General features: G+C 45.0%; 58 protein-coding genes, 3 pseudogenes and 2 riboswitches (2 of these 63 cut by a window edge). Of the genes and pseudogenes, 13 read left to right on the top strand and 48 right to left on the bottom strand.

Annotation, left to right across the window (positions count from 1 at the left end):
• The 11 genes from rsbW to acpS all read right to left on the bottom strand — a co-directional run.
• Positions 1 to 222 carry the 5' portion of an anti-sigma B factor RsbW gene (gene rsbW, locus NST56_RS02690; protein WP_010333119.1) on the bottom strand. Its footprint begins 261 nt before the window's first position, so only the first 222 of its 483 coding nucleotides appear in the window; it begins with the start codon at positions 220 to 222; its stop codon lies off the left edge, out of view.
• On the bottom strand, positions 219 to 548 hold the full coding sequence (gene rsbV, locus NST56_RS02685; protein ID WP_010333118.1) for an anti-sigma factor antagonist RsbV: 330 nt from the start codon (positions 546 to 548) through the stop codon (positions 219 to 221). Before rsbV ends, rsbW begins: the two co-directional genes overlap by 4 nt.
• Before the next feature lie 61 nt (positions 549 to 609).
• Positions 610 to 1,617: a phosphoserine phosphatase RsbU gene (gene rsbU, locus NST56_RS02680; RefSeq protein WP_010333117.1), complete on the bottom strand. Its 1,008-nt coding sequence runs from the start codon at positions 1,615 to 1,617 to the stop codon at positions 610 to 612.
• Between the two features lie 11 nt (positions 1,618 to 1,628).
• Positions 1,629 to 2,030, bottom strand: a complete 402-nt coding sequence (gene rsbT / locus NST56_RS02675) for a serine/threonine-protein kinase RsbT (RefSeq protein WP_010333116.1) — start codon at positions 2,028 to 2,030, stop codon at positions 1,629 to 1,631.
• 3 nt (positions 2,031 to 2,033) lie between these two features.
• The gene (rsbS, locus tag NST56_RS02670) at positions 2,034 to 2,399 is read right to left on the bottom strand and encodes an RsbT antagonist protein RsbS (protein WP_010333115.1); all 366 of its coding nucleotides are present in this window, start codon (positions 2,397 to 2,399) and stop codon (positions 2,034 to 2,036) included.
• Positions 2,400 to 2,403: 4 nt separating this feature from the next.
• Entirely contained in the window at positions 2,404 to 3,228 is an 825-nt protein-coding gene (gene rsbRA / locus NST56_RS02665) for an RsbT co-antagonist protein RsbRA (protein ID WP_081720860.1), read from the bottom strand.
• A 116-nt stretch (positions 3,229 to 3,344) separates the two neighbouring features.
• Positions 3,345 to 3,695, bottom strand: coding sequence for a type II toxin-antitoxin system endoribonuclease NdoA (gene ndoA, locus NST56_RS02660; RefSeq protein WP_003156187.1), 351 nt, complete (start codon positions 3,693 to 3,695; stop codon positions 3,345 to 3,347).
• A 4-nt stretch (positions 3,696 to 3,699) separates the two neighbouring features.
• Positions 3,700 to 3,981, bottom strand: a complete 282-nt coding sequence (gene endB, locus NST56_RS02655) for a type II toxin-antitoxin system antitoxin EndoAI (protein WP_003225183.1) — start codon at positions 3,979 to 3,981, stop codon at positions 3,700 to 3,702.
• A gap of 117 nt (positions 3,982 to 4,098) precedes the next feature.
• Positions 4,099 to 5,268, bottom strand: a complete 1,170-nt coding sequence (alr, locus tag NST56_RS02650; protein WP_168746988.1) for an alanine racemase — start codon at positions 5,266 to 5,268, stop codon at positions 4,099 to 4,101.
• 116 nt (positions 5,269 to 5,384) lie between these two features.
• The gene (locus NST56_RS02645; protein WP_081720864.1) at positions 5,385 to 6,401 is read right to left on the bottom strand and encodes an outer membrane lipoprotein carrier protein LolA; all 1,017 of its coding nucleotides are present in this window, start codon (positions 6,399 to 6,401) and stop codon (positions 5,385 to 5,387) included.
• 165 nt (positions 6,402 to 6,566) lie between these two features.
• A complete protein-coding gene (gene acpS / locus NST56_RS02640) occupies positions 6,567 to 6,932 on the bottom strand; it encodes a holo-ACP synthase (protein WP_339179763.1) in 366 nt (121 codons plus the stop codon).
• A gap of 94 nt (positions 6,933 to 7,026) precedes the next feature.
• Here acpS and NST56_RS02635 point away from each other — a divergent pair, with 94 nt between their 5' ends.
• Entirely contained in the window at positions 7,027 to 7,626 is a 600-nt protein-coding gene (locus NST56_RS02635) for a rhomboid family intramembrane serine protease (protein WP_339179761.1), read from the top strand.
• On the opposite strand, the gene NST56_RS02630 is transcribed toward NST56_RS02635, so the two are convergent.
• The 5 genes from NST56_RS02630 to NST56_RS02610 form a co-directional block, all read right to left on the bottom strand.
• The gene (locus tag NST56_RS02630) at positions 7,623 to 9,104 is read right to left on the bottom strand and encodes a PH domain-containing protein (RefSeq protein ID WP_339179758.1); all 1,482 of its coding nucleotides are present in this window, start codon (positions 9,102 to 9,104) and stop codon (positions 7,623 to 7,625) included. The two genes, NST56_RS02635 and NST56_RS02630, sit on opposite strands and share 4 nt — an antisense overlap.
• Entirely contained in the window at positions 9,094 to 9,573 is a 480-nt protein-coding gene (locus tag NST56_RS02625) for a PH domain-containing protein (protein ID WP_010333108.1), read from the bottom strand. The genes NST56_RS02630 and NST56_RS02625 overlap by 11 nt, the downstream gene beginning before the upstream one ends.
• A 181-nt stretch (positions 9,574 to 9,754) precedes the next feature.
• The gene (gene cshA, locus NST56_RS02620; RefSeq protein ID WP_168746984.1) at positions 9,755 to 11,239 is read right to left on the bottom strand and encodes an ATP-dependent RNA helicase CshA; all 1,485 of its coding nucleotides are present in this window, start codon (positions 11,237 to 11,239) and stop codon (positions 9,755 to 9,757) included.
• A gap of 422 nt (positions 11,240 to 11,661) precedes the next feature.
• Positions 11,662 to 13,035, bottom strand: coding sequence for a UDP-N-acetylmuramoyl-tripeptide--D-alanyl-D-alanine ligase (murF, locus tag NST56_RS02615; RefSeq protein WP_339179754.1), 1,374 nt, complete (start codon positions 13,033 to 13,035; stop codon positions 11,662 to 11,664).
• 74 nt (positions 13,036 to 13,109) lie between these two features.
• Positions 13,110 to 14,195, bottom strand: a complete 1,086-nt coding sequence (locus NST56_RS02610; RefSeq protein WP_168746982.1) for a D-alanine--D-alanine ligase — start codon at positions 14,193 to 14,195, stop codon at positions 13,110 to 13,112.
• Between the two features lie 153 nt (positions 14,196 to 14,348).
• On the opposite strand from NST56_RS02610, the gene NST56_RS02605 reads away from it, so the two are divergent.
• Complete coding sequence (locus NST56_RS02605) at positions 14,349 to 14,669, top strand: thioredoxin family protein (protein ID WP_010333104.1); 321 nt, start codon at positions 14,349 to 14,351, stop codon at positions 14,667 to 14,669.
• A 14-nt stretch (positions 14,670 to 14,683) separates the two neighbouring features.
• On the opposite strand, the gene NST56_RS02600 is transcribed toward NST56_RS02605, so the two are convergent.
• Positions 14,684 to 15,556: a cation diffusion facilitator family transporter gene (locus NST56_RS02600; RefSeq protein WP_286059017.1), complete on the bottom strand. Its 873-nt coding sequence runs from the start codon at positions 15,554 to 15,556 to the stop codon at positions 14,684 to 14,686.
• 249 nt (positions 15,557 to 15,805) lie between these two features.
• On the opposite strand from NST56_RS02600, the pseudogene NST56_RS02595 reads away from it, so the two are divergent.
• Both NST56_RS02595 and fbpB read left to right on the top strand, forming a co-directional pair.
• Positions 15,806 to 15,971: pseudogene (locus tag NST56_RS02595) on the top strand (Fur-regulated basic protein FbpA).
• A complete protein-coding gene (fbpB, locus tag NST56_RS02590) occupies positions 15,958 to 16,104 on the top strand; it encodes a Fur-regulated basic protein FbpB (protein WP_010333101.1) in 147 nt (48 codons plus the stop codon). Before NST56_RS02595 ends, fbpB begins: the two are co-directional and overlap by 14 nt.
• Positions 16,105 to 16,133: 29 nt before the next feature.
• On the opposite strand, the gene NST56_RS02585 is transcribed toward fbpB, so the two are convergent.
• The 9 genes from NST56_RS02585 to dctS form a co-directional block, all read right to left on the bottom strand.
• Positions 16,134 to 17,276, bottom strand: a complete 1,143-nt coding sequence (locus NST56_RS02585) for an acyl-CoA dehydrogenase family protein (RefSeq protein WP_339179748.1) — start codon at positions 17,274 to 17,276, stop codon at positions 16,134 to 16,136.
• Between the two features lie 128 nt (positions 17,277 to 17,404).
• Positions 17,405 to 17,740, bottom strand: a complete 336-nt coding sequence (locus NST56_RS02580) for a hypothetical protein (RefSeq protein ID WP_003225151.1) — start codon at positions 17,738 to 17,740, stop codon at positions 17,405 to 17,407.
• Positions 17,741 to 17,835: 95 nt separating this feature from the next.
• A complete protein-coding gene (locus NST56_RS02575; protein ID WP_339179745.1) occupies positions 17,836 to 18,603 on the bottom strand; it encodes an ABC transporter permease in 768 nt (255 codons plus the stop codon).
• Entirely contained in the window at positions 18,596 to 19,522 is a 927-nt protein-coding gene (locus tag NST56_RS02570; RefSeq protein WP_339179742.1) for an ABC transporter ATP-binding protein, read from the bottom strand. The genes NST56_RS02575 and NST56_RS02570 overlap by 8 nt, the downstream gene beginning before the upstream one ends.
• A gap of 90 nt (positions 19,523 to 19,612) precedes the next feature.
• Entirely contained in the window at positions 19,613 to 20,851 is a 1,239-nt protein-coding gene (locus NST56_RS02565) for a dicarboxylate/amino acid:cation symporter (RefSeq protein ID WP_010333096.1), read from the bottom strand.
• A gap of 71 nt (positions 20,852 to 20,922) precedes the next feature.
• Positions 20,923 to 21,054, bottom strand: a riboswitch (cyclic di-AMP (ydaO/yuaA leader).
• A gap of 48 nt (positions 21,055 to 21,102) precedes the next feature.
• Positions 21,103 to 22,155 carry an AI-2E family transporter gene (locus tag NST56_RS02560; RefSeq protein ID WP_010333095.1) on the bottom strand — a complete coding sequence of 351 codons (1,053 nt, stop codon included), beginning with the start codon at positions 22,153 to 22,155 and terminating at the stop codon, positions 21,103 to 21,105.
• A gap of 148 nt (positions 22,156 to 22,303) precedes the next feature.
• Complete coding sequence (dctP, locus tag NST56_RS02555) at positions 22,304 to 23,569, bottom strand: C4-dicarboxylate transporter DctP (RefSeq protein WP_229149983.1); 1,266 nt, start codon at positions 23,567 to 23,569, stop codon at positions 22,304 to 22,306.
• A 119-nt stretch (positions 23,570 to 23,688) separates the two neighbouring features.
• The gene (locus tag NST56_RS02550) at positions 23,689 to 24,369 is read right to left on the bottom strand and encodes a response regulator (RefSeq protein WP_326330844.1); all 681 of its coding nucleotides are present in this window, start codon (positions 24,367 to 24,369) and stop codon (positions 23,689 to 23,691) included.
• The gene (dctS, locus tag NST56_RS02545; protein ID WP_339179733.1) at positions 24,359 to 25,966 is read right to left on the bottom strand and encodes a two-component system sensor histidine kinase DctS; all 1,608 of its coding nucleotides are present in this window, start codon (positions 25,964 to 25,966) and stop codon (positions 24,359 to 24,361) included. Before dctS ends, NST56_RS02550 begins: the two co-directional genes overlap by 11 nt.
• Before the next feature lie 70 nt (positions 25,967 to 26,036).
• On the opposite strand from dctS, the gene dctB reads away from it, so the two are divergent.
• Both dctB and NST56_RS02535 read left to right on the top strand, forming a co-directional pair.
• Entirely contained in the window at positions 26,037 to 27,089 is a 1,053-nt protein-coding gene (dctB, locus tag NST56_RS02540; RefSeq protein ID WP_010333091.1) for a C4-dicarboxylate TRAP transporter substrate-binding protein DctB, read from the top strand.
• 83 nt (positions 27,090 to 27,172) lie between these two features.
• Positions 27,173 to 27,994, top strand: coding sequence for a manganese catalase family protein (locus NST56_RS02535; RefSeq protein WP_010333090.1), 822 nt, complete (start codon positions 27,173 to 27,175; stop codon positions 27,992 to 27,994).
• A 41-nt stretch (positions 27,995 to 28,035) separates the two neighbouring features.
• On the opposite strand, the gene NST56_RS02530 is transcribed toward NST56_RS02535, so the two are convergent.
• From NST56_RS02530 to NST56_RS02510, 5 genes and pseudogenes are all read right to left on the bottom strand, one after another.
• Entirely contained in the window at positions 28,036 to 28,422 is a 387-nt protein-coding gene (locus NST56_RS02530; RefSeq protein WP_168746972.1) for a VOC family protein, read from the bottom strand.
• A 138-nt stretch (positions 28,423 to 28,560) separates the two neighbouring features.
• Positions 28,561 to 28,916: pseudogene (locus NST56_RS02525) on the bottom strand (YdbC family protein).
• Positions 28,910 to 29,250, bottom strand: a pseudogene (locus NST56_RS02520) (cupin domain-containing protein). Before NST56_RS02520 ends, NST56_RS02525 begins: the two co-directional pseudogenes overlap by 7 nt.
• Positions 29,251 to 29,389: 139 nt before the next feature.
• Positions 29,390 to 29,761, bottom strand: coding sequence for a glucose starvation-inducible protein GsiB (gsiB, locus tag NST56_RS02515; protein WP_010333086.1), 372 nt, complete (start codon positions 29,759 to 29,761; stop codon positions 29,390 to 29,392).
• A 129-nt stretch (positions 29,762 to 29,890) separates the two neighbouring features.
• On the bottom strand, positions 29,891 to 30,709 hold the full coding sequence (locus NST56_RS02510; RefSeq protein WP_010333085.1) for an EcsC family protein: 819 nt from the start codon (positions 30,707 to 30,709) through the stop codon (positions 29,891 to 29,893).
• 117 nt (positions 30,710 to 30,826) lie between these two features.
• Between NST56_RS02510 and NST56_RS02505 the strand changes: the two genes are divergently transcribed.
• The 4 genes from NST56_RS02505 to NST56_RS02490 all read left to right on the top strand — a co-directional run bounded on the left by NST56_RS02505 (position 30,827) and on the right by NST56_RS02490 (position 33,501).
• Positions 30,827 to 31,279 (top strand): DUF2188 domain-containing protein, encoded by a 453-nt coding sequence (locus NST56_RS02505; protein WP_339179726.1) that lies wholly within the window; start codon positions 30,827 to 30,829, stop codon positions 31,277 to 31,279.
• Between the two features lie 77 nt (positions 31,280 to 31,356).
• Positions 31,357 to 31,614, top strand: coding sequence for a GlsB/YeaQ/YmgE family stress response membrane protein (locus tag NST56_RS02500; protein WP_010333083.1), 258 nt, complete (start codon positions 31,357 to 31,359; stop codon positions 31,612 to 31,614).
• Positions 31,615 to 31,846: 232 nt separating this feature from the next.
• Entirely contained in the window at positions 31,847 to 33,124 is a 1,278-nt protein-coding gene (locus NST56_RS02495) for an Nramp family divalent metal transporter (protein ID WP_168746967.1), read from the top strand.
• A gap of 107 nt (positions 33,125 to 33,231) precedes the next feature.
• Positions 33,232 to 33,501, top strand: a complete 270-nt coding sequence (locus NST56_RS02490; RefSeq protein ID WP_010333081.1) for a hypothetical protein — start codon at positions 33,232 to 33,234, stop codon at positions 33,499 to 33,501.
• Between the two features lie 208 nt (positions 33,502 to 33,709).
• Here NST56_RS02490 and NST56_RS02485 read toward each other — a convergent pair whose 3' ends face one another.
• From NST56_RS02485 to lrpC, 10 genes are all read right to left on the bottom strand, one after another.
• The gene (locus NST56_RS02485) at positions 33,710 to 35,434 is read right to left on the bottom strand and encodes a pyruvate oxidase (RefSeq protein ID WP_010333080.1); all 1,725 of its coding nucleotides are present in this window, start codon (positions 35,432 to 35,434) and stop codon (positions 33,710 to 33,712) included.
• 62 nt (positions 35,435 to 35,496) lie between these two features.
• Positions 35,497 to 35,955: an NUDIX hydrolase gene (locus NST56_RS02480; RefSeq protein ID WP_339179722.1), complete on the bottom strand. Its 459-nt coding sequence runs from the start codon at positions 35,953 to 35,955 to the stop codon at positions 35,497 to 35,499.
• Positions 35,956 to 36,004: 49 nt separating this feature from the next.
• The gene (gene kimA / locus NST56_RS02475; RefSeq protein ID WP_339179720.1) at positions 36,005 to 37,828 is read right to left on the bottom strand and encodes a potassium transporter KimA; all 1,824 of its coding nucleotides are present in this window, start codon (positions 37,826 to 37,828) and stop codon (positions 36,005 to 36,007) included.
• 189 nt (positions 37,829 to 38,017) lie between these two features.
• A riboswitch (cyclic di-AMP (ydaO/yuaA leader) is annotated at positions 38,018 to 38,162 on the bottom strand.
• 135 nt (positions 38,163 to 38,297) lie between these two features.
• Positions 38,298 to 40,409 (bottom strand): cellulose biosynthesis cyclic di-GMP-binding regulatory protein BcsB, encoded by a 2,112-nt coding sequence (locus NST56_RS02470; RefSeq protein WP_268504089.1) that lies wholly within the window; start codon positions 40,407 to 40,409, stop codon positions 38,298 to 38,300.
• Between the two features lie 5 nt (positions 40,410 to 40,414).
• Positions 40,415 to 41,677, bottom strand: a complete 1,263-nt coding sequence (locus NST56_RS02465) for a glycosyltransferase family 2 protein (RefSeq protein ID WP_010333076.1) — start codon at positions 41,675 to 41,677, stop codon at positions 40,415 to 40,417.
• Positions 41,670 to 43,400, bottom strand: a complete 1,731-nt coding sequence (locus tag NST56_RS02460; RefSeq protein ID WP_339179715.1) for a DUF2334 domain-containing protein — start codon at positions 43,398 to 43,400, stop codon at positions 41,670 to 41,672. The genes NST56_RS02465 and NST56_RS02460 overlap by 8 nt, the downstream gene beginning before the upstream one ends.
• Positions 43,390 to 44,241 carry a diguanylate cyclase gene (locus NST56_RS02455; protein WP_326332671.1) on the bottom strand — a complete coding sequence of 284 codons (852 nt, stop codon included), beginning with the start codon at positions 44,239 to 44,241 and terminating at the stop codon, positions 43,390 to 43,392. The genes NST56_RS02460 and NST56_RS02455 overlap by 11 nt, the downstream gene beginning before the upstream one ends.
• Positions 44,222 to 45,316, bottom strand: coding sequence for a lipoprotein YdaJ (locus NST56_RS02450; RefSeq protein WP_339179711.1), 1,095 nt, complete (start codon positions 45,314 to 45,316; stop codon positions 44,222 to 44,224). Before NST56_RS02450 ends, NST56_RS02455 begins: the two co-directional genes overlap by 20 nt.
• Positions 45,317 to 45,514: 198 nt before the next feature.
• Positions 45,515 to 47,698, bottom strand: a complete 2,184-nt coding sequence (locus NST56_RS02445) for a DNA topoisomerase III (RefSeq protein ID WP_339179709.1) — start codon at positions 47,696 to 47,698, stop codon at positions 45,515 to 45,517.
• Positions 47,699 to 47,762: 64 nt separating this feature from the next.
• Entirely contained in the window at positions 47,763 to 48,197 is a 435-nt protein-coding gene (gene lrpC / locus NST56_RS02440; RefSeq protein WP_044161797.1) for a transcriptional regulator LrpC, read from the bottom strand.
• Positions 48,198 to 48,382: 185 nt separating this feature from the next.
• Between lrpC and NST56_RS02435 the strand changes: the two genes are divergently transcribed.
• Entirely contained in the window at positions 48,383 to 48,673 is a 291-nt protein-coding gene (locus NST56_RS02435; protein WP_010333070.1) for a DUF3817 domain-containing protein, read from the top strand.
• A 126-nt stretch (positions 48,674 to 48,799) separates the two neighbouring features.
• On the top strand, positions 48,800 to 49,237 hold the full coding sequence (locus NST56_RS02430) for a carboxymuconolactone decarboxylase family protein (RefSeq protein WP_229149956.1): 438 nt from the start codon (positions 48,800 to 48,802) through the stop codon (positions 49,235 to 49,237).
• A 38-nt stretch (positions 49,238 to 49,275) separates the two neighbouring features.
• On the opposite strand, the gene amj is transcribed toward NST56_RS02430, so the two are convergent.
• The 5 genes from amj to NST56_RS02405 form a co-directional block, all read right to left on the bottom strand.
• Positions 49,276 to 50,085: a lipid II flippase Amj gene (gene amj, locus NST56_RS02425; RefSeq protein ID WP_010333068.1), complete on the bottom strand. Its 810-nt coding sequence runs from the start codon at positions 50,083 to 50,085 to the stop codon at positions 49,276 to 49,278.
• Positions 50,086 to 50,593: 508 nt separating this feature from the next.
• Positions 50,594 to 51,016, bottom strand: a complete 423-nt coding sequence (locus NST56_RS02420; protein ID WP_010333067.1) for a pyridoxamine 5'-phosphate oxidase family protein — start codon at positions 51,014 to 51,016, stop codon at positions 50,594 to 50,596.
• Positions 51,017 to 51,093: 77 nt separating this feature from the next.
• Positions 51,094 to 51,645 carry a GNAT family protein gene (locus NST56_RS02415; RefSeq protein ID WP_168746958.1) on the bottom strand — a complete coding sequence of 184 codons (552 nt, stop codon included), beginning with the start codon at positions 51,643 to 51,645 and terminating at the stop codon, positions 51,094 to 51,096.
• Positions 51,646 to 51,735: 90 nt separating this feature from the next.
• Positions 51,736 to 52,239: a D-lyxose ketol-isomerase gene (gene lyxE / locus NST56_RS02410; RefSeq protein ID WP_010333065.1), complete on the bottom strand. Its 504-nt coding sequence runs from the start codon at positions 52,237 to 52,239 to the stop codon at positions 51,736 to 51,738.
• A 14-nt stretch (positions 52,240 to 52,253) separates the two neighbouring features.
• Positions 52,254 to 53,114 (bottom strand): SDR family oxidoreductase, encoded by an 861-nt coding sequence (locus NST56_RS02405; RefSeq protein WP_168746957.1) that lies wholly within the window; start codon positions 53,112 to 53,114, stop codon positions 52,254 to 52,256.
• Positions 53,115 to 53,265: 151 nt separating this feature from the next.
• Here NST56_RS02405 and NST56_RS02400 point away from each other — a divergent pair, with 151 nt between their 5' ends.
• On the top strand, positions 53,266 to 53,862 hold the full coding sequence (locus NST56_RS02400) for a class I SAM-dependent methyltransferase (protein ID WP_286059035.1): 597 nt from the start codon (positions 53,266 to 53,268) through the stop codon (positions 53,860 to 53,862).
• Between the two features lie 17 nt (positions 53,863 to 53,879).
• Here NST56_RS02400 and NST56_RS02395 read toward each other — a convergent pair whose 3' ends face one another.
• Both NST56_RS02395 and NST56_RS02390 read right to left on the bottom strand, forming a co-directional pair.
• Positions 53,880 to 55,391 (bottom strand): class I adenylate-forming enzyme family protein, encoded by a 1,512-nt coding sequence (locus NST56_RS02395; RefSeq protein WP_268471671.1) that lies wholly within the window; start codon positions 55,389 to 55,391, stop codon positions 53,880 to 53,882.
• Between the two features lie 210 nt (positions 55,392 to 55,601).
• Positions 55,602 to 57,671 carry the 3' portion of a transcription antiterminator gene (locus NST56_RS02390; protein ID WP_339179699.1) on the bottom strand. 15 nt of this gene lie beyond the right edge of the window, so the window shows 2,070 of its 2,085 coding nt (coding positions 16–2,085); its start codon lies beyond the right edge, outside the window — the gene reads right to left on this strand; it ends in the stop codon at positions 55,602 to 55,604.

The following is a 57,671-nucleotide window of genomic DNA, read 5'->3' as shown; positions in this document are numbered from 1 at the left end:
GAACACGCCGAATCGTATTGACACTTCCCCGTTTTTGTCTTCTTTATAAGCGTGCTGAACCGCATTTGTACAAGCTTCGCTCACTGCGATTTTCAGATCTTCAATTTCATCGTACGTATAGCCCATTCTGCTTGCAACGCCAGACAGAGTCAGCCGTATAATCCCTACGTATTCAGGCTGGGCCGGCACTTTCATTTCGATGTAATCAGCTTTGTTATTCATTGCACTCCACCTTCTGACTTTGCTGAAATATCAATGATGTCCTTAAGACCAGTAATTTCGAACAGACGGATCAGCCGGTCAGACAGATTTTCAAGCTTAAGGGAACCGCCTTGTTTTTTCACTGTTTTAAAAACGCCTACGAAGACGCCAAGTCCGGTACTGTCCATGTAGCTGACATTCTTCAGACAAATCCTTAAGTCTGCGCCTTCTTCCGCCAGAGGAACGAGCTTTTCTCTGAGAACCGGCGCTGAATACACATCAATTTCTCCAGCAATGTTTACTTGTATATCATCGACATTCTGTTTCACATCAATATTTATATTCATTCGTTTCACCTCAAATTATCCTTTAAATAACTAGTAGTTATATACCCACGGCCGGCGAACGCTAAACCTTTCTTCTTAAAACAATTAACGTAAAATCATCATGAAGCTGAAAATCCTGCAATTTGAGGAGGCTGTCATAAATGTTTTTCACCATTTCCTGGGCATCGCAACACATATGTTCCTCAATGAGCTTCTGTATATCGTGACGCTCCAAGAAACCGTTTTCCGTCCTGCATTCTGTAACACCGTCAGAAAATAAAACAATCATATCTCCCTTTTCAAGTTGCTTGTCAAATTGCCTGTAGTCATAATCTTGCGAAATTCCGAGGACCAGCCCTTTAGCATCTAAATCATAAAATGTATTATCTTTTTGAGAATAGTAAAATCCTGGTTCATGTCCCGCTGAAGCGTATGTAAATCGATGATTGTCCGTATTGTAATTGGCATAAAACATCGTAATAAACATACTGGCATCAACGTTTTGTTCAACAACGCGATTCAAGTTTTTCAGCACCTGTGATGGGTGAATGCCTGTTTCCGGCAAAGAATCCATTGCGTATTTAATCATAGACATACATAAAGCTGCCGGAATCCCTTTACCGATGACGTCAGCAATGGCAATATTAATGGACTCTTTGTCTTTAACAAAATGATAATAATCACCGCTCATCTGTTTGGCGGGCACACTGATCGCGCCAATGTCCAGCGCTTCTTCCTCCGGAATTTTTGTTCCTAGAAGCGTCTGCTGTACATTAGCTGCAATTTCAATTTCTGATTTGATTTCCTGCTGTATCCCCCTAAGGGTTTGATGCTCCTGATAAGCCATTCCATATCCAATCATGACTTCAATTAAAAAATCCAGCGAATGAAAAACATCTTCCGGGAGACTTGGATACAGCTCCTTCAGCACTTTTCGGTGAATGCTGATGATTTCTTCCGGAGGAATTTGATGCTCGATTGTTTTTCGGCTGAATTTTTGGGCCTGATATAAAGATGTTTCCGTTAATTCGGCTATATATCGATTAAGCAGCTGATGATACCGCTGCTCAATAACCTCCCTAAAATCCACTTTCTTACCTCCTACCGAAGCCATTTAATGGCTTGTATCTCTGTACCTTCCCCCGTTACGGAATTTAAACTGAATTCATCCATCAGCCTTTTCACACCGGGAAGTCCCGCTCCGAGTCCGCCTGACGTAGAAAACCCGTCTTCCATGACTTTACGGATATCCGGAATCCCCGGCCCTTTGTCTTCCGCTATAATTTTCAGGCCCTTTTTTCCTCTATCCGTGACCTGTTCAATCCCAATCTGGCCCTTGCCGGCATATAAATAAATGTTTCTGGCTAATTCTGATATAGCCGTTGTGATCCTTGCCTGGTCTACCGTGCCGAAACCCAGCTCTTTTGCAACGTTTCGTCCCAGTTGTCTGGCGGCCACAATATCCCATTCTGTCATGATTTTTACACAGGATTGGTCGTTCATTCGCTATTCCCCCAATTCCCGCTTCAATGTCTCAAGCCCCTGCTCTAAGTCGAGCGCAGTTTCGATTTCCTCAAGTGCAATTCCAAGTTCAATCAGCGTAACTGCAACGGCAGGCTGAATGCCGGTTAAGACAACTTTTGCCCCCATTAACTTAGACATTGTAATGACGTCGCCCAGCACTTTAGCGATAAATGAATCTATTATATCTACAGATGTCAGGTCAATCACGACTCCGTTAGCACCTGTTTCATATATTTTATTTAATAAGTCTTCTTGAAAGGTTAATGCGGTTTGATCATCTAGTTCCCATTGAATAGATACTAATAAGCAATTATACAGTTTCAAGATCGGGATTTTCGGATGTCTCACAATGTTATTCCCCCAATGAAACGATTTTTCGATCCGTCATTTCCAATGCTGTTTGAATTCCTTTTTGCAGGGTATTCTTAGTTATAACTTGAGATAAATCAATGCCCAGGTTGACGATTGTCTGAGCAATTTCCGGCCGGATTCCGGCGAGCAGGCATTTCGCTCCGACAAGCCTTACAGCCTCAGACGCCTGAATAATATGGTGGGCAACCATCGTGTCAACGACAGGAACACCTGTAATGTCTATCAACACGACTTGTGACCGGTGTTTAACAACGCCGTTAAGAAGGTTTTCCATAATTCTTTTTGCGCGTTCGGTATCAATTGTTCCGACCAGCGGCATTACGGTGATATTTTCAAACACTGGGATGAGCGGCGCAGATAGCTCCTGCAGCGCAATTTTTTGCAGAGATACTGTTTTTTCCCATGAAATTGAGTATTGGTTAAAAATCTCAGTATTAATCGGGCTGAAAAAGCGGTCGATCTGCCAGATTAATTCCGTACTCTCTTGATCTGGCAATCTCTTATCGTTCATCTTCGTGTAGAGGCGTTTCCAGAATTCAGCTAGCACCGTAGCCAGAAACTTTAAAGAGAGTCCGATTTGAACAGCTCTTAACGCCAGTTCGCTGATTTGGCTTTCAGCAGCACTGTCATCCTTAACAGATGAGAGCAGGATGTCGATATATTCTTTAGATATATTTTCATACACTTGGTGAGTCAGCTGATAGGATTCTTGCTCGCTTAATTCTTTTAGTGTGTCAGTCCACAGTTGGAGCAGTTCATTTTGATTCTCGGCAATGAACTGGTATACAGTCTGGTTCGACATCAAATTCGCTTACCTCCCGATAAAAAACAACATATTTTTTTCGTTATTCCACTATTATATCGTTAATTTTTTTTGAAAACAAAAAAAGTTGCTCTATTTGAGCAACTAGGCAAATATTACTAAAAATCAATGAGTGCCAAACTGATCTGTAAGGCTTCATCAACCTTATCCATCATTTCATCATCCAGATGAGTAATCTTATCCGTTAACCTTTGCTTGTCAATCGTCCGAATTTGCTCCAGCAAAATAACGGAATCTCTTTCAAAACCGTAGCGTTTTGCATCAATTTCGACGTGGGTTGGTAATTTCGCTTTCTGTATTTGGGCTGTTATGGCTGCAACAATAGCAGTTGGGCTGAAGCGATTTCCGATGTCATTTTGGATCACTAAAACCGGGCGCACCCCGCCTTGCTCTGAGCCAACAACAGGAGATAAATCAGCAAAATAAACATCGCCGCGTTTCACAATCAAATGATTATCCTCCGCTGACTAAGCGCTCAACTGTCGTTTCAGCCTCGCACTCCGCAAAGTGAGCCTCGGAAGAAATATTCAGGTTGATCTTCGCCATTTCCATATAGCCGCGTCTCATCAAATCACGGTTGTGACGAGTTGTTCGTTCGCTGACATAGGCTCTCACTGCTTGTGATATCAGTTCGTTTCTGCTTCGTTTCTCCCGCATCGCTACACCATCCAATTCAGCTACTAGGTTTTCGGGCAAGCTGATTTTCATTTCGGTTCTTGCGCTGGATTCAGACAAAAAACATACACCTCCACCAAACTTACGGATACGACTCTTTTATCCATCCAGTGATAATGATACCATTATTCACTCATCAAGCAAAGCTGTTTTAAAAATTCTCTATTGTGATATGAGCTATTTGCTTGCATTCCCCTGCAATAAAGGATTTCTCACTTCCATTATACTCCCATTTTCCAAAAACATACGGGGGACGCGCGAACTTATTGTACAAGCCACCTCGTAGTTAATGGTTTCGAGCCTGCCTGCGATCTCATCCATGGAAATATATTCATCCCCCTGGCGGCCGATTAATGTGACTTTTGTGCCAGGCGGATATTCATGATCCAGCTCCACCATAAATTGGTCCATGCAGATTCGGCCGGCGATTTTCAGCCGTTTTCCTTTCACGAGTATCTCTGTTCCCTTTAATTTGCGGAGCCAGCCGTCCGCATAGCCAACGGGCACCGTTCCGATCCACGTGTCTTTTTCCGCTGTGTATTCCGCCCCGTAGCTGACACTTTCCCCTTTGTGTACTTTTTTGACATGCGACAGGGTCGAATGCAGGGTGAATGCGGGTCGCAGTTTAAACGGGATTTCATCGGTAATTTCCGCTGACGGACGAAGGCCGTACATGCCGATGCCAAATCTGACCGCGTTAAAAAAGCCTTTTTTCAGACGCAGTCCGGCGGCGCTGTTGGCGCAGTGAACCATCAGTTTCTTTAAAGGCAGAGGAGCAATCAATTCTTTAAAGCGTTCAAACTGCATCAAAAAGTAGCCTCTTTGTTTTTCATCAGCAGTCGCAAAATGAGTGAAGACCCCTTTGCATTTCAAGCCCGGATTTCGCTCCAGGATTGTCATCACGTGATGAATCTCTTCTTCTGTTTTCACGCCGAGCCTGTTCATTCCCGTATCGACTTTCAGATGAAAATGAAGAGAAGCTTTCTTGAGGTGGCGAGCAGCTTCTTGAAGCCATTCAACAGAATACCCCGTTAAAGTCACGTCGTATTCCGCTGCGATTTTCACATACTCTGGAGGAACCGCACCGAGCACCAATATCGGCGCTGTCAGGCCCCGCTGGCGAAGAGAAATCGCTTCATCCAAGATCGCCACGGCTAAGCATGAAGCACCTGCCTCAAGAGCAGCCTTCGCTACTTCTGCATCCCCATGTCCATAGGCATTTGCTTTCACAACCGCCATCAGGTGGACCTGTTCACCAATGTGTTTTTTCATATTACTGACATTTTCTTTAATCGCGGACAGATCAATTTCCGCCCACGTGTCTCTGTAAAAAGGTTTTGTGCTCATTTATGACACTTCCTAGCGTTTATTCAATATCATTTACATATCATACTAAAATTATAGGGCAAAGTGAAATTCTGCCTGACGAAAAAAAGGCCAAATTGTATTCGGCCTTTAGGAGATTATTTGGATGATTGTCCCTGCATGCTTTTGGCGACTGTCACCATCTCCTCTTGTGACAGATCTTTAGATGACAGAAGATAATCTACGCCTTCGTAAGTCCATGTTAGCGAGGCATCTGATAAGGCGCCGATTGTGTAGCCAAGATTAACCGGTTCCGCGTTCAGCGTAACTGAGGAGGAAGCTTTCGCAACCTGGGCTTTTTCCTGAATCAAGGTAAACGATTTTTCTCCGCCGTAAGTCATGATGACGCGCTTGCCATCTTCCGTTGAAATATCTTTTTCTTCAAGCAGTTTTACGCCTAGCGGCAGTTCGAGCGGCGTTTTAACGGCAAAAGAGTCGGAAGGTTTCGCGCTAGTGGCAACATCCATTTGAGAAAGGGTCATATTTTTCTTTTCGTCAAAGGACTCTTTATCAAATTGCTTATTGAATTGGAAGCTGCTGAACTCTACTTTCACCATCACTTTTCGGTCGGTATCCATGACTTTGACAGATAACGGGCTCATGTCCTTCTTGTTAAATGTGATTTCTTGTGTCGGAAGCATTTTGTTATGCTGATAGTTCGTTTTTGTTTCAAATACGTATTTTGATTCTTTTGAAGTGAAGACTGCATCCGAATCGTTTTGAATATCCTTCACTAGCGATTCAAACAAATAGACTTGGCTGCTGTTGTTTGGCCAGTCGCTTTGAAATCTGAAGCTCTTATTTAAAGACGGTGTGAGAACAAATACTCCGTTTTCGTTTCGTAAAATGACTTGGTTTTGGTCCTTTTTCGGATTTTCCAGATAGACCCGATACAGAGACGGTTTTTTGTGCCAGATTTCCACATTGTATACTTGCGGGTCACTCCCTGTCTCAATGGTCATTTTTGCTTTTGCTTTGTACGAGGTATATTCTTTCGCCTTCTCGTCCAGCCCGGTAACGACATCTTCCTGTGATTTTTGTCCGCAGGCAGAAAGAATAAGGACAGCCAGCAGTCCCGTTAAAAGCAAAACAAAGCTTTTTCTCACCTTTTTCAACCCCTTTTTCTCAATTGATGTAAAAGGAAGAAATCGCTTGTTTGACTTTAACGGTACGCTCGGTAAACGTTTAAACAGAACAGAGGCGTACCATAAAAGCCTCAAACAACTCGTCTCCCTTAATGCATTATCAAATATATGAGAGGGGTGTCCCTAATATGCAGACTAGCTTGACAACCTTTCAATGACAACCTGTGCAGCCGCATATTCCTTCGTATGAGTGATCGATACATGAACGGTGGCTTGGCTCAGCTTTGCGCAAACAATAAAAGGTTTGCCATTCGAATCTTTTGTGATTTCAATGTCATGAAAGCTTAGGTTCTTGCCTATTCCTGTGCCGTATGCTTTCGAAAAAGCTTCTTTTGCCGCAAATCTTCCTGCAAGAAATTCAATTTTTCTTTTCTCAGAAAGCTCCTGATACTGAGCAAACTCGCCGCCTGTTAAAATGCGCTCGGCAAATCGTTTCTGGCGATCAGCCATTGAAGCGATCCGCTTAAGTTCAATGATGTCCAATCCTATACCGTAAATCATATTTTACAACCTCCTTTGCCCTCGTACTATTTGAATGGTTTGTCTCATAAACGTGTTACTATAGAAATACCAAATTGAAGAAATGGGGCTCGGCATGTTTATACGGACTGAAAACTTTCAAACCTTTGTCAGGCTTTATCCCATTGTCACCTTTATATTGGCTGTTCAAGCCGTTCTCTGGCTGTTCTTTTCACTTCCTGTTCCTTCAGTCGCGTTGTGGAGAGACGCTCTCACAGGCTATAACCTTGGCGTCGCTAACGGAGAATGGTGGCGGCTGGTCACGCCGATTTTCCTTCACGCAGGGTTTACCCATCTGCTGTTTAATTCAATGTCCATCTTTTTATTTGCACCGGCTCTGGAACGAATGCTTGGAAAAGCGCGTTTCCTTCTTGTGTATGCAGGCTCCGGAATGATCGGAAACATCGGCACGTATTTTACAGAACCGCTGGATTATCTGCATGTCGGGGCTTCTGGCGCGATTTTCGGGCTGTTCGGCGTTTATCTGTTTATGGTTCTTTTTCGTAAAGAGCTGATCGGACAGGACAATTCCAAAATGATTCTCACATTGCTTGCCTTTGCCGTTCTCATGTCGTTTATCAACTCCAATATTAACATGATGGCCCACCTGTTTGGACTTTGCGGCGGGTTTCTCCTGTCTTTTTTATGTGTACAAAAAAAAGAGCGGCGGTATTAACCGTCCGCTTTTTCATATGAGTACCAATTTAAAATGAAATCTGCATCCTCTTCTCCCACATCTCTCACCGTTAATTCTTCCATATGGCTCGACGATTTTACCGAGGTGGAAAGGGTATACAGCTTCCCCTTCTTTTGAAAATAAGATTGGCTCGCCTTGCATACCTGCATTCGCTTTCTCAACACAATTGCAGTCGTTCTGCCGATAAACCTCGATGTCAGCTGGAGACGGTCTCCGCTGATTACCCAGGCCGCATCCTTATAGGCAAGATACCCGAAAAACAACTCAATCGGCAGCAGAACAATCGAGAAATAGCCCCATGGCTGGAAGAAAATACAGAGTGGAATGATTAAAAAAATGGAGAAAATGGTTGAGCGGAATAAGTACCGCTTCAATGCGCGCCGCGGCAGATGGCGGCGATTTTCTTCCAGCGTGTATTCCGGCGTAAAAGTACGCAGCATGCCGGGAAGCTTTTTTTTGTGAATCATCGGAAACAGAATGGTCGAAGCGCCCTCTGCTTTTTCCGAGTCTCCTCCGCCGCCCGCGCTGACGATTGACACCGTCGCAAAACCGAAAAGCTGGCGGATGATGTTTTCTTTTATTTTGATGGCTTGTATTTTGCGAAGCGGTATGGTGACTTGGTGTTTTTCAATAATACCCCTTGAGATCACCAATTCCTGCTCTTTTTTAATGATTTGAAAGTTAGCATATTTGAACATCATGCCGGCTATGCTGAGAATCCAGGTGATAAATAAACCGATAAAGATAAGCACGGCGTATATGCCTATGTTGGCGTGCTGCAGAAAGGAGAATTTCCCGAAGAGCCAATCCATCGGCAGCACCTCGTCCAGCTGAGAAATAAGCGCAAATACAGCAGAGATAATTACGCCGATCCCTCCAGATGTTGAAGCGGCCATGAGTAATTCTTTTGCATTCATGCTGTAGCTCACCTGCGGCTCCGCATCCGGGACCGCCTCTTTAGCTTCTGACAGGCCTTCCTCAGTATCGATTGAATGTCTTTCTGCTTTTTTCTTAAATACGGCTTCTTTAATTCTTTCAGCTTCTTCAACTGAAATAGCCGATAATACCGCTTCCGCCTCTTTGCCGCCTCCAGCCGTTTCAATTTGCAGTTTGACAAGCTTGAAAATTTGCTGGACCACTCCCGCACTCGTATTCATTGTCTGAATCCGGTCAATCGATATGTACCTCTTTTTCGTTACAAACAAGCCTTCTTCGATTCTAAATTCATCATCGTCGATTCGATAGGAAAACTTTCTCCATTTGATAATGCTTGCTGCCACCAGCCAGATGAACAAAACGCCGAGCGCGATGGCTCCGTAAAAACGGACAGTGTGATTAGAGTTGACGATATACACAAAAAAGAATGGCAGAATGATATTTTTTATCGTTTGAATAATGGTATGGGATAAATTCAAAATGACTGCCGCCGGGTGAAGGCGCTTCGGTTCAGACATCATCGTCAGTCACCCTTGCCAGGCGCGAAATGGAGTCTCTCAGCTGATCCGCTTCCTTCATTTCTAAAGCAGGAATCGAATGCACAGTTGCAGCCGTAAAAATCTTCACTGTTGCCAGATTGTATTTTCTTAATAACGGCCCTTGTGAGGTGTCTACGTGCTGGACCCTGACCATCGGTACAATCACGCGTGTCACAACAAAGATACCCGATTGAATGTCTATTTCATTTTCATGAACCTCGTAACGCCACACTTTGTGCCGGACCTTTGGAATCAGATAAACCGTCACGACCGAACCCAGCAGCCAAACTGCGCCGAGCACGCCGCTGATCCAGTACGGCCAATGAAAAAAATAACTTAACACTGCAACTGCTATGACAATAAGCAAGCAGACAGCGGATATCATTATCTCCTGAAGTCGCCAAACCTTTAATCCGTCTGGACTGATTTGGTTTTTTGGCTGCTCTCTCAAAATACCTACCTCCCGTTTTTATCATCGTTACTTATACGCACTTATGCAGAAAAAGTTTCATCTTTAAGCATACATAGAATAAACGGTTCCGTCAGCTGAAAGTTTGCTTAATGGTCATGCATTTGAACATAAAAAAAGCCCAAAACAACTCATGTTTTAGGCTCTTATATTCTTTACAGAATTAGTATGATTTTTTCTGGCGTCTGTCACCTGAAGAACGGCGATCGCTTGAACGCTTTTTATCATAGGAAGAACGGTTGTTGCTTTTCCCTTTACCGCCACGGTAGCCGCCGCCTTGTCCGTCTCTGCGTTTAGAAGTGCGTTGGTTTTTGTAGCGTTTGCCGATCATCGGCGCTTCGTCTGTTAAGCGAACAGGCGTGCTATCCGGCTCTTTTGTAGCCATTTTGATAGCTGCTGCAACCACTGTCACTGCATCATGATCTTCAAGCAGCTCAGCTGCCGCTGTCATGTAGAAGTTCAAGTTGTTTTCGCTGATTGTCGTACGAAGACGATCAACTGTAACCTGCTGCTGGCCTTCTAACGCTTCATCTAGTGTCGGCTCTTTCATGCGGTCCATTTTGCGTTTCGTTGTTTGTTCAATTGCGCGAAGCATGCTTATCTCACGCGGTGTGATAAACGTCATCGCCATACCTGTTTTTCCTGCGCGGCCTGTTCTTCCGATACGGTGAACATAGCTTTCAGGATCTTGAGGCACGTCGAAGTTGTACACGTGTGTAACACCTGAGATATCGAGTCCGCGAGCTGCAACATCAGTTGCAACAAGTACTTCGATTGCACCTTCTTTAAATTTGCGAAGGGCAACCATACGTTTCGCCTGCGTTAAATCACCGTGAATTCCTTCAGCTGCATATCCGCGAAGGTTCAGGGCTTCTGCCAGTTCATCAACACGGCGTTTGGTACGTCCGAATACAATCGCAAGCTCAGGAGACTGAATGTCAAGAAGACGAGTCAGTGTGTCGAACTTTTTACGTTCCTGCACTTCCAAATAGAACTGCTGAATGTTAGAAACAGTCATTTCTTTTGCTTTTACTTTTACGTGTTCAGGCTCAGTCATGAAACGCTCTGCAATGCGTTTGATCGGCGCTGGCATCGTAGCTGAGAACAGAAGCGTCTGATGCTCGCTCGGCACATTTGAGAGAATAGATTCAATGTCGTCGATGAACCCCATATTCAGCATTTCATCCGCTTCATCCATTACAACTGTATTTACATTGTTTAAACGAATCGTGCGGCGGTTAATGTGGTCAAGAAGACGTCCCGGTGTTCCGACAATGACATGCGGATTTTTCTTTAACGCCCGGATTTGTCGTCCAATATCCTGCCCACCGTAAATAGGAAGAACTTTCGCACGTTTATCTTGTCCGATTTTATATAATTCTTCAGATACTTGAATGGCTAGTTCACGGGTTGGTGCGATTACGATTGCTTGAATATTAGGAGACTCGGGGTTAATTTTCTCAACAAGGGGTATACCAAACGCAGCTGTTTTACCTGTACCTGTTTGCGCTTGTCCAATGACATCTTTATTTGAAAGTCCGAGCGGAATCGTTTGTGCCTGAATCGGCGTTGCTTCTTCAAATCCCATACGGTTAATTGCCTTCATGAGATCAGAACTTAATTGAAAATCTTGAAACGTTATAGTCAAATTATTCAAACTCCTTCTAATTGCTGTTTCAGTAATGTCGTGATTTACCACTTAAAAACTGCCCTCCATGGAAAAAGGACAGGATCCTTACGTATACAAAGCCCGAATTACTTTAAGTTTTATCTTACCATTACACTACTTGTTTTTCAATAACGCGGTAAGCAGATCAGCATTTTGAATGCGCTCGCTGACCTGCTAACCAAATATGCCGGACATGCCCAATCCCGCTCCTTGTGTCCGCGGAAAACCTAAGGTCAGCGGATGGCGGTCCGTACACATATTTTCGTATCGCGAAATAAACCTGTCATTATTGTACCATAGCCTGAGCCAGTCATACATAAATTATTTCGGGCCGGCATACATTAGTGTCTGCACATCATTTTTATTTTATGATTGCAATCTGCTTTTTTCCGCAGGATTTTTTAAGAAAACGGGCTCTCCATTAAATCTTTAACGATTTCTTCAAGCTTCATACCTCTTGACGCTTTGAATAAAATCAAATCTCCCTTTGCCGCTTTATTCTTCAGGGCCTGAGTAAGCTCTTTTTTCTCGCTGAAGTGGCTGACGCGCTCTTTATCAAAATGTTCCATCGCACCTTCCGCGATAAATGCCCCAAGTTTGCCATACGTAAAGACGTGGTCAATTTTGTCCGGGCTGATCACAGCGCCGCATTCTTTATGGAACGTTTCTTCAAGATCGCCGAGTTCAAGCATGTCTCCGAGCACGACCATTTTCTTCCCGTATCCTTCAAGGCTTTCTGTCAATTGGATCGCAGCCTTCATCGACGTCGGGCTCGCGTTATAAGCGTCATTAATAATAGAAATGCCGCTGTCTGTTTTCATCAATTCAAGTCTCATGCCGGTAACCTTCAGGCTGCTTAATCCTTTTGCCGCATCCTCAGGCGTGATGCCGAAATAAACCCCTGCGGCGATTGCCGCCATGGCGTTCATTACATTATGCTTGCCTAGTATAGGGATAAAAAACGTTTTTTCTATGCCTTTGATCGTAAAATGGGTCCCCGCTTCACTCTGGCTGACATCCTGCAGCTGATAATCGTTTTGCACTCCAGTACCATATGTTTTCGTTTGGCAGCTGTAAGCCTTTTGCAAAAGCGGTTCGTCTCCGATATAAATCAGCACACCGTCTTCTTTCAGGCCGTTGATAATTTCCAGTTTCGCTTCCGCGATGCCTTCTCTTGAACCAAGATCCTGCATGTGGGATTCGCCGATATTTGTTATCACTGCCGCATCCGGATTTGCCAAGCGCGTCAGAAGGTCAATTTCTCCTTTTGCGCTCATTCCCATTTCCAATACGGCAATTTCTGTATCTTCAGGCATCGCTAACACTGTAAGCGGCAGCCCGATATGATTGTTGAAATTTCCTCCTGTTTTATGGACGCGGTACCGCGTTTGCAGGACAGCGTGAATCATGTCTTTGGTCGTCGTTTTGCCGTTGCTTCCTGTTACTCCGATGACACGTGTGCCGAGCTCCTGTAAATAGGCTTTTGCAAGCTGCTGGAGCGCTGACAAAGTATCTTCCACTAAAATCACGGCTTGATTCTCGGGCGGATTGGGTTCAGAGCGGTTCCACAGAACGGCAGACACACCAGCTTCAAAAGCTTGCGGCACAAAAGTGTGGCCGTTAAAATGTTCCCCTTTCAGCGGGATGAAAAGCTGATTGCTTTCCAGCTTTCTTGTATCTGTAGCTACTCCATGAATGACTGTATTTTCATATTGCGGGTTTGTTAGTGTGCCTTTGACCATTTCGGCAATTTGCTTTACGGTTCGCTTAATCAAGTAAGGTCACTCTCTTTCTTTTGGTGGTATACGGGAAAAGACACTGCCCTTTTACCGGCAGTGTCAGTTTCCATTTAGAATGTATGTTTAATCAATTGTTTTTCAGCGTGGCGTTCTTTAGCCAGCTCTACAAGCTGTTCAATGAGGTCAGCGTATTCCACTCCGGCTTCTTTCCAGAGAAGCGGGAACATGCTGAACGGTGTAAAACCAGGCATCGTGTTTACTTCATTGATCAGCACTTCGCCGTCAGCTGTCAGGAAAAAGTCCGCTCTGACAAGTCCTGAGCCGTCAATTGATTTAAACGCTCTGATGGCCATCTCACTGATTTTCGCGTATTCCTCATCTGTTACAGACGCAGGAATAATCAGATCGGTGTCTCCATCCTCGTATTTCGCTTTGTAATCGTAGAAATCTGTCTTAGGTGCGATTTCTCCTACTGCAGAGCATTTAGGATCATCATTTCCGAGAACGCCGATTTCAATTTCGCGGCCGTTGATGCCTTCTTCTACCACGACTTTCCGATCATATTGGAACGCAAGCTCAAATGCTTTTTGCAGTTCTTCACGATTGCGGCATTTGCTGATCCCGACGCTTGATCCAAGGTTGGCCGGCTTCACGAAGCAAGGGTAGCCCAATTCTTGTTCTACCTGCTCGCAGCTTTCTTCTGGAGAACGAGTCCAGTCTTTTTTAAGGAAGGCTGTGTATTTCGCCTGTGCAAGGCCGGCTTGCGCAAACAAATGCTTCATGACTACTTTATCCATACCAGCTGAGGAAGCGAGCACGCCGTTGCCGACATAAGGAATATTTAAAAGTTCAAGCATTCCCTGAATCGTTCCGTCCTCTCCGTTCGGGCCATGCAGGAGCGGGAATACGACATCAATTGCTTCATTTTGCTGTGATACTTCCTGCGGAAACATCTCCTGGTTGAGAGCAGATGGAGAAAAAGCGGTTCCGCCCTGCTCAAGCTGAAGCATTTTTACGTTGGAAACAGGCTCTGTTAAACGTGCGCCTCTTATCCATTCGCCTTTTTCAGTTATATAAATTGGATGTATATCAAACTTCTCAGTATTTAGCGCTTTTGTTACAGCCAGAGCTGTCTGAAGCGAAACATTATGTTCGGCTGACTTACCGCCGTACACTAATCCTAGACTTGTTTTCAATGGATACTCCCCCCACTACAATTCATCTTTACTATCTTATCACTTTCACAAGAAAATGATCTAATTATTTTTGGGCATGTTGAAGCTGAATGCATTTGTATGTAATTCCTTTTTATTTTATATTAAAATGGCATTGAAAAGGAGATGTGACATATGAAAAAAATCACAACAAAAGAACAATTTAATGAACTGATTCAATCTGATAAAGAAATAATTGTAAAGTTTTATGCTGATTGGTGCCCTGACTGCACACGCATGAATATGTTCATCGGCGATATTTTGGAAACGTATAATCAAAACGATTGGTACGAGCTGAATAAGGACGAGCTTCCTGAACTGGCTGAAACATATCAGGTGATGGGTATTCCAAGCCTGCTCATTTTCAAAAATGGAGAGAAAACAGGCCATCTTCACAGCGCCAATGCCAAAACGCCTGAAGAAGTGACTGAATTTCTATCAGAACATATAAGCTAATTCGATAAGCAGCCCTATTTTGTGTCGTCGGGCTCTACGTGAACATGAACATGAGTGACATCGTGTTCATGTTTTATTTTGTTTTCCACCTCATCTGCGACCCCGTGGCCTTCCTCTACTGTCAGCTTCGGATCAACTGTAATGACCATCTCTATATGTACTGTGCTGCCCAAGTATCGCGCTTTCACATCCTTAAGACGATGCACATTTTCTATCCGGCCGACAGTCTGTTTATAAGGTTCAAGGTCCTTCAAGTGAAACCCGTCCGTTAATGAATGCGAAGCGTCTTTGAAGATATCCCAGGCTGTCTTACAAATGATGATTCCGATCACAAAAGCCGTAACCGGGTCTATCCAAGCCAGCTGCAGCTGGGAAGAAAAAACACCGATAAATGCTCCGGCACTGACAAATGCGTCTGACCTGCTGTCCTTCGCCGCCGCCATAAGTGCAGAGCTTTTAATGGATGCTGCGAGCCTTTTGTTATATAAATAGATGCCGTACATAAACACCGCACTGCCTAAAGCTGTCCACGCCGCGATAAGGCTTGGCGTTTCTGAGGTGCCGCCCGCAATCGCTTTTCCTCCGCCGATTAACACTTCAATCCCGACAACCATCATAATAAAAGACGCAATAAGGGACGAAATTGTTTCAGCCCGATAATGGCCATATGGATGGTCGCTGTCAGCCGGCCTTTGGGAAATTCGCAGTCCGATCAGCACCGCTATTGACGCCACAATATCTGTCCCATTGTTTAATCCGTCTGCTCTCAGTGCTTCAGAATGATACAATATTCCGATTGTCAGCTTAACAGCAGCAAGAATGATATATGCCAAAATATTGAGGAGTGCTCCTTTTTCTCCCTTTTTAAGATTATCTGTCCTCCCCATTGAATACCAGCCTCCATTCTATTACATAGTATGGTTAAAAACATGAAAAATAGCAGCATCGGTTCTTAACGGGAAGGGAAATTTCGACAGCAAATTATTGCCCGGGAAACTTTTTGTCGATATGTTGAAGGTTTGCTTACTTACGAAAGAATAGGACTGTTTTCACCTTTACAGGCTGTGGTGGACATTGTATACTGGTGTTAATTGATAATGATTATCAATATCGATTGATTGGAGGTTGGTGACACAATGACACCTCAGTCTGCAGAAATCAGAAAAAAACATCTCATTCATCTGTTAATACAGAATGGTATATACAAAAAGTCAACGCGACATTTATATGAATTGTCGCTGATGGAGCTGGAAAGGGAATATCAAACATTGTCAGGAGGCGCCAGGGCATGCCAAAGCGTAAAATAAAAACCTACCAACAGCTGATCCAGGAAAACAAAGAGGCGATCATGGGCAATCCAAAGCTGATGAACGTCATTTACGACAGAATTGACCGCAAGCATCAGAAGAATCTCCAGGAACAAAACAATACATAAAAAAAGAGCCCGCAAAGGCTCTTTTTTATTTAATGAAAGGCTTCTGCGGCCAGCTTTTGAATAACCGCGTCGTCCATCGGCGGGTTATGGAGACCTGCGCGCACATCCCGGTAATAGCGCTGAAGCGGGTTGGTGCGTTCAAGGCTTTTGGCCCCGACAATTCTCATCGCTTTGTCTACAACAGAAAGCGCGGCGTTTGTAACGATATGTTTTGCCGCACCGAGCTCATTCTTCAAGTAAGGGCGGCGCTCCGGATCGTCATACAATTCAGCCGCATGAAAGAGAAAATGCTTGGCATTCAGCAGTTCAAGTTCCATTTCGCCTGTTCTTTGCTGAACGGCCGGAACATCCTTGATCGGCCCCTTCAAACTATTTGGCGAATACTCGGAGGCAAAACGCACCGCATAGTCTCTGGCCGCCTGAGCCACACCAAGATAAACCGCCGGAATATGGAGCAGCCAGCCGTTTGGCTTTGCTCCCCGCGGCCCTTGAAGCAGTTCCACCAGTTTATTATCATCGAGCGTTACCTCGTTTAATACAAGATCATGGCTGCCAGTAGCCCGCATCGCCATCATATCCCATGTTTCTTCAATTGTTACACCAGGATCATTTTTATGAACCAACACCACACCTGTTGTTTGTTTTTCTTCAATCCATGCCGTTACTAAAAAATAATCAAGCGCTTGCGACATTGTCGTAAACGTTTTTCTTCCATTCACCACCCATTTGCCGTCCTTTTTGACGGCAGCAGTCCCGGGGCGCCCTCCCCTGGTCGGGCTCCCGGTTTTCGCTTCTGTCGCCGCTCTATTGATCACGGCGCCGTTTTGAACTTCCTTTGCGATAAACGCAAACACATCTTCATCCCAGCTGTTTCCTTCCCCGAGCTCTCCCATCACGCTTAAATGCCAGCCGATGCTCAGAGCTGCAGGTGCATCTCCCCGTGCAAGCCGCTCTTGAAAAAGCAGCATATCATAAACAGATATTCCTGCTCCTCCATGGGATTTCGGCACGGTTATCGCCGTATATCCCGAATCACGCAGTTTCTGGATTTTTTCGGCAGGAAATCGTCCCTGTTCATCATCCTCAGCGGCTGTTTGCTGAAATTCATCCGCTAGCTGTCCTATTTTCTCTATCCATTGCCGCTGTTTTTCGTTCCGTACAAATAATGACATCCGGCAGCCCCCCATTTTTTCAATTCCGATAAATTTAATATGTATTATAGATTTCCAGCCTTGATTCCGCAACTGTTAACATTTTGTCCACTATAGAAAAACACGCCGTTCCCAAGGGAACAGCGTGTTTAAACCGGATTTGCATCCCGGTCTTGTTTCATACCGAGATAAATAAGCATATAAGTCAGGTAACCCATTGTCATGACCAATCCGCCGAAGAAAAAACTTGAGAAGATCGGCTCTTCAAAGGCCGTAACTGCCGCAAGCACAATCCAGCTTGCATACAGATAAATGATAAAATAACGGATACCCGTCTTCATTTTATATATCATGTACAGCCCCACGAGAGAAAACAACCCCAGCGCGAGCCTGAAATACACAAGATGTTCAAACTGGAACATAAATGACACAAATGAGAATCCAAGCAGCAATACAATCGGTAAAGCGGTAATAAAGTTTCTCAATTCGAGACACCTCCGTCAGTACCTTTATTATAAACCAAAACATCGTTTGATATTGATTTACGTGAGCTTTTTCACAAAAATGTCATTCCTTGCCTTTAGATTCGAACATCCCGTTTGCAGAAGCTCCACCAGGCAACGGCAATGAAGAAAACAGCATGAATTACAAGTATCCCTACAGAGAACAATGGTGTCATGCCTGAAAACAGAGCCGTTTGTCCGCTTTTGTATTGAGTGAAGTCCGTGTTTGCAAAAAGCAAAAAGCTTCCCCATTTGTTTTCAAACAGCTTCATGATTTGCACAAGTGAACTTGCTCCATATAAAACGACAAAGGAAACGACAACTGAAATGGCGCTGTTGCGGAACAGTGATGAACAAAGCAAACCGAATAATCCCATCAGCACCGCTTCAAGCCAGTTTGTGCCAATTAGTTCCAATGTATTGATGAACAATGTTTTTGATTCAGATGTCACGGACGTGCCAAAAAAGACAAGACCGAATAATAAAGCCAGAATGTAGTATGTCAGATAAAGATAGAAGCTGACCATTATAACTGTCAGTAATTTCGACCAAAAAACCTTTTGCCGCTTGACCGGGCGAATGAGCAGAAATTTAATTGTCTTTTTATCAAATTCATTAGAAATAATCGTCGCTGCAATCACAATGGTTAGCGCCTGCAGCAAGATATTCAGGCTCGGTGTATAGGAAAAGTAGCCGATGAAGTTTTCGTCAGTTCCGGCACTGATGACAATCCGTTTAATGATCAGCGCCATAAAAAATTGAAAAACGGCCATCAATATAAGCGAAACAAATGTGACTTTTCGATTAAAGAGTTTCATATGTTCATTCCATATTAATTTAGACAAGCTCTTCTCCCTCCTCTTGATGAGCGGTTGTCGCTTTTATAAATTCATCTTCCAGTGACTGCGTATAAGTCATAATTGAAAATACGTTCAGTCCTTGTCCGACTAGTGAGCGGTTCAGCTCTGGTATATTTTCTTTCGCTATATCCACCACGATGGAGCCGTCTTTACGTTCAGCTGTGTACCCATTGCCCACCAGCCAAGCGATCGCTTTTTCCGCCGGCTGCACTTCAATAACGGCTTTTTCCGTTTTCTGACCGGCTCCATTCAGGCTCACTTCTGCTTTGATCGCGCCTTTTTGTATGATGATGACACGGTCACACAGGTCTTCAACTTCACGCAATAAATGAGTGGCGAATAAAACCGCCGTTCCTTCCTCTTCGGCGAGCTCCTTAATATGGTCGCGAAAATCCTTCATACCGGCAGGATCAAGACCGTTTGTCGGCTCATCTAAAATGAGAAGCTTCGGCCGGTGAAGAATGGCCTGAGCAATGCCGAGACGCTGGCGCATGCCGAGAGAGTAGGTTCTCACCTTATCATCAATTGCTGACGTCAGCCCGACTCGTTCCACAACTTCGTCCAGTCTTTCATCATCTATTTTTTTGTGCATATTTGCAAAGTGTTTGAGGTTTTCCCAGCCTGACAGGTACGGGTAAAACTCAGGGTTTTCCACAATCGCACCGACAGCTTCCATCGCTTGTTCGAACTCAGTATCATGCTTGAATCCGTTGATGGCTACGCTTCCGCTGTTTTGTTTTAACAGCCCGACGATGATGCGGATGAGTGTCGTTTTTCCGGAACCGTTCGGACCGAGAAGACCGATAATCTCTCCCTGCCTGACGTCCATGCTGATCTGTTTTAAAATCTGTTTAGACCCTATTTTTTTATCAAGGCCTTCAATATGTAAAATCGGCTCAGCCATAAAGCCTTCCTCCTTTTTCGACAAAAAATAAACAGTGCCTAAAAATAGGCACTGTTTGTATTATAGCATTTGTTGCTTCCAAATGTTTGGTTAAACCGATAGAGTCGGTGCTTGCTCTGTCTGTTTGTTCTTTTCTGTTTCTGTAATGATGACGGCACAGGCCGCGTCTCCTGTTGTGTTGACCACTGTACGAAGCATATCGAGCAAGCGGTCTATTCCGAGGATCAAACCGATGCCCTCAACAGGCAGGCCGACTGATTGAAGCACCATGGCGAGCATAATCAAGCCGACTCCCGGAACACCCGCGGTTCCCACACTTGCTAATACAGCCGTCAATATCACCATCAGCAATTGCGTAAATGTAAGATCATGTCCGAATACCTGTGCAATAAAGATGGTGGCCACCCCTTGCATAATGGCTGTACCGTCCATGTTAATCGTCGCGCCGAGCGGCTGAACGAAGCTGCTGATCGGCTCAGGCACTTTTAGTTTTTTCTGGGCTACATCCATTGATACCGGAAGCGTTGCATTGCTGCTTGAGGTACTGAACGCAACGACCATAACTTCTGAGAAATCTTTAAAGAACGTAATCGGATTTCTTTTTGCTAAAAGGGCCACTGTTGAACCGTAGGTGACGATTGCATGTATGACAAGAGACAGCGTAACAACAATCATGTACAGCCCCATCGCTTTTATTGCACTTAATCCCTGGCTGCCGATAGCTGTCGCAATGAGACCAAACGTGCCGTATGGCGCAAACTTCATGACTAGGTTGACCAGATACATCATCAGTTCATTGCCCTGCTCAACGACTTTCAAAAGCATATCTGCTTTTTTGCCTAGCATCGTAATCCCGAGTCCGACAAAAATGGAAAACACGATAATTTGGAGCATATTTCCTTCAGTCATCGCTTGAACGGGATTGGCCGGAATCATGTTCAGAAGTGTGTCAGCAATACTCGGTGCTTCTTCTGCCTCAAATTTAGCGGATGAGACATCATAAGTGCCGAACTCACCCGGCTTAATGACAAGCGCCAGTATAAGCCCGATCGTAATCGCCACCGCTGTTGTGATGAGAAAATAAGAGATGGCCTTCACACCGATTCTGCCAAGCTTTTTAGGATCGCCAAGCCCGGCAACTCCTAATGTAAGAGAGAAAAAAACAATCGGTACGACAAGCATTTTGATGAGGTTTAAAAAGATGGTGCCAAGAGGGCCAAATACAAACTTATTCAAATTTTCAAATAATTCAGGTGATGTTACGTTCAAAATAATCCCCGTGACGGCGCCCAGAACCAATGCAATGATAATCTTTGTTGCCAGTTTCATCCGCATTCCTCCTTTTTTGAAAAAAAGCCCGCGAGAGACTCCCGCGGGCTTTGGCTGTATCATAAAACCACAGGATCTCTCTTCACGCTGATGAGGTTAGCTGCCGGGTTCGGACGAAGAGATGTCCGTTTTTCAGATGAAAAATAAACCCCAAAAGATTGGGTCCCCCACTCCTTTTAAAAAGGATTAAGCGTGTGGCTTACTATTGTATGATGTAGTTTATTTATACAGAAAAGATCCAATTTTGTAAACTATTTTTTGTTACTTTTTTCTCGGAATCTTTTGGGCCCATCTTCCTTGTTCGTCACATCAAGAATATCAAGAAGAAATACAAAGATCGGAATTCCGATAATTAAGCCCCAAATGCCTAGAAAATGCTCAGAAAAAATTAGGACTGTAAATGTGAAAAAGATTGGCAGCTCTGTTTTCGCTGACATCAGCTTCGGATTGAGGAAATATGTCTCAATCGCATGGATGGCGAAAATGACAAGCACAATGTAGAGCACATACATTCCGCCGCCTGTGCTGTACGCAATAATACTGAGCGGAATCAGGGAGATGACAACGCCTGCTACCGGGATCAATCCGAGAAAGAAAACCATGATGGAGAGTCCCAACAGCTGAGGGAAATGCATAATCCAGAGCGCAATAAAAGTCAGTATACAGTTCACGAGGGCGATGATAAATTGTGCCTCAAGCACCTTGCCGAACGTTCTCGCGAATTTTCCTCCGAAAAAAGCAATCTCATTATAAAACACAGCAAGCTTGCTCGTTTTAAACTGCTCCATAAATTCAGACAGCCGTTTTTTCTCAAATAAGAAGAACATGCTGAGAATGAGCGCCATCACGATCTGCAAGCCGAATGTGCTGATATCGGCCAGATACGTATAAAGTACATTGAAACCCTCTTTGACATACGAACTGATATTAATATCTCCGAAAACACTTGTGATCTCATCAAAGAAAGGAATGCTGCTTGGATGATACGCAATATGTTTAATTTGCTTGATCAGCTGCTGAATCTGTGCGGCAACGACCGGATAAAACACAAACCCTCCGACTGTAAGCAGCACGGCCAGCAAAATGTAGAGAAATGTAATGACAATCCGCTGGCTCACTCGGAAGAAACGGCTCAAAAACTGCCGGACGACAAGCTCCAAACGATCCATAAGAAATGTGAAAATGAAGGTCAGCAATATTAAGTTGATCATGCTCTTAAATAGATATAACACACCAGTTAACACGACAAAGATGGAAAAACGCCTTACTCCCGGGTGCTGAAAAAATTTTACTAAAGCGGCCATTTATACACTCCTGTTAGGACAAACGTCCTTCATTCAATATAGTATCCATTTGTAAATTATATAACAAAAAAATGCTGAGGTCTCTGTCCACACCTTAATAATTTCTAAACAATGAAAAAAACGGCCCCATGGATGGGCCGCTCTTTTTTTAAACTGCTGTTTTCATTTTTTTCAAGCCTTCCACAGCCTCTACGCTTTTTGCTTCATCGAATTCTTTTTCACTTTTTGCAACGATGATTGTGGCGATTCCGTTTCCGATCAGGTTCACAATCGCTCTTCCTTCACTCATGAAACGGTCGACACCGAGCAGAAGCGCAAGGCCCTCAAGCGGGATGACCTGAAGGGCTGAGAGGGTTGACGCAAGAACGATAAATCCGCTTCCTGTCACACCGGCTGCTCCCTTCGAAGTCAGCATCAGAACGAGGATAATCGTTATTTGCTGCCCGATGCTGAGATCCACTCCAAACACTTGAGCCAGAAAGACAGTCGCCATTGATAAATAAATGGATGTTCCGTCTAGGTTAAACGAATAGCCGGTCGGAATAACTAGCCCGACGACTGATTTTGAACAGCCGTAGCGCTCCATTTTATCCATCATTCTCGGAAGAACTGATTCTGATGAGCTTGTGCCGAGCACGATGAGAAGCTCATCTTTGATAAAGCGCAGGTAGTTCCAAAGGCTGAATCCGTATAGCTTGCAGATGATATTTAAAACGACAAACACAAACAGGAACATTGTGATATACACAGACAGCATTAAGCTGGCAAGCGGCTTGATGGAATCGAGTCCGAAGTGCCCGATCGTATACGCCATCGCTCCGAATGCGCCGATTGGAGCCGCACGCATAACATAGCCGATAATTTTGAAAAAGACATGTGAAATTTTATCAAAGAAATCAATGACGCTTTTCCCTTTTTCACCTAACGCCGCTAGACCGACTCCGAAAAGAATGGAAAAGAATAAGACCTGCAAAATGTCCCCTTTTGCGAAGGCATCAACCATGTTGGACGGTACGATGTGTGTGACAAATTCAACCCAGTCGATCCCCTGACCGCCATTTTGCGTGTATTGTGAGACATCTCCCTTTTCAAGCTTGCTGTAATCGAGGCCTGCACCCGGCTTCATCATATTAACAACAAATAAACCGATAATGAGTGCAAGGGTCGTAACAACCTCGAAATAAATAAATGCTTTTCCCCCTACTTTTCCAACCTTCTTCATATCGCCCATTTTTGCAATCCCGAGAACGATTGTGAAGAAAATGATTGGAGCGATTACCATTTTCACAGCGTTGATAAAGGTATCGCCAAGCGGTTTCATTTCTTTGCCGACATCCGGCCAAACCAATCCGACAATGACCCCGATGATGACCGCGGTTATGACTTGAACTGTTAAATTTTTAAACAGTTTCATATTCTTCCTCCCCCTGTCCTAGTCGCCTTTGTGTCTTTCTTACTAGAATGATAGCGTTTTCATAAGGGGCGGGGAAGTTTATGTTCATAACGGACATTTTGGTCTTTTTGGTCTTGGATTTACATATTAAATATGTAGCGGTTGACGGGGCGTCCGACTCCTCCGTATTGAACATCAAGCTGAATCGTTCCATTCTTTTCGAGATAATCAAGATAGCGCCTCGCTGTCACTCTGGCGATACCGAGAGCCTTGGCAACCTCTTCAGCAGAAAGAGGCGAAGTTTGCTGCTTCAAAAAAGCAATGAGCTCATTCATCGTAAAATGATTCAACCCCTTCGGCAGATCCGGTACGGTCTGCCGCGGGATATTGAGGATGGCATCGAGCTGATCCTGGGACAGCGTGTCGTTTTCCTCTATTTTTTGTTTATACCGCTTATATTTCTCAAGCGCCTGTCTCATACGTTCGAGCTTAAACGGTTTTAAGATATAGTCAACTGCCCCATTTTGCAGCATAAGAGAAATTGTTTCCTTGTCTTTTGCAGCGGATACGACGATGACATCTACCTCAAGCTTTTGCCTTCTGATCTCCTGCAAGGTTTTGATTCCGTCTTTTTTCGGCATGTATACATCCAGAATCACGAGTTCAGGCTGCTTTTCTTTGATCAGCTTGATGCCTTCGTCCCCGTTTCCCGCTTGCGCACAGACGGTAAAGCCTTTAACGGTTGTGATGAAATCCTTATTTACTTCCTGAACCATCGGATCGTCTTCAATGAGCAGAACCTTGATTTCTTTACGAGCCATGCTGCGATTCCTCTCCCTTCATCGGAAAAACGATTGAAAAAGACGTGCCCTGTCCCGAGTGTGAATCGACCTCTATCGCACCCGACCCTTTGTCTGTTATTTGCTTGACTAAATAGAGGCCATAGCCTGTGCCGCCTGTTTTATTCACTGTAAATCCTTTTTCATAGAGGTACGGCATATGTGTGTGTTCAATGCCGCATCCGTTATCTTCTATTAATATCGCTAGAATATCCTCCGTTTGTTCTATACTGATGTCAATTCGTTTATCATCAGACTGAACGGTTTCAAACGAGCCGAAGGCATTTTCAATCAGGTTGCCGAGAAGCACGACGATATCATGCTGGTCGACATGCTCGGGAAATTGCTGCAGGCTGCTGTTTTCATCAATATGCACAGCAATGCCGAGTTCTTTTCCCCTTCTGATTTTACTTAGCAAAAGCCCCGCCGCGGCGTCATTTTGAATGGAGCGATGCAGAAATTCAGTGACGTTTTCCTGCTCGGTTGAAGTCTGAAACGCCAGCTGCAGCGCTTTTTCGGATTTGCCGAGCTGGATCAGGCCTGCGATGGTATGAAGCTTGTTCATATGCTCATGATTTTGGACGCGGAGCGCTTCGACAAAGTTTTTGACACCCGTCAATTCCTCTGCCATCTTGGCCGCTTCTGTTCTGTCCTGGAAAATCGCGACGGCCCCGATGACTTTTTTCTTCATGACGATCGGAATCCTGCTGCTCATGATGACCTTTCCGCTGACACGAATTTCTTCATTATAAACCGCTTTGTTCCGCTCTATGATTTCAGGCAGGCGCGAATCCTTGAGCACATCCCAAATCACCTTGCCGACCAGATCGCCCTGCACCTCAAAAATCTGTTTGGCTTTTTCATTAAATATTGTGATGATATGCCGGTTGTCAATGGCAATCACGCCTTCATTCATAGAGTGAAAGGTAGCGGTTCGCTCTTCATACATCCGGACAATCTCATGGGGCTCGAGCTGAAACATTTGTTTTTTGATATGACGGGCCAGCAGGAACGAACCCGCCAGGCCGAATCCGAGTGTCAGCACTACAATGAAGGCGATATCCTTTCTTAAATGAAACAATATATCAGCCATCCCCGGCAGTGTTTTTCCAACGAGTACCGCTCCGATCTGATTCAAATCCTGATCCTTTACCGGATAAAAGGCCCGGACAGCCGTTCCGATCTCGCCTGTTGCTTCTGAGAAATAAATGTGCTCCGCAAACGCCGCCTCTTCATCTGCACCCTTTGACTTTTTTCCGATGTTTGCGCTGACAGGATGAGTATAACGAATATGATCCATGTCCATGACGACAATGTAGTCTGCTTCATTGATCATACGGATCTCTTCAACCGCATGACGGACGGCTTCTGTTTGTTCTTTTCGCGATAATGCCTCTTTCACTTCGGTCATCTCCGACACCGTCCGAGCCGTATTCATCAGCCGTTTTTTCAGCTCCCTTTCCTCTGTATGCTGAATATTGCCTATGAGCACAATGCCGCCGATCAAAAAGGAGAAAATGACGAGTATGTAGGAGAGGATTGTGATTTTCCAGCGGATTGAGAGCTTCTTTTTGTTCATCAGCTTCTCCTTTCAGGTCTTTACGAATGGCATTGCCCCCATTATCCTTAACATAAGGGGAGGGCTTTTCGTGAAGAGTTTGCTTGCATGTCTCGGTCTGATGATCGCTGGAATTGCTACCGCTTTATTTATCGGATTCCATGATCATACCGGCAATAAAGAGATTGTTTATGATGACGACCAGGAAGGGCTGCAGGATCAAATCATATTTACATTCAGCCATGTCGTTGCTGAAAATACGCCAAAAGGGCTGGCCGCCAATAAATTCGCTGATTTGGTGAACGAAAAATCAGGCGGGAAAATAAAAATTGAAGTATTTCCGAATGGAAGCCTGTACTCGGACATTGAAGAAATTGAAGCCTTGCAAAACGGTGATGTTCAATTTATCGCCCCCTCCACATCGAAGCTCGGCATGCTCTCTCCTGAATGGGGGGTGCTGGATCTGCCGTATGCATTTACAGATTACAATGCCGTCAAAAAAGGGCTGAACGGAAGCATCGGCACACAGCTGTTTGATTCTCTAAAGAAAAACCAGCTAAAAGGACTGGCCTATTGGACAAACGGCTTTAAACAAATCACGACAAATCAAGGGCCGGTCAAAACACCGGGTGATTTAAAAGGGCAAGATCTGCGCATTATGCAAAGCGATGTGATCGAGGATCAGTTCAAGCTGCTTGGCGCAACGCCTCATCAGGAATCCTTCAATTCTACCTTTCAGCTGTTAGAAAACAATATAGTCGATGGCGAAGAAAATACAATCTCAAACATCTATTCTAAAAAATTTTATAATGTTCAGGACTATTTGACAATAAGCAGCCACGGTTATCTCGGCTACGCTGTCATGACTGATGAACACTTCTGGAAGGCGCAAACACCAGAAACACGGCGTATTTTAACTGAAGCGATGAAGGAGACGACGGAGTGGAATGAAACGTATGCCGAACAAATGAATAAGGAACAGCTGGAAGAAATTAAAAAGAATTCTACTATACATATTTATGAGCTGTCAGATAAAGAGAAAAAAGAATGGATGAAGCGCCTTGATCCTGTTTACCGGCAGTACGAGCCCATCTTCGGCCGGAAGCTGATTCAGGAGCTTTTGGAGCTGCGAAAAGATTCATAGTTCCCATCTCGATACGCTGTGTTTCGTTTATCTTTCATACGATCGGAAATATAAAAAGAGACAAACGAAAAGGAGATGGGTACATGTTTAAGCACACAAAAATGCTGCAGCATCCTGCTAAACCAGATCGTCCAGATCCATTATTCGCTAAAAAAATGCAAGAAATTTTAGGCGGGCAATTCGGAGAAATTTCTGTTGCCATGCAATACTTATTTCAAGGCTGGAATACAAGAGGAAATGAAAAATACAAGGATTTGCTGATGGATACGGCAACTGAGGAACTCGGGCATGTTGAAATGATCGCTACGATGATCGCCAGACTTCTTGAGGACGCTCCGCTTGATCAGCAGGAAAAAGCCGCTGAAGATCCGGTCATCGGCTCCATCCTGGGCGGCATGAACCCTCACCATGCCATTGTATCAGGACTTGGCGCCATGCCGGAAAGCAGTACAGGCGTACCTTGGAGCGGCGGCTATATCGTAGCAAGCGGAAACCTGCTGGCAGACTTCCGCGCCAATCTGAATGCGGAATCACAAGGCCGTCTGCAGGTCGCACGCCTGTTTGAAATGACGGATGACAAAGGCGTCAAAGATATGCTCAGCTTCCTGCTGGCGCGTGACACGATGCACCAAAACCAATGGCTCGCCGCCATTAAAGAATTAGAAGCACAGGAAGGCCCGATTGTGCCGGGGACATTCCCGAAAGCACTCGAAAAACAAGAGTTCTCGCATCAGTTGATCAATTTCTCTGAAGGTGAAGAAAGTGCCGAGCAAAACTGGCTGAAGGAGAAAGCGCCGGATGGAGAAGCCTTTGAATATGTAAAAGAAGCTAAAGCGTTTGGAGAAAAGCCGGAGTTAAAACCAGCACCGCCTTTTGTTCATGATACGCTTCCAGGACGCGAGTAAAGACACTATCATAAAAAGGATAGATCATCATTAACCGTGATCTATCCTTTTTTGTGCGTTGTCTGCCACTCAAGCATCTCCAGACGATTGCCAAATGGATCTGAAATATAGAATCTGTCCGCTCCCGGAAGTTTATTGTCCTCAACAATTGCAATTCCATTTAATTTTACATGTTCTTTTAAGCCTTCTATATTCAAAACCTCAAATGCAGGGTGTGCTTTTTTAGCCGGGACAAAAGGTTCTTCTATCCCGATATGCAATTGTCTGTTCCCAAAAGTGAACCAGACTCCGCCCCGGGCTTTTAACTCATCTGGTTTTTCAATTTCCTGAAAGCCTAATATCCCGCCGTAAAATTGTCTTGCAGCAGTTTCACAGCCTTTAGGAGCCGCAAGCTGAATATGGTCAATTTCATGAAAATGAAAAGTCATCCGAATTAATCCCCCTGATTTCACAATTGAATGCCATTTTCTTCATTCTAAATCAATTAATATAACAGGAGAATATCTTTATTGTTATTATGAGCGATAAACTCAGCTTATCCTCTTTTTGAAGGCGATTTCTCATCACTAAGCTTTTGTCACGGTCCAGGCTCGTATTCAATTTCCCGGTTCTCAAATAAGAAAGCGACCCCCTCTGCATCAACCTGAGTAAGCGCCACTTCTATTGAATATAACGTAGCCTTTTGCCCGATTTCTTCATAGATAACGTCATGTTCGTTCTCCATAAAATGATCATAGGCAGCTCTGTTCTCCCAAACGCTGATGATCTCTGCGGTGAACAGCCCATCTGCTGTTTTCCGCCAACCGCCGGTCTGTTTGATGAAGCCATTTACATGTGATAGTGCTCCCCACTGTGACTGCGCGTTTGCAAATGCCTTAGCATTTGCAGCGTCTACTTCACATACAATCCTTTTGATCAGCATGGCAATTCCTCTATCGTGACTGTTTTCGCTTGTATATGCTCGACACAGAGATTCACCGTTCTGACGTAAGAGCGCGTGCGGTGAACCGTTCCTTTTGGGATCAGCAGGCTGTCATTCGCTTTGAGTACCGCGGTTTCTTTGTTCTTAAAATCGATCAGCAGCTCACCTTCAAGAACAATGAATAATTCATCTGAGTCAGGTGATGGTGCCAGTCATATTCTCCTGTAAACACAGCGAGGCGCACACAGTGGTCATTGACCTCTGAGATTGAAAAATTGGCGTGTTTTTCTTTGACTTCATTAGCGATGGCGAGCACATTTTGCATTTCGGACATTGGCGAAAACCCCTTTTTTTCACTTATTGTATCGCAACACTGGCATAAATTGAGAAAAAATCAAAAATAAAAAGCGATCCAGCTTCTGCGCCGGATCGCTTTTTATCTACAGGTTGTCTGCCTTTTATGCTTTACTTAGTTAGTCGTTGTCGCGGGCGTTTCCGCCTTTTGAGCCAATTTCTTGGTAGAATTCCTTATCATGATTTTTGCTTGTCGCTTCTCCGCCTTTACGGCCGATTTCTTGATAGAATTCTTTGTCATGATTTTCACTAGTGGCTTCTCCGCCTTTTTCACCGATCTCTTGATAGAACTCTTTGTCATGATTCTTGCTAGTGGCTTCTCCGCCTTTTTCGCCGATTTCCTGATAGAATTCTTTGTCATGGTTTTTGCTAGTGGCTTCTCCGCCTTTTTGACCAATCTCTTGATAGAATTCTTTATCATGGTTTTTGCTAGTCGTTTCTCCGCCTTTTCTACCTGCTTCTTCTCTGCTCATTTTGTTATCTTGTGCCATTTTGAATTCCTCCTTTAATTGGTGTTGGTTGTTGTTTTCCCGCTGTCATTTCTTTTAAACAAACAAAACACATTGGGTGTGTTTTGACTGAAAAAAGCAGACGGAACGCGGTGCCCGTCTGCTTTTCTTCTATTCATGATTCTGTGCTGTTTCTTTGAGCCGCTCGAGGATGCGCCGCTTTTTATAGAGCATCATGCCTGTTTCGGTAATGTCATTTAATGTCGAGCGATTGGCTGCCGCGCCAAAGACCATTCCCGCGACCGGCACCATTTGAAAAAGCTTTTTCCAGCCAAAGGTGTCACGGTAGCCTAAAACCACTTCCCGCCAGCCTTGGACTTGGGAAGCGACATTCTTATATGTACGGTCCTGATCATAATCTTTTAATTCTTTCAGAATTGATTTTTTACCGACAACATCTGCTGAAGTAAGCTGCAAACATTTTACGATGAAGACCCGCTCTTTTTTCTCCTTTGGATTATAGCCATATGCCACTGCGATATCCTGCAGCGTTTTTAATGATAAACCGAGCACAGCCGGAATGTCTGCCGCCAGTGTAAATACGCCGCCCACACCCGTGGTCGCTCCCTGAACGGTTGCAGCATTGATTCGGTTTTTGCCCATCGCTTCAGCAACATCATCCATAACAGCCAGGGGCGCTTTCTGTACGTCCTCCAGTGATTCAAAGGTTTGCTCGGGCAGTTTCTTTTGAAACGTTTTGATAATCTGTTTTTCCGATGTCAGGTACTGTCCTCCAGTCTGAACAAAGGTGCCCACCTCATCCAAAAGCTTGCCGATCTTTTTCTGAATGAATTCCGGTGTCAGCTTGTCCAGCAGCTGAAACGGGAGACGGCTGAGTTTTTCCCAAAACCAGACTTTTTGCTGCTCCTTTTCCCATTTCTCTATTTCTTTTAATTGCTGATGTAAGTCTTCTTTTCGTTCTGTTGTCACCCAACTCGCACTTCCCTTCCGTTTTTCTACTATATAGTATACCTTCATTTTTCTCTAAAACGTTTTTATTTTTCACCTGCGGGTACCCTTTTTATAAAAGCAAAAGGAGTGATGGAAATGCCTTGGTCTATGAAGGATTACCCCGCTTCACTGAAAAATCTCGAGAAGCCTGTGAAGAAAAAGGCGATTGAAATTGCGAATGCCATGATTGATGAAGGCTATGAGGACGGACGCGCCATTCCGATTGCGACGAGCAAAGCAAAGGAATGGGCGGAAAACGCCTCAAAAAAAGAAATTGACGACTTTCTCAAACATGATGATGAAACAGAACGCGATGAGGAGGCAAACGATGACGCCAGACCCGAGCTGATGAATAAAGCGGAACATGTCATTAAGCATAAGAGTGGCTGGGCCGTCAAAGCTGAGGATGCCAAACGTGTATCTGAAATCAAGGAGACAAAAACGGAAGCAATTGAAAGGGCAAAGGAAATTGCTGAGCATAAAGGCACTGACGTAATTGTTCATTTGGCTGACGGCAGTGTGCAGAGAAAGATAAAAACAGACTCATAAGCAAATATGCTTTTGTACGTTTCGGATCTGTCTAGAACGGTTATTGATATATAAATCATTAAGGAGAGGTGAATATCATGCTTAGCTTTTTGGTTTCATTAGTTATTGCTATCTTAATTGGACTAATCGGAAGTGCCATCGTCGGCAATCGCATGCCTGGAGGAATCTTCGGTTCGATGATTGCAGGTCTGATCGGCGCATGGATCGGGCATGGCCTACTCGGAACTTGGGGACCGAGCCTTGCAGGATTTGCCATTATTCCGGCAATTATCGGGGCAGCGATCTTCGTATTCTTACTGAGCCTCGTATTCCGCGGATTGCGGAAGGAAGCCTAAATGTTAGATTATTCAGGAGGCATCGTTTCATACAGAAACGATGTCTTTTTATGTATGGACCCTTATCAGATGTCCTACATATCATGTTACATAACAGGGAAAAATTTAAGAAGTGATTTTGATCATCATTGGTTGACAAGAAATCGGGATGGTCATATGATGTAGATAAAATAATTTGGTTTAAGGAAACTCTTTGTTGTATGGCAAAAACAATTAGAATTCAGGTGAGTACATGATGAATAAGGACATCACAGCACAATCTCCCCGTTCCAAAGCAGTTCAAGATGCGCTTGACGGGAAAAGCAGAGGATTCAGAGGACTACTGCCTTTTTTAGGCCCGGCGTTTATTGCAGCTATTGCCTATATCGATCCCGGTAACTTCGCAACAAATATATCAGCCGGTTCTAAATATGGATATATGCTGCTATGGGTGATTTTATTTTCTAATATCATGGCGCTCTTGATCCAATCACTCTCCGCCAAACTCGGTATCGCGACAGGCAAAAACCTGCCTGAGGTCGCTCGTGAGGAATTTCCTAAGCCCGTTTCCATCGGCTTATGGATTCAAGGCGAGCTCGTCATTATCGCGACTGATCTGGCGGAATTTATCGGAGCGGCGCTGGGACTGTATTTGCTGTTCGGCATCCCGATGCTCGAAGCGTCTATTATTGCGGCGATCGGCTCTTTCGCGATTTTGGAGCTTCAGCGCCGCGGTTATCGTTCACTTGAAGCCGGTATTGCCGGCATGCTGTTTGTAGTGGTCATCGCCTTTGCGCTGCAGACCTTTTTCGCAAAGCCGGATGCCGTCTCAGTGATGAAGGGGCTTTTCGTTCCGACATTTCACGGGACCGACAGCGTTCTTCTTGCCGCAGGGATTCTCGGCGCAACCGTTATGCCGCACGCCATTTATTTACACTCTGCCCTCACACAGCGGCGGGTTGTCGGCAAAACAGATGCCGAACGGAAAAAAATCTTCAGATTTGAATTTATTGATATTTTAATAGCGATGCTGATTGCAGGGGCTATTAATGCGAGTATGCTGATTGTGGCTGCCGCATTATTCTTCAAAAACGGGCTGTTTGTCGAGGATCTTGATGTCGCGTTTCAGCAGTTCGGTCATCTTGTCAGTCCTGTTTCAGCCGTGCTATTCGGAATCGGCCTACTGGTTGCGGGCCTATCCAGTTCGTCTGTCGGAACACTTTCAGGCGATGTGATTATGCAGGGATTTATCAATTACCGCATCCCGCTGTATGTACGGCGGTTCATCACAATCATTCCGCCAATCTTGATCATCGCATCAGGCGTCAATCCGACGTCGGCTCTTGTGCTGAGCCAGGTGGTTCTTTCCTTCGGCATTGCCTTTGCCTTAATTCCGCTTATTATGTTCACAAGCAATAAGCGGATTATGGGTTCACTGATTAATGCCAAATGGGTAACAGTTGTTTCTTGGCTGATCGCTGTACTGATTGTTGCTTTGAATGTGTTTTTGATCGTCGATACGTTCCGTTAGAAAAAAACCGGCTGATAGAGCCGGTTTTTTATTTTGGCTTCAAAGCTCATTGATATCATTTTTTACAGAAATTTGTTATGATAGAAGAAAAAATCGGAGTTTTGATAATGTCAGTATTTATTCTGTTTTATTTATGGATTGTCCCTATTGTTATCGGAATTTTATGTTCTGTTATCGCTTATAAATCAACAGGTAAAAAAATGAGGATCGCGCCTGGCATCGCCATGGTGGTGCTCAGTATCATTTCCTTAATTACCGCTTTTACAGCCGGTGGCGCTAATTTTCACGTGTTTATCGGCGGCATGTTTTTATTCGGCACTTTATTAGTTGGTTCTGCTTTTCCTTTCTTTTTCGGACTTTCGAAAAAAGGGAAATAAGCTTATAGAGACATAAATTTTGGATGAAACAGACAAGGACAAATGCGCTGATCTTTTTGCTTAAAAAGCAGATGCATTTGTCCTTGTGTCCGTTTTGGGCACGGCGAAAATGTTGATCCCAATAAGTATACGAGTCATTTTAAAGGTTCAAACCACCAATTTTATGATTCAATAAAATCCAAAAAACAGGGGCCTCGCCCCTGTTTTTTTAGAATAACCGTTTTAAGCTTTTCTTCAATGACGGCATTTCGATTTTTTGGTTTTCGAAGAAGTTTTTCAGCATGTATTTGCTGAAGCCTTTTGCCTGTCCATAGGTGATCTTGCCGGGCAGCGGCGGTTCATTTCCGATCATTACGTCAACAACGACCGGCTGATCGGAGTGTAGCGCCTCATGAAAGGCCGGCGCAAGCTCTTCCGCTCTGGTCACCTTGATGCCTTTTGCTCCGCAGCTCTCTGCAAATGCGGCATAGTCAACATTCTGAAGTTTTGTGACATAGTCGATGTTGCCTTTGACCTGCTGTTCATATTCAATCATGCCGAGATTTTCATTGTTTAAAATAACGACAGTAATCGGGAGCTTGTATTTGACTGCGGTCGGGAGATCCTGCATGACCATGGAAAAGCCCCCGTCTCCGCAAACTGCGATGGCCTGGCGCTCCGGTTCAGACAAGCTCGCCGCTATAGCTCCCGGCAGGCCGCAGCCCATTGTCGCAAGCCAGCTGGAAACGATGAAATCCTGGTTCGCGTTCATTTTGAAATGCCGCGCCATCCAGACGGTGACAGTGCCGACATCTACTGACAGCACCGCGTCGTCTGCTGCTGCTTCCTGAAGACGCGCGATGACCTGCTGGGGTTTAAGCGGTGTTGTCGCCTCAGTTTCATCTTTTTCGATTTCGTTCCACCAATGCTGCATATGTTCAGTGCAGGCATTTAGGAATCTTCTGTCTTCCTTCCGTTCAATATACTCCGTCAGTTCACGCAGACCGAGAGCCGAGTCACAGACAAGCCCCGCTGTTACCGGATATCGTTTGCCGATTTTCGCCGGGTCTGAGTCAAGTTGGATTGCCGGTGTGTCTTCCGGCAAGTAATCACGATACGGGAACGAGGTGCCGAGCATGATTAACAAATCGCATTCTTCCATTGCCTCATAGGCCGGTTTTGTCCCAATCTGCCCAAGGTTACCGAGAAAGTGCGGGTGCTTATCGGGAACAACGCCTTTTGCGGGGAGCGTGACGACGATCGGCGCCGCTGCTTTATCCGCAAATTCCAGCAGCTCCCGCTTCGCCTTTTTCATTCCCTGTCCCGCCAAAATGATCGGCTTTTTCGCATTGTTAATGTATTGCGCGCATGTCACAAGCTGTTCTTTTTTCGGTTCAAGATTCCCTTCAATATACAATGGTGATGTATAAACGGGTTCCCGTTTGATTTTCTCCGCAAACAAATCATCTGACACACTTAATACCGCAACACCTTTTTTGCTGTAGGCAGTGCGGATCGCCTGATTCAACAGATCCGGCAGTGACTCCGCGCTATGTACCTCCCTGTTAAACACTGCCACGTCTTCAAACATTTGCTCAAGCTTAATCTCCTGAAAGTAGTCCCGCCCGACTTCGCCTGAGGAAACCTGACCTGCAATCGCAAGCACAGGGGCGCCGTCCGCTTTTGCATCGTATAAACCGTTCAATAAGTGCACCGCACCCGGCCCTGCAATTGACAGGCAGACACCAATCTTGCCGGTGAGTTTTGCCTCAGCCGCGGCTGCCAGCGCTGCCACCTCTTCATGGCGGGTTTGGATGAATTCCAATTGATTTCTTTCGTGTCTCAGTTCCTCAATAAATTCGTTAATGCTGTCTCCGGGGATGCCGTAAACATGATCGACTCCCCATTGTTCAAGCAGTTCTGTCATTGTTTGTCCTGCTGTTTTGTGTGCCATGCCGTATCCTCCTTTTTCCTTTTTCAATACCACAGGGGGAGCCGTTTAAAACCCGGAGGCAACTATCGCTTGCTGTATTTCCTTCTGAACAGGTCTAGGGCCGCCAAAAAGCTGTTGTCCTTGACGGTACTCTTGATGCCCGCGGCACCGTTTAGAAAATCTCTGATTTGCATTTTCCGGTTTGGCACCATCAAAAGCGGCAGATGCTCCGGCGAAAACCACTTCAGCCCGGCCGTTTCCATGCCGTTTTCTATCGCTTGTCCGCCTGTTATGTTCCCTGCAAACACATGCTGTTCGTCCTGAAACTTAGGTCTTTGATAGACACCCAATTTCCCGGAAAGCTCTATCAGATATCCCGTTTCTTCCATTACCTCCCGGATCGCCGCTGCCTCCGGGGTTTCTCCTGATTCAACCCGTCCGCCCGGCAAATCCCATAAAGGAACGTCTTTTCGTTTGACCAGCAGAATTTGCCGCTTTGCGTTTGTCACTATAACAAATGCCCCTTCCGTATACACCGCCATTCCCCCTTTATTTAAAAAAGACCAAGGGATGTCCCTTGGTCTTAGCTGCTTACTTTTTAAAATGATACGGCAATGTGGCAACGATTATGTCCTTTTTCCAGAACAGCCGGACTCTCAGCAGGAAGGCTGACTGGTTGTGCAGAATGGTGTGCCAGCGTTTTTTTGTTATAAACTGCGGGAACAGCACCATGACAGAAAACTGTTTCTTCTTTGCTTTTGCTTCAACAGTCTCCAAAAACTTATCAAACGGATGGATCAAGCTTCTGTACGAAGAGTGAAGCGTGACAAGACGTACTCCATTATCCAGCTCTTCCCAGCGTTTTTCCACTTTCTTTTCCTGCTCTCTGTCAAACGATACGTGAACGGCGATGACCTGATCTGACAGAGACTTCGCGTATTGAATGGATTTTTGCACGACGGTCGTGACACCCGCTACAGGCACAATCACGACCGTACCTTTGATTTCTTCCGGCTGTTTGTTTACGATACGAAGCTGCTCACCGACAGCCGTATAATGATTTTTAATCGCAAAAAACAAAAAAACGACGATAGGCATAAAGATCAAAACAGGCCATACGACATTAAACTTCGTGACAAACAGGATGGACAGAACCATAAACGATATCAATGCGCCGCAGGAGTTGATCAGCATTTTTCCAATCCAGCCTTTTGGTTTTTGTTTGATCCATTTAATGCACATTCCTGTTTGCGAAAGCGTAAACGGAATAAACACACCGACCGCGTATAGCGGGATTAAGTGCTCCGTCTGCCCTCCAAATAACAGAATCAGCACAATTGAGGCAACGCCTAAAAAGATAATTCCGTTTGAGAAGCCTAAGCGGTCGCCTCTTACTGTAAACATGCGCGGCATGTACTGGTCTCTCGCCAAGTTGAAGGCAAGCTGCGGGAAAGCTGAAAAGCCCGTATTCGCCGCAAGGACCAAAATTAACGATGTCACACCCTGAATGACATAGTAAAACACATTTCTTCCGAAGGTATCTGATGCAATTTGTGAAATGACCGTTTCATTCGGTTTCGGAGCCGTCCCATAACCGTATGCAAGTACTGTGATACCGGCAAACAGAACCGCAAGCAAGATCCCCATCATAGCCAACGTTCTCGCCGCGTTTCGCGCAGGCGGGTTTTTGAAGGCTGGAATCGCGTTGGAGATCGCTTCAACTCCGGTAAGCGCGGAGCAGCCGGATGAAAAAGCCTTTAGCAACAAAAACAGCGTAATGCCGGCTACCGGTGTGCCGATCGGTGTATGGTGGACAGGCTGATCTATTTGCCCTGTCATAAGCTTAAATAAACCGACGGCAATCAGGATGAAAAGAGCCCCCACAAACAGATAGACCGGGTAGGCAAGTATTGATGCTGATTCTGACAGCCCCCGCAGATTTAAAATCATAATCACTAAAACCAGCAAAACAGCAATGGGTATATGATAATCATGCAGTGCCGGGAACGCCGAGGTGATGGCATCCGTTCCTGCGGAAATACTTACTGCTACAGTTAATATATAATCGACGAGCAATGAACCGCCTGCAATCAGTCCGGGCTTTTCGCCGAGGTTTTCTTTTGATACAACATACGCCCCGCCGCCCTGCGGATAAGCGTAAATAATTTGCCTGTATGAGAGAATCAGCGCGAGCAGCAAAATGAGTACGCCGACCGCTATCGGAATGGAATACCAAAATGCAGCAGCGCTTACCGCCGCCAATATGATAAGAATTTGTTCCGTTCCGTAAGCGACAGATGATAAAGCATCTGAGGAAAGCATGGCAAGTGCCTTTAATTTTGTCAGTTTTTGTTCTCCTGCTGCTTGTGATTTTAACGGTTTCCCAATCAAAAAACGTTTGATTGAATGATACATCGATGTCTTCCCCTTTTAATTTCATTTTTCATTAAAACAATAAAACATCCGCATCTGTTCTCACATTTTATAATAGTCCTTTCTGCTATGATGTCTCTGTATGCGATTTACATTCTGAAAATTGAACAGCAAAAAACACAGAGGCAAACGGATGCCCCTGTGCCTTAACATCGAACACAGGTTTCATTCATCTCCTCTCATGAACGCTTACGAGGTTAGCTGACGGATTCGGGCATATGAGAGTTTGCCCTACCTAAAAAGGATTCACCCCGAGCGGCAAAATGCCGCCAAAATGGGTCCCCCGCTCTGTTTTCAGATTAAGCGATTTGTTTTCTAAAAGAGATCATACTCCCGTTTACGTATGTTGTAAAGAGGCTTATCGGCCCTGAGAAAAAAATAAAATGACAGGTTCCACAAATGGAAAATTTGAACCAAATTAAAAAAACAGAGGCTGATATCAGCCTCTGTCTTATTCTCTATCTATCTTTCTTTTTCTTCGTCTAATGGTGACCCAAATGAAGCATGCCGCAATCACCATAATGAGAGCCAGCACGCCGATATACAGCAGTTTTTGGCCTTGATCTTGGGTTGTTTTTTCTGCTTCAGAACTGTTTGTTTCCGATTTGAGCTGCTGGTGGTTTGTAAACACCTGCTGGCTGTTTGTTTCATTGATGACGGTCGCCGTGTCATCATTGCTGTTCAAAAAGCTGATCATTTCTTTTGTGATGGCTGCACCATTTTCTTTCAGCGGCGCAAAAACAGCCATCGTATAATTTGAATCCCATAAAGACGCCTGGGTAAATGCCACTTGTTTCGTTGTCTCGTTCAGCATTTCAAAGCCCGACACGTCAAACGAGCCGTTTTTCGCTTGAGGCACGAGCAGATCAGAAGATTTCTCTTTCAAAAGAGAGAACTGGCTGACACCGCCGATGAAAATTAAGTTCCGGCCTTTCGCGTCATCCGCTTTGACTTCAGATGCTTTTCTTACTGTAAAAGATTGCTGGGCTTCGCTTCCGAAGGAATCAGTAACGAGAGAAAGCTCTTTAAGCTTAGGTTGGCTCACACTGTCAGGAAGCACAATCAGTGTTGCCTGTTCCTGATTTCCGGCGTAAGGAAGCGGCCACTCCTGAAAATTCGCTGACGGAGCTGTGCCTTTAACGGTGTAAGACAATGTGCTGCTTTTATCAATAAAGACCCATTTCTCTTCGTCAGTTGTATTGCAAGGATTGTCTTCCTTTAAGCCCGTGGTGATAAACTGCATATCAATGTAGCGGTTTTTCTGCAGCAGCTTAGGGTCTACTTTCAGCGTGACATGATAGTATCCGTTTTTATCTTCTTTTCCTAATTCATTGAGGCGGACCGAATGCGGCTGCCCGTTGATTAGGACCTTCAGCTCTGCTGCTTGAGAGGATGAATCGCTTTCTGCGGCGGCTGCTTGAATCGTTTCCGATTTCTTTAGCTTAAGCGACAGCTTGGCTGATTGGTTTTGATCTATCACCGCCGAAGCCGGATAAAAATAATGCGCTGAAGATGTTTTGTCAGCTCCAATTGTCATATCTTCTGCCCCGAATTTCTCAAGGGTCAGCTTATTGCTTTCCTGCTTTTCAGACGTGTGAAGCTTGCCAATAGAAAGTGTTTCGCCGCTTAGCTGGCCGGTGTAAGTCTGATCAGTGATGACGCTGATTTTTTCTGAGAGCACATCATCAGATGCCGCTTGAGCAAACAGAACCGGCTGCTGCTTGCCCTGCGCTTTCAGCACGCGCTCCGCAAGCAGAAGTGTTTCTCCTTTTGCCTGTAAGCCGGCTTGTTTGATCAGCTTTTCCACCTTGCCGTTCCAATGCTTGTCCACACCGATGAAAATGGTCGGCTTGTCGATCTGCTTCACTTCAGATTCCTTCACAAACGAAATGCTGACACTGCTGTCCGCAGTTTTCAGGTATCCTTCTGTTTTGACAGCCGCTTCAATTTCCGCCGAACTCGGGTTATCCGGAATGACAATAGCAGTCTCTTCCGCTGTATTACCCGATTGGGCAAATGGGTATGGGTAATGTTCAAGTGACGTTCCCTTCGCTTCGCTGCTGTCCGCCAGTGTCAGGCGGCTGTCCGGAAAAATTTTGATCCAGTTGCCGGACGTATCCTGTCTGACGCAGACGCCCTCTTTCATGACGCCGTAAAATTTCAGTGATACGCTGTGATAGCCTTGGGCGGACTGGCTTTTGGTCAAGTTCAGCTTCAGTGTTTTCCGTTTTGAATCGCCGTTTAGCTTTACCGTTTTTACCGGTTCTTCGTCAATCACAGCCGTTAACGAAGAAGGAGAAATTAATAGATCCGATGCCTCGTATTCAATCACCAATTGCTGGCTGCCGGAAGAGGCGCCTGCGGGAATCTGATACGTCAGTTCCGCGCTGTCTTTTGATCCGTACAGTGTCATGAGATCGCTTGTCAGCACCTGCTGTTTGGCTTGTTCACGGCTGCTTTTGCCTAGAAGAGAGCCATCGACCTGCATCTCTTGGGCGAAGGCCGCTTGTCCGGTCATTGCCAGCAGCATAATGCTTGTCAGAAAAATAAGTAGTTGTTTCAAAAAGGTCACCCGCTTTTATGTTGATTGTATCGTTCTGTCTTGTACCATTTGACCTCCTGCTTGAATAAACGGTGCTTGATTTCTACGAATAAAGAATAGATCACGAGCACAATCCATGCCTGCGAGTACGTAAAGTACATCAGAAATACGATAAAGAAGTTTTGCCTGTTCATTTCTGTTTTTTCGATGCTTAACGTAATCATGACCTCGGTCATAAATAAGAAAAACGCCAAAATCCAAAGAATCATTGCCAAAAACCCGACCGACAAATGCAAATCATAAAACAGATTGACCACAAATATCGTGTTTGACATGATCACGCCAAAGAAAAACAGGAAATACGTAAAGAAAAAGTAAAACAAATCAAAGATAATCCGTTTTCGTTTCAGTTTGAAAAACTGCGCCAAAAACTTCAGGACGACATATTGATTGCCGCGCGCCCATCTCGTCCGCTGGCGCCACCACACCTTCCACGTTTCCGGCTCCTGCTCCCAAGTAATAGCAGCCGGGAAAAAGCGGATGTGATAGCCGAGGTTATACACCCGGATGGTCAGCTCGGTATCTTCAGCCAGCGCTTTATCATCCCAGCCCCCGAGCTTTTCAATAATGCTTCTGCGGATTGCGAAATTGGTTCCGGGAATGGTAGCGATTTTGAACCACTTCCATCTGCCACCCTGCGCCATCCACTGAAAACAGATCGTTTCAATGTTGATAAACTTCGTCAGCAGCGTTTTTGCTGCATTGATGACACGGAATTTCCCCACCACTGCGCCTGCCTTCTCGTCATTCATCAGACCGAGAACAAGATAATACACGGCCATTTTTTCAGGCGTGTTGTCGGCGTCATATACACAAATGACATCACCGTTCGATTCAGCAAAACCGGAGTTGAGCGCCGAGGATTTGCCTTTTCCGGCGTTAGGCGGTTTTGTGATCACCATTTTGATAAAATCGTATTTCTGGGAAAATTCATTGACGATATCACCCGTCCGGTCTGAAGAATTATCGTTTACCACAATAATCTCCAGCCGGTCCTTCGGATAATAAAGATTCACCATAGCCTTCAGCGTCTGCCGAATGACAACTTCTTCATTATGGGCCGGGATGAGCACACTGACCTTCGGCAATTCCTTCATGTTTTCTCTCCACTTCGGAATGTTCCGCTCGAAGGTCATGTAGTGGCGGAATCCGCCCTGCATGAGAAACATGTGATAGAGAAGCATGACCCATATTAAACTCAGCGAGATAAAGAACAGCATATTACCCAAGGCTTCTTCTCTCCTTAAACATTCGTTTTTTTAATGTGGCCCTCAAGTAAAACGTATAGCTGACAAACATGATGACAAACAAGAGCACAACTGCGGAGAGAATCCATAACGCCTTTTCCAACGGGGTTTGCCGATGGTGGTCGAAAAACTCGCCGACGGCACTTACGCCGTTTTTCACCTGAATCGTTCCGTCACCGCTTGTATGAATTTCCACTTTGTCTGTTTTGACGGTTTGTTTCGTTTTCTTCAAATCGAGCCATTCACTGTCCGGAATGCGTTCCATCTGGTCAACAAGCTCCGGCAAATATTTCATCCCAAGATACGGGTGATAAAACCCTCCGGCCACTCCGCCTTCAAAATCAATCATCTGTGATATGTTCTCCTGCATATCGCCGAGCGGGTTTTGTTTTGATGTATCGACAAAACCGATTGTTTCCGGATACAGCGTCATCCCATGCAGCATAGCTGGTTTGGTCAAAAACGGGGATGCACCGGAGGTTTTCCAAGTTGTATTGCTGAGCTGCACCTGCCCAAACATGCTTGAAAAATACTGTGAAGCTATTTGATAGCCGTACTCAGACATCGTATAGTGCGGGGCTTCAAATGCCAGCGGATAAAGCCCTGCCGAGGTTAAATCCTCAATGGCGTGCGTCAGCTTTTGCCTTGTATATGTTTCTTCCTTTTCCTGAAACGGCTTCAAATAGCTCTTATAGGCCTGTTCATTCGGAAAAGCCTGTTCCTTTTCCAAAATGGACGGGGTGTCATCGGCATTTTCCGAAGTGATTGGCTGGTCCGCCTTGGCATCCCAAAACTCGAAGCCCTCTCCTGTTTCACTGTGGCGATAGGCGTGTGTATAGCCATGAACAATGATACTGCCGCCCATGCTCTGCAGTTTTTTCAATACCTTGACCATCTTCGGTTTATCAGACAAATACACTTTATCGCCTGTTTCCGGATTCAGATACACCGGAATGACTGACAGGATAAAAGGCACATGTCTCTTGTACAGATATGTACCGGCTTGAAGCAGCAAGGTTTCATCAGACATCGGGCTGATATCCTCCAGCCGCAAATATAAAAGCGTGGTTCCAGCCTTCTCTCCAAATGCTTCTCGAAGCTCTTTCGCCACGATCAAATTGTCATTTAACAGATTGGTTAAGCCGATATACACATTTGATTTTTCCGTTTTCCATATAAACGGACGCGCTTTGCCGTCACCAGATGTAAAGGTATACAGCGCCTTTCCTTTCAGGCCTGATACGCTCAGCACGTGAAGCCCGCTCTCTAAGAATACATCGTTTCTTTCCGTGCTGCTGTGAATCTGATAGACATGTTCTTTGCGGGTTAAGGAAAGGCCGGAAAATTGGCTGATTTGTCCGGCATTATAGCCGATCGCGACGACAGGTTCTTTTACGCCGCTGATGAGGGACACCAGTTTTTTGCTGAGCTTTCTTTTCGTTTGCCCGTAATAAATAACATGTTCTTTGCCTTTCACATCAGATGCTGTAACATCCGAATCTTTTCTGACCGTGACATGAGATGTAAAATGGCCAGCCAATAAATCGAGCATTTTGACTTGAGGCGACTCTTTGCCGTCCAAGGTTGAGTAGATGATGAGTATACCGTCATCCTGCCCCTTTGCTTGGGCCGACACGGGAAAAGAAGCAATAGCTGTCAGCATCAGAACGGTCACGCAGAGTAGCGTTATTCTTCTAAAGTTCATTCATCATCATCTCGTTTTCCAGTTCATCTAAAAATTGATCAGCCGTCCTTATATCTCTTCGATAAGGTAAATAACAGACATGGAACGTAAGCGACACATACTTTCCGTTTGTCAGCTGATACGTGTCCAGCTGTTTTTTCAGCTTTGCCAGAACGGCTGGCATATGTTCAGCCGGCGTGTGTGTCAGCACAATGCCGAAGCGCTCGTCAGAGGGGCGGAATTTTTTGTCCGTTTCCCGGACGCTTGACCTGATTTGCAGGCTGACGAATTGAAAGAGGCGGTCGGTCTCTTTCTCTCCGTACAAAGACTTAAATTCCTTGAAATAATGCATATGAAGCAGCAAAAAGACAAAGGAATTGCCGTAGCGCTCCGCCCGTTTGATTTCCTCTGACAATTCCAGTTTCATTCTTTGCTTGTTATCAAAACCCGTCACTCTGTCGACAGCCACGAAGCTTTTGATTTCAGATTCAAGACGTTTGACTGAACGGCGCAGCTCTGCTGCAATATCGTGGATTCTTCCTGACATAAAGGAAAACAGCAAAAGCGCAATTCCCCACACGATCAGCATGCGCAGCCCGTCTTCAGCCGAAAACATCACAGCCTGTCCAGTCTGAAAAAACATCATGAGCGTGCCAAGAACAAAGAGAACGATTAAAGTGACCGCCAGCGCGTAAATCGGACCGAACCAAATGCCGGCTCCGATCACGACAAATGTGATGCAAATGATCAGAAAGCCCTCCGACTGATCGGCGGACACATAAAAAATAAACAGAGACAGGGCTGCGATAAGCCCTGAAAGATAAGCAAATAATTTTTGTGATTCATTGAATGATCGTTTCATTAAAAAGCTTCCTTTCGGCTAACAGCGGCAGCAGATTGTCGAACGAGTGCGTGTCGGAGCCGCTCATGTAACCCCCATAATACGGTTTCGCCGGATCAAGAATTTCAAAGTCATTCATTCTATCATAAATCGCTTTGATGACCGAGCTGTCTTCATGTTGTTTTGCCAAAAATAAAGCAGCTAACGCGTATACGGACGGCGACTCATATTGAACGGCTGGCTCCTTCGTATCTGCTGAATATCGTCCGTACAGCTTTCCGTTTTCCTGAAATTCCTTTTTGACCCACTCCGCTATCACAGCGGCTTTTTCATTCCCTTCCGGCAAATGCCACGCGGCGTAGAGCTGGTCAATGACGTTTACTTCACTGTCATATTTGTACTGCTTTGACTCTGCGCTGTACGTTTTTGGAAGGAACCCATTCTTTAAAGGGGCTAGATAGAGAACATCGGCATTTCGCTGTACTGTTTCTTCGTCTATGATTCCATACTTTTTCAAAACAGCTAGTGCATCGGGCATGACATACGAAAGCGTCACGTCCTTTGAAGCGGCCTGAGAGGCTGCATCGTAAAAATCTGTAAACATCCCGTTGTACATGTTGTATGTCTTTAAAGCCGTGCCGATATCACGGGCCGTTTTTTCATATTGGCTGCTCCCCCAAAGAGCAGCTGCCTGATCGAGAGACACCATGATTCTCATATCATCAATCAGCGCGTTTGTTCCGCTCGCTTGACCGTTTTGTATCTTCCATGTCACCAGCTGATGATTCAGAAGAAAAGAATCCGTCAGATGCTGATATTGCTCCTGAAAATGCGAGGCGTCTTGTCTGCTGACCAAAAACTCCATCCACAGGCCAATCGATTCTGATAAATAGGAGGGCTGATCTGAGAAATCCGTTTTGATAAGCCCCTGGTCATTCATAAGATGGTGATAGATGAAATACTCCGCCGGCTGAAGCGGTCGGGTATTCCTATCTGCCTCCGACTGATATAGGATTTTATTTCCAGCTTCAACACACCCTGCGGAAAGTCCGATAGATAAGCAACATAAGATAGCAGCGACCAACACATGCCGCACAGGCAAGTCCCCCTTTGTCGTCCGAAGCGAATCAGACGCACACCAATATATGACGAAATTATTACTGCCATGTTACAAATTATATTAACTATAAAAGAAAAAAACGAAGATTACTAGCTTTTTTTCCCCTTTTTGAACTTTCAAAAAACAGGACCTAAGTCCAATAAAAAAACCTGTGCGAATCGCACAGGTTTCTTTTTATTTATCCAAACCGAGTTTCTTCAGCTGTTCCGCCAACGCATTGTTAATCGGTTCATCTTTATTTTGTTTTTTCAAATAGGAAGAGACGTCCCGCTTTGTAGCGCGCCCTTTGTCTTTGTTTTTCCGTTTTTCAAATACAGAAAGCTTCTCACGGTGCCCGCAAACACACGCGAAGGTCTGGCCTTCTCCTTGGCCTCGAAGCTCCATTCTTTTATGGCAGTTCGGGCAGCGCGCGTTTGTTTTTCTGGCGATCGTTTTTCTGCTTCCGCATTCCCGGTCCTGGCACACGAGCATGGTGCCGCGCTTGCCGTTTACCTTCAGCATCATTTTGCCGCACTCCGGACATGCCGTTCCCGTGATGTTATCATGTCTGAAGGTTTGGCTGCTGTTTTTGATTTCTGTTACCGTTTGCTTAGCGTAAGCCTTCATGTCTTTAATAAAGACAGCGGATTTTAATTTTCCAGCCGCAATGGCGGACAGCTTTTGTTCCCATTCTGCCGTTAAAGCAGGTGATTTCAAATCCTCAGGAACGAGTTGCAGGAGCTGTTTTCCTTTTGAGGTGATAAAAATGTCTTTTTCTTTTTTCTCAATTAAAAAGCTGTTGAACAGTTTCTCGATAATGTCGGCACGCGTTGCAACCGTACCGAGGCCGCCTGTTTCGCCAAGCGTTTTGACAAGGTCTTTTTCTTCTCCCTGCATAAAGGCGCTTGGGTTCTCCATAGCTGACAGCAGCGTCCCTTCATTAAAACGGGCTGGCGGTTTGGTTTGTCCGCTTGTTTCAGTTAATGTGCGGACAGTGAGCGAGGCGCCTTTTTGCAGAGCCGGAAGCGTCTGATCTCTGTCGTCCTCCTGCTCGTCATCCTCGTCAGCCATGTCATAAACGGCTTTCCAGCCTTGTGACTGCACGGTTTTTCCCTTCGCTGTAAAAGTTTCTCCGCCGATTTCTGCCATGACCTTTGTTTCTTCATATTCGAAAGCCGGCATCAGCACAGCTAAGAAACGTTTGGCAATCAGGTCATACAGCTTGCGTTCTTTATCGCTGAGACTGCTGAGAACAAGCGGCTCTTCAGTCGGGATAATCGCATGGTGGTCTGACACCTTAGCATCATTGACGTAGCCTTTATGCGATTTGATGCCGCGCTTTTTAATTTGGGTGACATATTGGGCATACGGTTTCACTTCCATGCCCTCCAGCCGGTCTTTTAAGGTTGGAACAATGTCACTGGATAAAAACCGTGAGTCTGTCCGCGGATATGTGACAAGCTTGTGCTGCTCATACAGCTTCTGCAGAACTGAGAGCGTTTCTTTGGCGGAAAATCCGAAGCGTTTGTGGGCGTCCCGCTGGAGTTCCGTCAAGTCGTAAAGCGCAGGAGCAAAGCTTTTTTTCGCTGTTTTTTTCAGTTCAGCGATTACCGCCTGTTTTCCATCAAGTTCTTTTAGCAAACGGCTTGTCACGCCTTGGTCGAATGTTCTCGTCTGCTTCGATTTTTTGTCCTGCCACGTCAGCGTCATTCCATCGACCGCTGCGCGAATGCCGTAATACGGAACAGGCTTAAAGGCTTGGATGTCCGCCTCGCGCTTCGCAATCATGGCTAGCGTCGGCGTCTGCACGCGTCCGCATGAAAGCTGGGCATTGAATTTTGTGGTGAGCGCACGGGTCGCGTTAATGCCGACAATCCAATCCGCTTCTGCTCTGGCAACGGCTGATTGGTACAGATTTTCATACTCTTTGCCGCTGCGCAGCTTTTGAAAACCTTCCTTGATCGCTTTGTCCGTTACTGAGGAAATCCACAGCCGTTTGATCGGTTTACGGACGTTCGCTTTTTCAATGATCCAGCGTGCGACGAGCTCACCTTCCCGGCCGGCATCTGTCGCGATGACGATCTGATTGACGTCCTTGCGGGTAAGCTGTGCTTTCACCGCATTGAACTGCTTTCCGGTTTTTTTGATGACCACTAGCTTTAGTGGTTCAGGGATAATCGGCAGATCCTCAAGCCGCCATGATTGAAATTCTTTTCCGTAGCCTTCCGGATCAGCAAGTGTCACCAAATGGCCTAAAGCCCATGTGACAATATATTGATCTCCTTCGAGATAACCGTTCCCTTTTTTATGGCACTTCAGCACCCGGGCCAAATCGCGGCCGACTGAAGGTTTTTCAGCTAATACAACTGTTTTTGACATGCTTGATCACTTCTCTTTCTTTCACGCTCATCCTTTTATTATAACAGACTTGACCAAGCACTCTCTAACCGCGCCCGTTTTTTGTATCAATTTCTGAGAAAATGACGTGAGTGACGGTTTGGGCGTAAGGTGTTGTTTTATTGATGAAAGCTTCAACTGCTTCAAGGCTCTCCGCGTTGATTTTCAGTATATAGCAGGCCGCTCCCGCAATCCGATAGCAAAATTCAATATTCGGCAGCGTTTGAATGTAGCTTTTGAATCGATCGTAATCCCCGTTTTTGACGGTTGCTTCGACAATACAGGAAACCGGAAGCCCAATTTTTTTCTGATCAACCTCCAGCGTATATTGCTTAATGATGCCAAACGATTCCAGCTGTCTCACCCGTTCGGTGACTGATGGCGGGGACAGCTTAATTTTCCTTCCTAACTCCCTCATGGACAAACGGCTGTCTTTTTTCAGTTCCGCAATGATATTCAGATCAATTTGGTCAAGTTTCATATCAACATCCTTCTTTTATTTTTGTTCACATTATCTCGGGAATTTGTGTAAATCACAAGACTGAAGCCCAAGATAGATTTTTATTAAAATATGAATGTTTTCCGAACATTTTCTGAAACTTGTCATATATGCCCGCCGGATTGTTTATAGTATAGATGAAAACGTGTCCACGAGGAGGGCGATTTATGCTGCAAACGCCGATCGGAAGACTTCGCACGATGGGTTTTATTGAAGGAATGTCACTCTTAATCCTGCTTTTCGTCGCCATGCCGCTCAAATATTGGGCAGGCCTTTCGCTTGCGGTGACAATTGTCGGTTCTGTTCACGGCGGATTGTTTATTTTGTATTTGCTTGTGTTAGCCTATGTGACGTTTTCTGTGAAATGGTCGCTAAAATGGTCAGCGGCCGGTTTCGTCGCCGCATTCGTCCCATTCGGAAACTTTTTGTACGACCGCGGATTAAGGAACTTTAAATAAACGATAAAGCGGCATGATGTGATGCCGCCACTATTAAGAAAACAGCTTGAATCTGCTTCAGGCTGTTTTCTTTTTTAAACCTGACCACCATGTCATAATTATACAGTAGTGAAAGGAGATGGAATGATGACGAAGAGGATTCCCTACGACCAAACAGCCCCTGATGGATTACAAATCATGATGAAAATGGAGGCATACACAAAAACGTCCAATATTAACCGGACTACAAGAGAGCTAATAAAAATAAGAGCATCACAATTAAATGGCTGCGCCTACTGCATTAACATTCATACGAAAGATGCCCGAAAAATGGGAGAAACCGAACAGCGTATTTACGGATTAAACGCTTGGGAAGAGTGCAATTTTTACACCCCTGAAGAAAAAGCAGCTTTATTGCTGACGGAGCATGTCACTTTTATTTCTAACAAACGTGTGCCTGATGATGTATATCAAGAGGTGCGTAAATATTATAATGAAAAAGAATATGTTGATTTAATCCTCATCATTAATCAAATTAACAGCTGGAACCGAATCGCCATTTCTATGGGCAACATCGCCGAATAAATAAAAAGCTGACCTTTCATCAGGTCAGCTTTTCTCCATCAAAACCATTTTGTCAGCCACGCGATATAATAAGCGCCAGGGATAAACAAAAGCTGGGCAAGAAGCGTGCCCGCTACCCTTGACGTCACCATTGTCACAGAGGTCCATTTCAAATAAACATAGCTTCGTTTTCCTTTTGCCACATCATCAGCAAGAACAGACACTTTCGGATCAACAAAAATGGCCAGCAGCATCGTCGCAATCCCGTTGATTAAGCCTGATGCCATAACCGCCGTCGTGCTGCGCTCGGGTGCAAGAAGCCCTGCGTAAAGTGCGGAAAGCACGCCGATTGTATAAATGGACGTGATCAGCATGTTAATGACAAACAGCCGTTTTGGAATGAAACGCATGTGAAATCCCTTCAAATACGAAGCAGACGGCAGACGCAAATAGGAGCAGGCATTTTTACATCCATTCTTAGAAAATCCTTTCCGAAAGACCTGAATAACGGAGCCGCCCCCGCTCGCCAAGTGGATGATCGCACGTGAAAAAAGGGCGACAAAAGACGGAAGCAGGATAATGCCCACAATAGTCCCGACCGTCGAGCCAAAGATCAGGAACCGGAACTGCTCGCCTACGAGCGCCAGCGCGTTTTTTCCGGCATCATCAATTAAGTGCCCCGTGAAGGGCTGCTGGACCATGTTTGACATTCTTGACACGATGACCATGACATTAAACAAGGAAAGCGCCGACGCGATAAACCCTACCCGGGCCCCTGAAAGCCTTGTGGCATAGGCAAGGGTTTCTATCGAGTGAATCAATAACAAAAAACAGAAAATAAAAACGACTTGTGTTGTAATAACATGCACGGTATTCTTTCCTCCAGTTTCATCCTAGTGATAAGACTGAAGGAAACAGCCAGAAGTTTCATGTGTGATTTGTTTTTTTCACAATAAAAAACCGCCGGCGTATGCCGAGCGGTTTGTCTTATTCTTTTCTATACGCAAATAAAGATTATATCATCCGCCAAGTCGGGCGGGTTCGATTCTAAAGCATTGTTCCGAAGAATCATTCTGGAAAGTAAACACCATGGAAATTTCTTGAACACAAGACAACGAAAGCCCTACCTCTCAATCGTCACTGCGGCTCCGAAGCCGCGCCGGTGTGAATTGTAAAACAAAAAAGTCTTTTTTCCATCTCATCGTTAGGGGCGATTTGTTATGAAGGAAAAGAATAAGGGCAGCTGGTTTGCTGCTTGTGAAGCGGTAAAAGCTTCTCTCTCAAACAGAAAAAAGAAGTTTACTTTCTTTTTTATTTGCTTATTTTCTTGCTTAGCTATTCATGATAACATATCGCCCCTGAAAACACAAATCTTTTTTATAAATCAAGTGAGACTGGTGTTTTCTCTCCTGCATTCATTAATCTGATAGTTTCCGGTTCGATTTCAAGAATCACCAGGTTCGGGTCATCCTTCCCGTCAAACCAGCGTTCCAATTTAGAACTCCAGATTTTGTCTTTCAATTCTGTTGAATTGTTTATTTTTGCTTTTCCTGTGACTTCGACATACGCATCGCCAAAGCCTTCACAATCATAACCTAATAAAATGTGCACATTGGGGTTATTCTCAATTTCTTCAGCTTTATGAGTTTCTTTGCTTGTCGGTGTATAAATCGTCAGCCCGTCATGGAAAAAAGTCATGTAGCGGGAATGCGGTTTGCCCTTTTGAACCGTTGCGAGCGAACCTACTTTATGGTGATCTAGAACATCAAGCACTTTTTGTTTAATATCTTGCTGATTCATCTCGAATCACTCCTTTTTAACGTCTCCGCTGTTACTTTTCCACATTCGGGACCGATTTAAACAAGAAAATGTGCTCTTTAATTTTTTGCTTCCCATTCACGCTTTAACAGACTGTAATAGACGAGGTCGTGAAACTTGCCTTTAATGAATATGCCTTCCCTCGCTATTCTTTCCTCTTGAAAACCGAGGCGCTCCGGGATCGCTCTGCTTTTGTGATTTCCGACAGCCGCACAGATCGCAACACGATTCAATTGCAGATCCTGAAAGGCATATGTGATGAGTGTTCGGCAGGCGGCAGTGATAATGCCTTTGCCTTCGTATTCCTCGCCAATCCAATAGCCAATTTCCGCTTTTTTATTTACTTGGTCAAGGTTATGCAGGCTAATCATGCCGCACAAGCTGCCGTCATATAGAATCCCCGCTTCAATGCCGTTCAGGTCAGCATACTGACGCCGCCAATCCGGAATGAGCGTTTCCCTGTACGTTTCGGCATCACTTGGATTTTCAGCCCAGAATAGCCATTGGCTGATTCGCTGCTGGTTCTCATGAATGATCGCCACCAGCCGCTCCGCATCTTTTGGCTCCAATAACCGGATGGTAATGTGCTCGTTTACGTTGCAGGTGAACATCTCCCTCGCCCTCTTTCCTTTTTTACCCATTATAACGGTGTTTCCGTTTTTTTCAATATAAAAAAAGGATGGGCTTTTTAAGCCTCATCCTTAAATTCTAGGGTCGGTAAAGATATCATGTTTGTCTGTACTGGTTGAAGACATTTCCGTTACGACTGCGCCTTCCTCCCCGGCCTGGAACCAATGCTTCGTGTTCGGCGGAATTGTATATTGCCCGCCGGGTTCAAGCTCAATCTCATGCCAGACTGTATAGTATTCTCTATCCTCTTGTGGAGGAAGAACCTTTGGAAGCTGTGTTTTTTCTCCTTCAACATAAAGATATACTTTTCCGTAGCGGCAGCGGAAGGTCTCCTGCTTGCCTTCCTGCCCGTCAACCGGCGGATGGCGATGCTCCGGGCACGTCTGTCCGGGAAACAGCACCAGTTCCTTTGAACAATATCGGTCTGTATTCACATAGACAAAGAGCTGGAGCCCGACTTTTCGTTCTTTTCCCAAGCCGTAGTCCATGAGCTGAATTTGTTCTACTTCATCATCTGTTAAGACAATACCAGCTTTTTGGTAGTAGCTGTTTACTTCTTCTTTTGTGATGCTCATTTCCTCACTCCCTCTTACGTCGTCACAAAGTCTCCGCCGTTTACATGCAGCGTTTGTCCTGTCATATAGGATGATTCATCTGATGCCAGCAGCACATAGCATCCGACATGCTCAACAGGCTGACCCGGACGGCCCATCGGCGTATTTTGCCCAAATTGAGCGACTGTATCTTCTGAGAATGTAGATGGAATTAACGGTGTCCAGATTGGTCCCGGCGCTACGGCATTTACACGGATGCCGTCTTTGACAAGTGCCTGCGCCATTGTTCTAGTAAAGGCATTGATCGCACCTTTCGTAGCCGTATAATCAATCAGCATCGGATTACCGCGATAAGGGTTAATAGAAGTCGTATTGATGATCGCGCTGCCTGGTTTCATATAATCAATTGCTTTTTTAGTCAAATAAAATTGTGAATAAAAGTTTGTTTTGAATGTGCGGTGAAGCTGTTCGCTTGAAATATCTTTGATGCTTTCCTTCGGATGCTGCTCACCGGCATTGTTCACAAGGATATCCAGACGGCCGAGTTCATTCACGGTTTTTTCAACCGCTTCATTACAGAACTCCTCGTCGCCCACATCTCCGGAGATTAAGAGACATTTCACGCCCTCTTGTTCAACGCGTTTTTTGGTATCTTCAGCATCTCCCTGCTCATCCTTATATACAATGGCGATGTCAGCGCCTTCCTTTGCGTAAGCCACGGATACCGCACGTCCGATTCCGCTGTCGCCGCCTGTAATGAGTGCGACTTTTCCTTTTAATTTATCAGCACCTTTATAATGCTCGTACTCATATACGGGACTTGGATTCATTTCACTTTCAATTCCCGGCTGGCGATTTTGGGTTTGTGCCGGCAGTTCTTTCGGATAGTTTGCCATAATGATTCTCCTCCTTTTTTTTCATGTCTATTTTTTGTGTACCTCGTGCCTACTTTGGATAAACATGGTTCAGCACCTTCGGAATGCTTTATCAGAAAAATGTTTCACATGGAACGCAAGGAGGAAAATGATGTGAAAAGGAGGTTGCTGAATGATTAACATGCTTTCTAAAAAATTCAGCAGACCGAAGGGGATGTTCGGCATACTTGCCGGATACATCATGGCTGCTGAAAATAAAACACTGAATCAGTGGACAATAGATCAGCTTGGATTAACACGCGGAGACCGCATTCTAGAAGTCGGTTTTGGACCGGGTTATTGCATGAAGCAGATGCTGAAACGCGAAAAGAGCGTTCATATCCATGGGCTTGATGTATCAGAGGCTATGCTGAAGCTGGCGGCACATAGATTAAAAACAGACCGTGTTCGCCTGATACAGGGCAACATTGAAACGTTTCCCCTCCCCGCCGCGTATTATGATAAAGTCATTTCCGTTAACAACTACACGATTTGGAATAACCAGCAAGAAGGCATCAAACAGATTTATCAAGCTTTAAAACCCGGCGGCAAAGCAGCCATTACGATGCAGCCCCGGGAAGCAGATGCCAGTCCTGAAAAAACTGAATCGTTCGGAAAACAGATGCTTACTGACCTGAAAACGGCAGGCTTCAAAGACATTGATATCCAATATAAAGACATTAAACCTGAGCTTTCAGTCTGCGCAACCGCAAAAAAGCCCGTCACATAAATGACGGGCTTTTTCTTTTATGAATGTACAGCTTGCTTGCGCAAGACGTCTTTTTTTACTTTGCCGAGATTATTTTTCGGAAGTTCCTTTACGAATTCGATTTCAGGAATTTTGTAAGCGGACAAGCGTTCTTTACAATATGCAATGACATCCGCTTCCGTTATTTCCTGAGTGCCATTAGTAACGATAAAGGCTTTTGGTTTTTCTCCGTACAGCGGGTCCGGTATCCCGACAACTGCTGTTTCAAGGATGCCCGGGATCTGCTGGATAACTTCTTCAACCTGATCAGGATAGACATTATCGCCTCCGTAAATAATGACATCCTTGTATCGTCCGGTGATGAAGATAAAACCGTCCTCATCCACGTAGCCTGAATCTCCGGTTCTGAACCAGCCGTTTTGCAGCACCTTTGCTGTCGCTTCAGGGTTTTCCTCATAGCCTTTAAATAAGAATGGGCTATGCACAACGATTTCTCCGATTTCACCTTGCGGCAGCTCTTCTCTCGTCTCAGGATCTTCTACCTTGACTTGAACATCAGCAACGGGTTTACCGGCAGAGGCCGCTTTATCCATACCCATTTCAGGAACCCATGTGCTGATTCCCCAAGCTTCTGTGCTTCCGTAACCGTGAGCGAGCTGTATGCCGATATCAAGATAACGTTGAATCAGGCTGCTAGGCACTTTTGTTCCGCCTGTCATCAAAATGATGAGCGAGGACAGATCGGTTTGATGTTTTTCCCACGCCTCAAGCAAATAAGTGTAAAACACAGGAAGGGCCATGATCGTTTGAATTTTTTCTTCTTCAATAACCTTCAGCATATCAACAGGATCTTGGTCCTTTGTAAAAATAAACGTGGTTCCCGCAAACGTTCCAAGCATGATACAAATAAGTGCGCTCGTATGATAAATCGGGTGGCACGCCAGAAAACGCAGATTTTTCATTCGTGCGCTTGAGCTATTTGATTTTGATACGTAATTGTAAATACCGCCATGGGTGATCATGCATCTTTTCGGATTCCCTGTTGTCCCTGACGTAAACATCAGGAGCGCTGTATCATCTGGAGAAACTATTTCTGCTTCCGGCAAATGATCAGGACCTGCAAAAAGCGCTTCAAACACTGGAGATGTCTCATACGCTGTACCTGTTTCCATGATCAAATACACAGAAGACAGCTCAGGCAGCACTTCATCCATTGTCTCTTTAAATTCTGATCCGTAAAACAATGCTTTCGGTTCACTTGCTTTTAAAATGCCTGTCATCTCGTATGGTTTCAGCTGCCAGCTGACAGGTACAACAACGGCGCCGATTTCAAGTGCGGCAAACATAAGTGTTGATGCGGGGTGGCCGTTTTTGCAAAGTAATGCCACACGGTCGCCTTTTTGAATTCCTTTTTGAAGCAGAGCATTCGCCAGCTGATTGATTCGTTTGCGATATGCTGCGTATGTCAGCGTGTGAGCTCCGCTTTTTACAGCTTCTATTTCTTCGCTATCCGGCATGTCATGCAGAATCAGATGCTGTAATGTTTCCATATTGGTCATCTCCTATATCTCTTGAATCCTCTATAATTTGTTAGATTATCTTCCTTACCTCACCCATTTTAACCCAAAAAAGATAACTTGTAAAACTATTTCATTTTGGAACTATTCCATTACAGAATGATAAAATAGTCCCGCATTTTTTTATTTTGTTCTGCATCCAAACAAAAACACACGCCTTTTTTTGGCGTGTGAAATGTGTGATTACGGGATGTTTTTTTCTTTCATCCAATTGAAAAAGATGCGGTTTAAACGCTGATACATTTCTCGTTCCCCTTCCTCCTGAAAGCCCGCCATGCTTTCTCCGCTTTCAATAATGGCAGAGCTGATCGCACTCAAAACCTCTGAGCCTTCTGCTGATAATGTGGCCGGCGCCATCATGACGAGAATTCTCGTCATCCTGAGGGTATTTCCGTCCATGCCATTGACTTCAAAAGATGTGCTGAGATCGTACATTTTGAAAAAAGGCAGGACGATATGATCATTTTTGAGATGATAAAGCGCCATGTTTGTACCGGGTATGCCCAATCCCCCTTGTTTTTCGCGTTCTGCAAGGCAATCAGCCTCTTTTTTCGGATCTCGGATGAGGCCATCGTTTTTCAGCTGTTGAAAAAGCTCGAACAGCAGCTCGCCGTGATCCGGCTTTGTTTTCATTTCAGTGAGTGAAAAATGGCGCAAGACGTCTTGAATGACCGCCATGTATCGTCCGACGCTTTCCGCCGTTGCCAGCATGTCAGGGATGTCGGCTTGCCGCGTCTCTTCCTTCGGGCTCCTTTTTTTCTCAAGAATGAGCGGGATTTTCCGCTTGATATATTGCTTCACCTGGTTTGCGTCTTCCTCATTTAAAAGCGGGCTGACCATAATATAGTCGATGTTTTGATATGGGATCGGCACAGTGGACACAATCATATCATAGGCTTGAGTGTCGCGGTCCTTCAGCTCGATCAGTGAGGACATATCAAACGATTCAATTTCCGGCAGCTCTTTCTTCAATCTCGAAGCAAGCATTTTCGAAGAACCAATTCCGCTTGAGCAGACAACAAGGGCTCTCACTTTAGCTTCTTCTTTTTTGATTTCAAGCGCTGAACCGAAGTGTAGAACGATAAAGGCGATTTCATCATCGGAAAAGGACATGTCCGGGAAAAATTTCTCCACACCCTCTTCTATCGCCATATACAGCAGAAAATAATCGCGCTTGATCTGTTCCTTCAATGGATTATAAATATCGATGTTTTCTTTCATGCGGCTGATGGCCGGTTCCAAATGGGCAATCAAGCCCTCATATAAAGAGTAGTTTTTCGTCAGATCCATTCTGATTTTATCTGAAATAAAAGCGATCAGCCGTTTTGTTTGCAGGGCTGTTTCAAGCTCTATTTCCTGTGCTCTGTATTCTGTTTTGTATTTGCGGTTGGCGCTTCGCAGGTGGATCGTTATATAGCCGACCTCCGCTTCCGGGATTGTCACGCCGAAAGCACGTTCAAGCTCACCCGCGATTTCCAGAGCGGAGCTGTATTCTTTTGCACTCTTGAGTTCATCAAGCTCGCTCTCTTCCATGCTGATCGTTTCACCAAGTTTAATGCGTTCGATCGCAAACGTCAGATGAACGACAAGCGCTATATAGGAGCTGTCAGATAGAGAAAATGCGATTTTTTCTTTCAGCTGGAATAAAATCCGCTCCATTTTTAACAGCTCGCCTTTGCTGACAACCCCGAACATCTTCTCGGAGGAATCGGCTTTTCCTTTAATGTTTAATTCAACCGCTTCCAAAAACATTTGGATGTCGAGGCGGTTCACAATCAGATTGCCGACAATTTTTCGTTTCGCGTTCTCCGGCCCCATTAGCTGGATGCCAAAGCCTCTTTTTCGAATCAGTGTTAATCCGAATGGAGAAATCCATTTCTCCAGCTCATCTAAATCGTAGCTGACCGTAGCATTGGTGACCTGCAGATCATGAGCGAGCGTGTACAGCTTCACCGGTTCTTGGGACTCCAATAGCGAACAGAGAATCAGCAGTTTTCGTTCGTCCGCGCTGTATTCATGCTGTTCATGTGACAGCTCGGTGATCAGCTTTTGTTTATCTTCGGGATTCCCTAGCACCTTCAAGCCTTTGCCGGGCTGTTTATCGAGCTTGAGCCCCACAGTCTCCATCAGCCGCTTGATTGATTTCAACTCTCTGTGAATGGTTCTGGTGCTGACCTCCATCACCTCAGCCAGCTCCGTTACGGTTACATATCGGTTCAGTAATAATAAATGCTTTAAAAGCTTTTGTTCTCT

Source organism: Bacillus sp. FSL R5-0560, assembly GCF_037966305.1.
In the GTDB taxonomy this organism is placed as follows: Bacteria; Bacillota; Bacilli; order Bacillales; family Bacillaceae; genus Bacillus; species Bacillus mojavensis.
This window is presented reverse-complemented; position numbering and strand designations above follow the sequence as displayed.

Excerpts from the sequence above, each read along its gene's own strand:
- rsbV (WP_010333118.1), bottom strand. The coding sequence starts at position 548 with ATGAATATAAATATTGATGTGAAACAGAATGTCGATGATATACAAGTA.
- NST56_RS02430 (WP_229149956.1), top strand. The coding sequence starts at position 48,800 with ATGACGAAGAGGATTCCCTACGACCAAACAGCCCCTGATGGATTACAA.
- NST56_RS02435 (WP_010333070.1), top strand. The coding sequence starts at position 48,383 with ATGCTGCAAACGCCGATCGGAAGACTTCGCACGATGGGTTTTATTGAA.
- NST56_RS02560 (WP_010333095.1), bottom strand. The coding sequence starts at position 22,155 with ATGGCCGCTTTAGTAAAATTTTTTCAGCACCCGGGAGTAAGGCGTTTT.
- NST56_RS02495 (WP_168746967.1), top strand. The coding sequence starts at position 31,847 with ATGATGAATAAGGACATCACAGCACAATCTCCCCGTTCCAAAGCAGTT.
- rsbT (WP_010333116.1), bottom strand. The coding sequence starts at position 2,030 with ATGAACGACCAATCCTGTGTAAAAATCATGACAGAATGGGATATTGTG.
- NST56_RS02460 (WP_339179715.1), bottom strand. The coding sequence starts at position 43,400 with ATGAACTTTAGAAGAATAACGCTACTCTGCGTGACCGTTCTGATGCTG.
- NST56_RS02530 (WP_168746972.1), bottom strand. The coding sequence starts at position 28,422 with ATGACTTTTCATTTTCATGAAATTGACCATATTCAGCTTGCGGCTCCT.
- NST56_RS02445 (WP_339179709.1), bottom strand. The coding sequence starts at position 47,698 with ATGTCAAAAACAGTTGTATTAGCTGAAAAACCTTCAGTCGGCCGCGAT.
- NST56_RS02630 (WP_339179758.1), bottom strand. The coding sequence starts at position 9,104 with ATGATGTCTGAACCGAAGCGCCTTCACCCGGCGGCAGTCATTTTGAAT.
- dctP (WP_229149983.1), bottom strand. The coding sequence starts at position 23,569 with ATGAAACTGTTTAAAAATTTAACAGTTCAAGTCATAACCGCGGTCATC.
- NST56_RS02600 (WP_286059017.1), bottom strand. The coding sequence starts at position 15,556 with ATGGGGAGGACAGATAATCTTAAAAAGGGAGAAAAAGGAGCACTCCTC.
- dctS (WP_339179733.1), bottom strand. The coding sequence starts at position 25,966 with ATGAACAAAAAGAAGCTCTCAATCCGCTGGAAAATCACAATCCTCTCC.
- kimA (WP_339179720.1), bottom strand. The coding sequence starts at position 37,828 with ATGTATCATTCAATCAAACGTTTTTTGATTGGGAAACCGTTAAAATCA.
- NST56_RS02420 (WP_010333067.1), bottom strand. The coding sequence starts at position 51,016 with ATGAATCAGCAAGATATTAAACAAAAAGTGCTTGATGTTCTAGATCAC.
- NST56_RS02455 (WP_326332671.1), bottom strand. The coding sequence starts at position 44,241 with ATGAAACGATCATTCAATGAATCACAAAAATTATTTGCTTATCTTTCA.
- NST56_RS02550 (WP_326330844.1), bottom strand. The coding sequence starts at position 24,369 with ATGGCTCGTAAAGAAATCAAGGTTCTGCTCATTGAAGACGATCCGATG.
- NST56_RS02535 (WP_010333090.1), top strand. The coding sequence starts at position 27,173 with ATGTTTAAGCACACAAAAATGCTGCAGCATCCTGCTAAACCAGATCGT.
- NST56_RS02480 (WP_339179722.1), bottom strand. The coding sequence starts at position 35,955 with ATGGCGGTGTATACGGAAGGGGCATTTGTTATAGTGACAAACGCAAAG.
- acpS (WP_339179763.1), bottom strand. The coding sequence starts at position 6,932 with ATGATTTACGGTATAGGATTGGACATCATTGAACTTAAGCGGATCGCT.
- NST56_RS02415 (WP_168746958.1), bottom strand. The coding sequence starts at position 51,645 with ATGTTCACCTGCAACGTAAACGAGCACATTACCATCCGGTTATTGGAG.
- alr (WP_168746988.1), bottom strand. The coding sequence starts at position 5,268 with ATGAGCACAAAACCTTTTTACAGAGACACGTGGGCGGAAATTGATCTG.
- NST56_RS02400 (WP_286059035.1), top strand. The coding sequence starts at position 53,266 with ATGATTAACATGCTTTCTAAAAAATTCAGCAGACCGAAGGGGATGTTC.
- lrpC (WP_044161797.1), bottom strand. The coding sequence starts at position 48,197 with ATGAAACTTGACCAAATTGATCTGAATATCATTGCGGAACTGAAAAAA.
- NST56_RS02585 (WP_339179748.1), bottom strand. The coding sequence starts at position 17,276 with ATGTCATTATTTGTACGGAACGAAAAACAGCGGCAATGGATAGAGAAA.
- NST56_RS02565 (WP_010333096.1), bottom strand. The coding sequence starts at position 20,851 with ATGAAACTGGCAACAAAGATTATCATTGCATTGGTTCTGGGCGCCGTC.
- NST56_RS02500 (WP_010333083.1), top strand. The coding sequence starts at position 31,357 with ATGCTTAGCTTTTTGGTTTCATTAGTTATTGCTATCTTAATTGGACTA.
- NST56_RS02505 (WP_339179726.1), top strand. The coding sequence starts at position 30,827 with ATGCCTTGGTCTATGAAGGATTACCCCGCTTCACTGAAAAATCTCGAG.
- NST56_RS02635 (WP_339179761.1), top strand. The coding sequence starts at position 7,027 with ATGTTTATACGGACTGAAAACTTTCAAACCTTTGTCAGGCTTTATCCC.
- fbpB (WP_010333101.1), top strand. The coding sequence starts at position 15,958 with ATGCCAAAGCGTAAAATAAAAACCTACCAACAGCTGATCCAGGAAAAC.
- gsiB (WP_010333086.1), bottom strand. The coding sequence starts at position 29,761 with ATGGCACAAGATAACAAAATGAGCAGAGAAGAAGCAGGTAGAAAAGGC.
- lyxE (WP_010333065.1), bottom strand. The coding sequence starts at position 52,239 with ATGAGCATCACAAAAGAAGAAGTAAACAGCTACTACCAAAAAGCTGGT.
- NST56_RS02395 (WP_268471671.1), bottom strand. The coding sequence starts at position 55,391 with ATGGAAACATTACAGCATCTGATTCTGCATGACATGCCGGATAGCGAA.
- NST56_RS02570 (WP_339179742.1), bottom strand. The coding sequence starts at position 19,522 with ATGGCTGAGCCGATTTTACATATTGAAGGCCTTGATAAAAAAATAGGG.
- NST56_RS02490 (WP_010333081.1), top strand. The coding sequence starts at position 33,232 with ATGTCAGTATTTATTCTGTTTTATTTATGGATTGTCCCTATTGTTATC.
- NST56_RS02605 (WP_010333104.1), top strand. The coding sequence starts at position 14,349 with ATGAAAAAAATCACAACAAAAGAACAATTTAATGAACTGATTCAATCT.
- NST56_RS02485 (WP_010333080.1), bottom strand. The coding sequence starts at position 35,434 with ATGGCACACAAAACAGCAGGACAAACAATGACAGAACTGCTTGAACAA.
- NST56_RS02405 (WP_168746957.1), bottom strand. The coding sequence starts at position 53,114 with ATGGCAAACTATCCGAAAGAACTGCCGGCACAAACCCAAAATCGCCAG.